Here is a 41855-nt window from a genome sequence, read left to right as displayed (position 1 = left end):
CGGACGTTGCCATCGGCAGCGCCCAGCGCTTTGGCGTGCCACTGGGCTTTGGCGGCCCGCACGCGGCCTACTTCGCCACCCGCGACGCATTCAAGCGTGACATGCCGGGCCGCCTGGTCGGTGTGTCGATCGACCGTTTCGGCAAGACTGCCCTGCGCCTGGCCATGCAAACCCGCGAGCAGCATATCCGCCGCGAGAAGGCCACCAGCAACATCTGTACCGCCCAGGTGCTGCTGGCCAACATTGCCAGCATGTTCGCGGTGTACCACGGCCCTGCGGGCCTCAAGCGCATCGCCGAACGCACCCACGCGCTGACCGCGATCCTCGCTGCCGGCCTGAAAACCCTCGGCGTGCAAGTGGTCGGAGAAACCGCGTTCGACACCCTGACCCTGGCCACCGGCAGCGCTACCGAAGGCCTGCACGACAAGGCACGCGCCCAGCGCATCAACCTGCGCCAGATCGACGCCGCCCACCTGGGCCTGTCGCTCGACGAGACCAGTACCCAGGCTGACGTCGAGGCGCTGTGGCAGCTGTTCGGTGGCCAACAGGCACAACCGGACTTCGCCGCCCTGGCCGCCAGCACCGGCTCGCGCCTGCCTGCCGCCCTGCTGCGCCAGTCGGCCATCCTCGAACACCCGGTGTTCAACCGCTACCACAGCGAAACCGAGCTGATGCGCTACCTGCGCCGCCTGGCCGACAAGGACCTGGCGCTGGACCGCAGCATGATCCCGCTGGGCTCGTGCACCATGAAGCTCAACGCCGCCAGTGAAATGATCCCGGTGACCTGGGCCGAGTTCGGCAACCTGCACCCGTTCGCCCCGGCCGAGCAAAGCCAGGGTTACCTGCAGATGACCACCGAGCTGGAAGCCATGCTCTGCGCCGCCACCGGCTACGACGCCGTGTCGCTGCAACCCAACGCCGGCTCCCAGGGCGAATATGCGGGCCTTCTGGCCATCCGCGCCTACCACCGCAGCCGCGGCGAAAGCCATCGCGACATCTGCCTGATCCCCTCCTCGGCTCATGGCACCAACCCGGCAACCGCACACATGGCCGGTATGCGCGTCGTGGTCACCGCGTGCGACGCGCGTGGCAACGTCGATGTCGAGGACCTGCGCGCCAAGGCCATCGAGCACCGCGAGCGCCTGGCCGCGATCATGATCACCTACCCGTCGACCCACGGCGTGTTCGAAGAAGCGATCGGCGAGATCTGCGCGATCATTCACGACAACGGCGGCCAGGTGTACATCGACGGCGCCAACATGAATGCCATGGTCGGCCTGTGCGCACCGGGCAAGTTCGGCGGCGACGTCTCGCACCTGAACCTGCACAAGACCTTCTGCATTCCGCACGGCGGTGGCGGCCCAGGCGTCGGCCCGATCGGCGTCAAGTCGCACCTGGCGCCGTTCATGCCCGGCCACGCTCAGTTGCAGAACCGTGACGGGGCGGTATGCGCCGCACCGTTCGGCAGCGCCAGCATTCTGCCGATCACCTGGATGTACATCCGCATGATGGGTGGTGCCGGCCTCAAGCGTGCCTCGCAGATGGCGATCCTCAATGCCAACTACATCGCCCGCCGCCTGGAAGAGCACTATCCTGTTCTGTACACCGGCGGCAATGGCCTGGTCGCCCACGAGTGCATCCTCGACCTGCGCCCGCTCAAGGACACCAGCGGCATCAGCGTCGACGACGTGGCCAAGCGCCTGATCGACTTCGGCTTCCACGCCCCGACCATGTCCTTCCCGGTAGCCGGCACGCTGATGATCGAGCCGACCGAAAGCGAGGCCAAGGAAGAGCTGGACCGCTTCTGCGATGCGATGATCCAGATCCGCGAAGAGATTCGCGCCGTGGAGAACGGTAGCCTGGACAAGGACGACAACCCGCTGAAGAACGCTCCACACACCGCTGCCGAGCTGGCTGGCGAGTGGGCCCACGGCTACAGCCGCGAACAGGCGGTGTACCCGCTGCCAAGCCTGGTGGAAGGCAAGTACTGGCCACCTGTGGGCCGGGTCGACAACGTGTTCGGCGACCGCAACCTGGTGTGCGCCTGCCCGTCGATCGAGAGCTATCAGGACGCCTGACCGCCTGGGGCCGCTTCGCGGCCCATCGCCGGCAAGCCGGCTCCAACCGGGACCGCACAGCTCTGGAGGCCTGCACTGTACCTGTAGGAGCCGGCTTGCCGGCGATGGGCTGCGCAGCAGCCCCAAAGGGTTAACCGGATATGTCAGGAGCAAGCACCATGTCACTGAGCGTCTTCGACCTGTTCAAGATCGGCATCGGCCCCTCCAGCTCCCACACGGTCGGCCCGATGCGCGCTGCCGCGCGTTTCGCCGAGGGCTTGCGCCGTGACGGCCTGCTGGCCAGCACCGCCAGCGTCAAGGCCGAGCTGTACGGCTCACTGGGTGCCACCGGCAAAGGCCATGGCAGCGACAAGGCGGTACTGCTTGGCCTGGAAGGCGAGCACCCCGATACCGTCGACACCGAAGCCATTCCCGCCCGCCTGCAGGCAATCCGTGAAAGCGGCCACCTGCACCTGCTCGGTGAACACACCATCGCCTTCGTCGAGAAGCAGCACCTGGCGATGATCCGCAAGCCTTTGGCATACCACCCCAACGGCATGATCTTCCGCGCCTTCGATGCCGCCGGCCTGCAAATCCGCAGCCGGGAGTACTACTCGGTGGGCGGCGGTTTCGTGGTCGACGAAGAGGCCGCCGGGCAAGACCGCATCGTCGAGGACAGCACCGTACTCGCCTACCCGTTCAAGACTGCCAAGCAACTGCTCGGGCATTGCACCGCGCAGCAGCTGTCGGTGAGCCAGGTGATGCTGGCCAACGAGGCGGCCTGGCGCCCCGAGGCCGAAACCCGTGCGGGTCTGCTGCGGATCTGGCAGGTGATGCAGGATTGCGTCGCAGCCGGCTACCGGCACGAGGGCATCCTGCCGGGCGGGCTCAAGGTCAAACGCCGGGCACCGGCACTGTACCGCCAACTCAGCCAGCACCCGGAGGCCAACCTGCGCGACGCGTTGTCGGTACTTGACTGGGTCAACCTGTATGCCTTGGCGGTCAACGAGGAAAATGCCTACGGCGGGCGCGTGGTCACTGCACCGACCAACGGTGCGGCAGGCATCGTGCCGGCAGTACTGCACTACTACATGCGCTTCGTCCCCGGCGCCAGTGAAGACGGCGTCGTGCGTTTTCTACTGACTGCCGCGGCCATTGGCATCCTGTACAAGGAAAACGCCTCGATCTCCGGGGCCGAGGTCGGCTGCCAGGGCGAAGTCGGGGTGGCCTGCTCGATGGCAGCCGGCGCCTTGTGCGAAGTGATGGGCGGCAGCGTGCAACAGGTGGAAAACGCTGCCGAAATCGGCATGGAGCACAACCTGAGGCTGACCTGCGACCCGATCGGTGGGCTGGTACAGGTGCCCTGCATCGAGCGCAACGCCATGGGCTCGGTCAAGGCCATCAATGCGGTGCGCATGGCCCTGCGTGGCGACGGGCAGCACTACGTGTCGCTCGACAAGGTCATCCGCACCATGCGCCAGACCGGCGCCGACATGAAAAGCAAATACAAGGAGACCGCCCGCGGCGGTCTGGCCGTCAACATCATTGAATGTTGACCCGACAACAAAACCAAGGAGTCATCGATGTCCGAAACACTGCACAAGACCCCGCTGCACGCCCTGCACCTGGAACTGGGCGCGCGCATGGTGCCATTCGCCGGCTTCGACATGCCGGTACAGTACCCGCTGGGCGTGCTCAAGGAGCACCTGCACACCCGTGAGCAGGCCGGCCTGTTCGATGTCTCGCACATGGGCCAGATCATCCTGCGCGGCAAGGATGCCGCCCAAGCCCTGGAAAGCCTGGTGCCAGTGGATATCATCGACCTGCCGGTGGGCATGCAGCGCTATGCCATGTTCACCAACGAGCAAGGTGGCATCCTCGACGACCTGATGGTTGCCAACCTGGGCGACGACACGCTGTTCCTGGTGGTCAACGCCGCCTGCAAGGAGCAGGATCTGGCCCATCTGCAGCAGCATATCGGGGACCGTTGCCAGATTCAGCCACTGTTCGAGGAACGTGCCCTGCTCGCCCTGCAAGGCCCGGCCGCAGTCACCGTGCTCGCGCGCCTGGCCCCGGAAGTGGCCGGCATGACCTTCATGCAGTTGCGCCCAGTCACCCTGCTGGGCGAAGACTGCTTCGTCAGCCGTTCGGGGTACACCGGCGAAGACGGTTATGAGATCTCGGTACCGGCCAAGGCTGCCGAAGCCCTGGCCAGACGCCTGCTGGCCGAGCCTGAAGTGCAGCCGATCGGCCTGGGCGCACGCGACTCTCTGCGCCTGGAAGCTGGCCTGTGCCTGTATGGCCACGACATGGACACCGCCACCACGCCGGTCGAGGCCAGCCTGCTCTGGGCCGTGTCCAAGGTCCGCCGCGTCGACGGCGCGCGCGCTGGCGGCTTCCCCGGGGCCGAGGTGATCTTTGCCCAGCAGCAAGCCGGCGTGGCCCGCAAGCGTGTTGGCCTGCTGCCACAGGAACGTACGCCCGTGCGCGAAGGCGCAGAGATTGTCGATGCAGCTGACCAGCCCGTGGGTAAAGTCAGCAGTGGTGGCTTCGGCCCGACACTTGGCGCACCGGTTGCTATGGGTTATGTCGATATCGAACATGGCGCGCTGGACACTCCGCTGTTTGCCCTGGTGCGCGGCAAGAAGGTTGCCCTGAAAGTCAGCAAAACGCCTTTTGTGGCGCAACGTTACTATCGCGGTTGAACGCGGTACATGAGGTTTGCGAGCAGGTCGACTTATTCGTTTTCGAACCTGCCCCATAACTTATGAACATGGCGCCAGGCCAGGCGCCATGCCGTTTGCGATGAATTGTTCAGTTATCGAAAAAAGCCCGATTTTCCAGCTGACCAAGGGCTTGTTTTTTTCTCGGGAGTTGGCGTAGAGTCATTGCACTGTGTTTGCATGGGTCGCAACAGTTCGTGACCTGGGCCAGTAGCCGCAATCTGCTACAACCCGTTGGACGTGACTTACTTTCCTGCAACCCAGCCCAGTACTCTTTCACTCTTGATAACGTGAAAGTAACTGTCATTAAAATTTAAGCTTCATAGGAAATAAGACAATGGCTGAGCGTCAGAACGGTACCGTCAAGTGGTTCAATGACGAGAAAGGTTACGGCTTCATCACCCCAGAAAGCGGTGCTGATCTGTTCGTGCACTTCCGTGCCATCGAGGGCAACGGCTTCAAGAGCCTGAAAGAAGGCCAGAAGGTTACCTTCGAAGCAGTTCAGGGCCAAAAAGGCCTGCAAGCTGACAAGGTTCAAGTCCTCGGCTAAGCCGGTCGCGACTTCGAAGAAAGCCCCTGCCCAGTGCAGGGGTTTTTTTTTGCCCGTAGAATGGCGGCTTCGCCATTCGGAGCTGTCCTGCATGCCCAAGCCTCTGCTCTCACCCCAAGGTGACTTTCCGCCGGTCGGCCTGGGCCGGCGCCTGGCGGCGATGTTCTACGACTTCCTGTTGTGTACGGCCCTGCTGATCGTCACCGCAGGGGCCTACAAGATGATCCAGATGGCGATCATCGGCGAGGCACGCATGCGCGAGCTGACCGAGGCTGGTGCGCTGGACGGCGACCCGCTGCTATCGACGATCCTGCTGTTTGCGCTGTTCGGTTTCTTTGCCAAGTTCTGGACCCACGGCGGGCAGACCCTGGGCATGCAGGTATGGGGCGTGCGGGTGCAAAACCTTGATGGCAGCGCAATCAGCCTGTGGCAGGCGCTGCTGCGCTTTATCGTGTCGATCGCCTCATGGCTGTGCCTGGGGCTGGGGTTCTTCTGGTCGCTGATCGACAAGCGCAAGCGCGGCTGGCATGACATTTATTCGCAGACACAGCTGGTGCGGGTACCGAAACAGAAGAAATAAGCCAGTCAGTTGGCGTTGTCAGGGCTGCTTTGCAGCCCATCGCCTGCAAGCCAGCTCCCACTGGGGCCGCGCAATTGCTGAGGTCTGCGCTATACCTGTGGGAGCCGGTTTGCCGGCGATGGGCCGCAAAACGATTACCTGACTGGTATTAACCCTGAGGTCGGGTTTCTCGTGTCATCAGGCCATCATCCCGCCCGACGCAGCAACCATAAGCCGGCCAGTGCACACACACCGGCCGGGATCACCACCGCCAACAGCGGCGGGAAGCCGAACACCTGGCTCGAAGGGCCAAGCAGGTCGCCGGCAATACGGAACACAAAGCCCACCAGTACGCCAGTGAACACGCGCTGGCCGAGGGTCACCGAACGCAGCGGCCCGAAGATGAACGAAATCGCCATCAGGACCAACGCCGCGGTCACCGCCGGCTGCAGCACCTTGGTCCAGAATGCCAGCCAGTAACGGGCATTGTTCAGGCCCTGGTCGGACAGGTAATGGATGTAGTCCCACAGCCCGGTGATCGACAGCGACTCCGGGGCCAGCACCACGGTATTGAGCAGTTGTGGGGTCACCGAGACATCCCAGCGTTCTGCCGAGCTCTTCACCACTTCGGTGTGATCGCCACGGAAGTAGGTGGTGCTGACATCGCTGAGTACCCAATGATCGCTCTCATAACGCGCCCGGCGCGCGAAACTCGACGTGACGATCTTGCGCTCGTCGTCGAAGCGGTAGCGGGTCACACCCAGCAACAGGCCATTGGGCTGTACCGAGTTGATATGCACGAACTCATCACCCTGGCGGTGCCACATGCCGCGCTTGGAGCTCTGCGCCTCACCGCCGCCCTGGGCCAGGGAACGGTCTGCCTGGGCCTTGTTCTCGCTGATTGGCGCCACGTACTCGCCAATCAGCAGGCCGACCAGCATCAGCACCAGCATCGGCTTCATCACCGCCCAGACGATGCGCCCGATGGAAACCCCGGCGGCACGCATGATGGTCAGTTCGCTGCTGCTGGCCAGGCTGCCCAGGCCGATCAGGCAGCCGATCAGTGCCGCCATCGGCAACATGTCGTAGAGCCGGCGGGGCGCTGTAAGAAGCGTGAACCAGCCAGCATCCATGACGGTATAGGTATCGCTCAGGTCGCTCATTTCGTCGATGAAGGCGAACAACGAAGCCAGGCCCAGAATGATGCCCAGTACGGCCAGGATGGCCATCAGCACGCTCTGGCCGATGTAGCGGTCGAGTTTAACCATGGGCCACCTCCGCACGACGGGCGGCACGCTTGAGCCGTAGCGGCTCCCAGTACATCAGGCCCAGGCCGATGAGCAGGAACAGGCCATGCACCCACCACATGCCCAGGGCGATCGGCAGCTTGCCTTTCTCCAGAGCGCCACGTACGGAAATCAGCATCGTCAGGTAGGCCATGTACAGAAGAATCGCCGGCAGCAGCTTGAGGAAGCGGCCCTGGCGCGGATTGACCCGGGACAGCGGGACTGCCAGCAGGGTCACGATGAATACCAGGATCGGCAAGGAGATGCGCCATTGCAGCTCGGCACGTTCGCGTAGCCCGGCATTGCCGATCAGTTGGGAGGTAGGAATGGCTTCACGCTCGGTCACTTCCTCGCTGACTTCAGGCTTGGGCAACAGCACGCCATAGGTGTCGTACTTGATGGCCCGGTAATCGGCCTGGCCAGGGTTGCCGTCATAGCGGTAGCCATTCTGCAACACCAGATAGCGATTGCCGTCGGCCTGCACTTCCTGATGGCCCTTTTCGGCTACCAGCACGGACGGTGCACGGTCCTTGGTCTTGTCCTGGTTGAAGCGCTTCTCGGAGATGAACACACCGGTGAGGTTGCTGCGATCATCGGTCAGCTCCTCGGTGTAGGTCACCCGCGAACCGTCGCGCAGGGTCTGGAAACGGCCCGGCACCAAGGTATCGAACTCGGTCAGGGCATCCTGCTGGCCAATGATCTGCTGCACCTGGGCAACGCCCAGTGGCGCCAGGCTCAGGCTCAGCCAGGCCACCAGCAAGGCGACCAGCGCCGCAGGTGCCATGGTCAGGCCGAGCAGGCGTTGCTGGCTCATGCCGGTGGCCGACAGCACGGTCATCTCGCTTTCCAGATACAGCCGGCCATAGGCCAGAAGGATGCCGAGGAACAGCCCCAATGGCAGGATCAGTTGCAAGAAACCGGGCAGGCGGAAGCCCATGATCAGGAACAGCACGCTCGGGTCGAGCACGCCCTGGGCCGCCTGGGCCAGGTACTTGATGAAACGCCCGCTCATGATGATCACCAGCAGCACTGCGCTGACGGCGCTCAAGGTCACCAGGACCTCGCGGGAGAGATAACGAAAGACGATCAAACCAGACACTCCTGGGTTGTCAGGGGCGGACTGCCAAACAAAGGCTTACGACAGCCAAGACCAATGCCGGTTCGCCGGGGGCGAACCTCCTTGTAAAGTGCGCGCATTATCCTGTGATTGGCCGCGCCTGTCACTTGGCCGCGCATCAAGGCTGACAACGGGGTTGTCAGCACGCTTGCCGCAGGCTCAAACTGGCAGCTTTTCCACTGGCCCGCGACCACGCGGCCAGGCCCGCCCAGAGCGCAAGAACTCAAAGCGCCAACTGCACAGATCATTCGGGGACCCTGACATGGAACTGGTTGTAAAAAGCGTAGCTGCTGCATCCGTAAAAACCGCCACCCTGGTCGTACCGGTCGGCGAAGGGCGCAAGCTCGGCGCCGTTGCCAAAGCTGTCGACCTGGCCACCGACGGTGCCATCAGTGCCGTGCTCAAGCGTGGCGACCTGGCCGGCAAGCCAGGCCAGACGCTGCTGCTGCAAAACCTGCCTGGCCTCAAGGCCGAGCGCGTACTGCTGGTGGGCAGCGGCAAGGACGAAGCCCTCGGTGACCGCGCCTGGCGCAAACTGGTCACCAGCGTTGCCGGCGTGCTGAAAGGCCTCAACGGCAGCGACGCGGTACTGGCACTGGACGACATCGCCGTCAGCAACCGTGATGCCCACTACGGCAAATACCGCCTGCTGGCCGAAACCCTGCTCGATGGCGAATACGTGTTCGACCGTTTCAAGAGCCAGAAAGCCGAGCCGCGCGCGCTGAAAAAGATCACCCTGCTGGCCGACAAGGCCGGCCTGGCCGAAGTGGAGCGCGCGGCACACCACGCCACCGCCATCGCCACCGGCATGGCCTTCACCCGCGACCTGGGCAACCTGCCGCCGAACCTCTGCCACCCGAGCTACCTGGCCGAGCAGGCCAAGGAGCTGGGCAAGGCTCACAAAGGCCTCAAGGTCGAAGTGTTCGACGAGAAGAAGATCAAGGACCTGGGCATGGGCGCGTTCTACGCGGTCGGCCAGGGCAGCGAACAGCCGCCGCGCCTGATCGTCCTGCAATACCAGGGCGCCAAGAAGAGCGACAAACCGTTCGTGCTGGTCGGTAAAGGCATCACCTTCGACACCGGCGGCATCAGCCTCAAGCCAGGTGCCGGCATGGATGAGATGAAGTACGACATGTGCGGCGCCGCCAGCGTGTTCGGCACCCTGCGCGCCGTGCTCGAGCTGAAGCTGCCGATCAACCTGGTATGCATCCTGGCCTGCGCCGAGAACATGCCGAGCGGCAACGCCACCCGGCCGGGCGACATCGTCACCACCATGAACGGGCAGACCGTTGAAATCCTCAATACCGACGCCGAAGGCCGCCTGGTGCTGTGCGATGCACTGACCTACGCCGAACGTTTCAAGCCACAAGCGGTGATCGACATCGCGACCCTGACCGGCGCTTGCATCGTTGCCCTGGGCAGCCACACCGCAGGCCTGCTGGGCAACAACGACGAGCTGATCGGCCAGTTGCTCGACGCCGGCAAGCGCGCCGACGACCGCGCCTGGCAGCTGCCGCTGTTCGATGAGTATCAGGAGCAGCTGGACAGCCCGTTCGCCGACATCGCCAACATCGGTGGGCCGAAGGCCGGCACCATCACCGCCGCCTGCTTCCTGTCGCGGTTCGCCAAAGCCTACAACTGGGCGCACCTGGACATCGCCGGCACCGCCTGGGTCAGCGGGGGCAAGGACAAGGGCGCCACCGGCCGCCCGGTTCCGCTGCTGACCCAGTACCTGCTCGACCGCGCCAGCGCCTGATGCCGTGAGGCCGCTGATGCCCCAAGGCGTCACCGGCCGGCAGAGCGAACCATGAGTAAAGTCGATTTCTACATCCTGCCCACCGACTCGCTGTCGGCACGGCTGGATTTCGCCTGCAAGCTGTGCGAAAAGGCCTGGCGCCTCGGCCACCGGGTCTACCTACATTGCCAGGACGCTGAACAGCGCAGCGAGCTGGACCAACGCCTGTGGCGCTTCAAGGGCGAAGCGTTCGTACCCCACGACCTGGCGGAGGCACATGCCGACGCCACAGTGGCCTTGGGCTTGGCCGACAACGCCGGCGAACATCGGGACCTTCTGATAAACCTGGGCGCTGATGTGCCCGGCTTTGTCGGGCAATTCGAGCGGGTTGCCGAAATCGTTGTCGAGCAAGCGGATATCCGCCAATCGGCCCGCGAACGATTCCGTTTCTACCGCGAACAGGGCTATGCTCTGCAAGACCACCGCTTACAGCGACTTTGACGACGATGGACAAGCCTTCCGCCCTACCCGATTCCGCCCATCTGCTTGACGACCTCGAGTCGATTCGCCAGTTGCTGGGCGACGCCGACCTGCAACCACCGCTGCTCACAGAGACGGTGGAACAGATTCCGCTGCTGCTCGACACCCCGGCCGGCAACACCCTGCCAGCACCTGAACCGGCTGCAGCACCCGCCGAAGCAGAACCCGAAGAAGACCCGCAGACCCGCCGCCAGGACACACTGCTGCACCTGGAGGCCGAGCTACGCGCCGCAGCGCAATTGATCATGCAGGACGTGATCAACGACTTCACCCCGCATATCGAAACCGAGATCAAGCGCCGGCTCGATGCGCGTATCGAGCGGCTGATCAAGCGTTCTGAATAAGCCTGACAAACGCGGCGCACTCTTCGCGGATTTACCCCGCGAAGAGTGCCCATAGGTCTTGCAGCTTGTCGCTTGAAGCTCGCAGCTCCGTTATACTTCCCGGCTTTCCCGAATAAATGCACAGGGTCCCGCCGCGCATGGATAAGACCTACCAGCCGCACGCCATCGAAACTTCCTGGTACAACACCTGGGAGTCCGAAAACTATTTCGCTCCACAAGGTGCAGGTGAGTCCTACACCATCATGATCCCGCCACCGAACGTGACGGGCAGCCTGCACATGGGCCACGGTTTCAACAACGCGATCATGGACGCCCTGATCCGTTTCCGTCGCATGCAGGGCCGCGACACCTTGTGGCAGCCGGGTACCGACCACGCCGGTATCGCCACCCAGATGCTGGTCGAGCGCCAGCTCGAAGCCAAGGGCCAGAACCGTCACGACCTTGGCCGTGACGCCTTCCTGGACAAGGTCTGGGAATGGAAAGAGCAGTCTGGCGGCAACATCAGCCGGCAGATCCGTCGCCTGGGCTCGTCGGTAGACTGGAGCCGCGAACGCTTCACCATGGATGACGGCCTGTCCGAAGCGGTCAAGGAAGCCTTCGTGCGCCTGCACGAAGACGGCCTGATCTACCGTGGCAAGCGCCTGGTCAACTGGGACACCAAGCTGCACACGGCCATCTCCGACCTCGAAGTGGAAAACCATGACGAGAAAGGCCACCTGTGGAACCTGCGTTACCCGCTGGCCGACGGTGCCAGAACTGCCGACGGCCAGGATTACCTGGTGGTTGCCACCACCCGCCCGGAAACCCTGCTGGGTGACGCTGCGGTAGCGGTCAACCCGAACGATGAGCGCTACCAGGCACTGATCGGCAAGTTCGTCGAGCTGCCGCTGGTCGGCCGTCGCATCCCGATCATCGCCGATGACTACTGCGACCCCGAGTTCGGCACCGGCTGCGTGAAGATCACCCCGGCCCACGACTTCAATGACTATGAAGTCGGCAAGCGCCACAACCTGCCGCTGCTCAACATCTTCGACAAGAACGCCCTGGTGCTGCCCGCCGCCCAGGCGTTCAACCTCGACGGCAGCGTCAATGAGCAAGCGGACACCCGCCTGCCCGCCCAGTACGCCGGCCTCGACCGTTTCGTCGCGCGCAAGCAGATCGTCGCCGACCTGGACGCTCAGGGGCTGCTGGTCAGCATCGACGACCACGCTTTGAAAGTACCGAAGGGCGACCGCTCCGGCACCATCATCGAGCCATGGCTGACCGACCAGTGGTACGTTTCCACCAAGCCGCTGGCCGAACCTGCGATTGCCGCCGTTGAAGATGGCCGCATCCAGTTCGTGCCCAAGCAGTACGAAAACATGTACTTCTCCTGGATGCGCGACATCCAGGATTGGTGCATCAGCCGTCAGCTGTGGTGGGGCCACCGGATCCCGGCGTGGTACGACGAGGCCGGCCAGGTCTATGTCGGCCGCAACGAAGCCGAAGTGCGCGCCAAGCACAACCTGGGCACCGACGTGGTACTGCGCCAGGACGACGACGTGCTCGACACCTGGTTCAGCTCGGGGCTGTGGACCTTCTCCACCCTCGGCTGGCCGGAGCAGACCGAATTCCTCAAGAAATTCCACTCCACCGACGTGCTGGTCACAGGCTTTGACATCATCTTCTTCTGGGTTGCCCGGATGATCATGCTGACCATGCACCTGATCAAGAACGAGGATGGCACCCCGCAGGTCCCGTTCAAGACCGTGTACGTGCACGGCCTGGTACGTGACGGCCAGGGCCAGAAGATGTCCAAGTCCAAGGGCAACGTGCTCGACCCGCTGGACATCGTTGACGGCATCACCCTGGACGCCCTGCTGGAAAAACGCACCAGCGGCATGATGCAGCCCAAGCTGGCCGAGAAAATCGCCAAGCAAACCAAGGCCGAGTTCCCGGAAGGCATTGCCAGCTACGGCACCGACGCCCTGCGCTTCACCTTCTGCTCGCTGGCCTCCACTGGCCGCGACATCAAGTTCGACATGGGCCGCGTCGAAGGCTATCGCAACTTCTGCAACAAGATCTGGAACGCCGCCCGCTATGTGCTGGACAAAGGCGAGGACTGCGGCCAGAACGGCGAAGCCTATGAACTGTCGCTGGCCGACCGCTGGATCATCTCGCAGCTGCAACGCACCGAAGCCGAAGTGACCCGCCAGCTCGAGCAGTTCCGTTTCGACCTGGCCAGCCAGGCCCTGTACGAGTTCATCTGGAACCAGTACTGCGACTGGTATCTGGAACTGTCCAAGCCGGTACTGTGGGACGAAAACGCTCCGGTAGAGCGCGCCCGCGGCACCCGTCGCACCCTGGTGCGCGTGCTGGAAGTGGCGCTGCGCCTGGCTCATCCGTTCATGCCGTTCATCACCGAAGAAATCTGGCAGCGCATCGCGCCGCTGGCAGGCATCGACGGCAAGACCATCATGCTGCAGCCGTGGCCAGTGGCCAACGAAAGCCGTATCGATGCCGCCGCCGAAGGCGATATCGAATGGCTCAAGGAGCTGATGGTCGGCCTGCGTAACATCCGCGCCGAAATGAACATCGGCCCGGGCAAGCCCCTGCCACTGTTCCTGAAGAACGCCAGCGCCGACGACCAGCGCCGCCTGCAGGAAAACGAAGCCCTGCTCAAGAAGCTGGCCAAGGTCGAGTCGTTCACCGTGCTCGGCGAGGCCGACGAAGCGCCGCTGTCGGCCACCGCACTGGTGGGCGATCTGCAGGTGCTGGTGCCGATGGCCGGCCTGATCGACAAGGACGCCGAGCTGGCTCGCCTGAACAAGGAAATCCAGCGCCTGCAAGGTGAAGTGCAACGCGTCGGCGGCAAGCTGTCGAACGCCGCCTTCGTCGACAAGGCACCGCCTGCGGTGATCGAGAAGGAGCGCGCCAAGCTGGCCGAGTCCGAGCAGGCCCTGGCCAACTTCACCGAGCAGCATGCGCGGATCGCTGCGCTGTAAAAGTTACATCGCTGACTGACCGGCGGGGGCTTCGCCCCCGATCGCGACACAAGGCCGCCCCTACAGATTCGATGCCGGATTCAACGGCACCGCTTCCTGTAGGAGCGGCCTTGTGTCGCGAAAGGGCCGCACAGCGGCCCCAGGCCAGCGATGCCCATTTGGATTCAAGCATGACCCAGAAACCCACCCTGCACCCGCGCAACCGCCATCAGGGGCGCTACGACTTCCCCAGCCTGATCAAGGCCCACCCGGACCTGGCTCGCTTCACCATCACCAACCCCCACGGCAAACCCAGCATCGACTTCGCCAACCCCGAAGCCGTGCGGGTGTTCAACCGCGCCTTGCTCAAGGCCCAGTACGGCATCCAGCACTGGGACATTCCCGCCGATTACCTGTGCCCGCCGATACCCGGCCGCGCCGACTACATCCACGTCGCCGCCGACCTGTTGGCCGAGGACAACGCTGGCGAAGTGCCCAAAGGCGCTCAGGTGCGCGCCCTGGACATTGGCGTGGGTGCCAACTGCATCTACCCGCTGCTCGGCCACAGCGATTACCGCTGGCGCTTCCTCGGCTCGGACATCGACCCGGTGGCACTGGCCTCGGCCAAGGCGATCGTCCAGGCCAACAACCTGAGCAAAGCCATCGCACTACGTCAGCAGAACAACGCCAAGCTCATTCTCGGTGGCCTGCTCGAGGAAGACGAACGCTTCGACCTGACCTTGTGCAACCCGCCCTTCCACGCCTCACGCGAGGAAGCCACCCGTGGCAGCCAGCGCAAGTGGAAGAACCTCGGCAAACAGGACCCCAAGCGCAAGCTGCCCGTGCTCAACTTCGGCGGGCAGAACAACGAGCTGTGGTGTGAAGGTGGCGAGATCCGCTTCGTCAGCCAGCTGGTTGGCGAAAGCGTGCAGTACGCTTTGCAAGTGCTGTGGTTCACCAGCCTGGTGTCCAAGGCCGGCAACCTGCCCGGCATCGAAGCGGCGCTGAAAAAGGCCGGCGCCAAGGCCGTACGCATCGTTGAGATGGGCCAGGGGCAGAAACAGAGCCGTATGGTCGCATGGAGCTTCCACGACCATGGCCAACGCCAGGCCTGGAACGAGCGACGCAAATCACAGGCATGAAAAAACCGCGCCCGGGCAAGCCGGGCGCGGTTTGGTCAATGCATCAACGAATTACTTGTTGATAGCGTCGGTCAGCGACTTGGCCGGCACGAACTTGACGACTTTCTTGGCAGCGATTTCGATGGCGGCGCCAGTCGAAGGGTTGCGGCCGGTACGGGCAGGACGCTCGGAGACTTTCAGCTTGCCGATGCCTGGCAGGGTGATTTCAGCGCCGTTTTCCAGCTGGTCGGCAACGATCTGGCCCAGTTGCTCCAGAGCGTTTTTGGCGGTGGCTTTCGGCTGAGCGATCGACTCGGCGATATCGGCAATCAGTTGGTCTTTGGTCAATGCCATGGTGGTGTTCCTTCCCTATCAAATTCAGTGGTTATGCAGCGCTCTACGACGTTATCGGGCCAGCCCCTGAAGTTTGGAGGGCCGCGCCAATCGGGCATGTAGATGCGTAAATCGGCGTTTGGTTCGACACGGCGCAAGCGCGCTGCCAGCAATGCGCCACCCGAGGTGCGCAAGACCGCGCAAAGCTACCACAGGAATGGATAAATATCCGCTGCCCGCTTCAATTTAGTGCAGGTTTTTCGGGGGTTTTAGCCAAATTCGCAAAAAATTGAACAAAAAAACAACAACCGGCATTTCTGCCAACATCCGGCCACTGCATCACCTGTCGTCTGGGGTAAACTTGACGACTTTTGCAGCGCGGCGCCTGGCCGCCCACGACTGACCGAGAATTCCATGCCAATCCGTCATTGCATCGTTCACCTGATCGACAAGAAGCCCGATGGCAGCCCCGCCGTGCTCCACGCACGGGATACCGAGCTGGGTGCATCGGACGCTATCGAAAACCTGCTGGCCGACCTCAACGACAGCTACAACGCCAAGCAGGGCAAAGCCTGGGGCTTCTTCCACGGCGAATCCGGCGCCTACCCGCTGAGCGGCTGGCTCAAGCAGTACCTGGAACAGGAAAAGGACTTTGCCGCCTTCAGCCGCGTTGCCGTCGAGCATCTGCAAAAGCTGATGGAAGAATCCAACCTGTCCACCGGCGGCCACATCCTTTTCGCCCACTACCAGCAAGGCATGACCGACTACCTGGCCATCGCCCTGCTGCACCACAGCGAAGGCGTGGCGGTGAACGCCGAGCTGGATGTGACACCCTCGCGTCACCTGGACCTCGGCCAGCTGCACCTGGCGGCACGCATCAATCTGTCGGAGTGGAAGAACAACCAGAACTCCAAACAGTACATCTCGTTCATCAAGGGCAAGAATGGCAAGAAGGTTTCGGATTACTTCCGCGACTTCATCGGCTGCCAGGAAGGCGTCGACGGCCCAGGCGAAACCCGCACCCTGCTCAAAGCCTTCAGCGACTTCGTCGAAAGCGAGGACCTGCCAGAAGAAGCCGCACGCGAAAAGACCCAGACCCTGGTCGACTACGCCACCACCCAGACCAAACTGGGCGAGCCGGTAACCTTGGAAGAGCTGTCCAGCCTGATCGACGAAGACCGCCCCAAGGCCTTCTACGACCACATCCGCAACAAGGACTACGGCCTGTCGCCAGAGATCCCGGCGGACAAACGCACCCTCAACCAGTTCCGCCGCTTCACCGGGCGCGCCGAAGGCCTGTCGATCAGCTTCGAAGCGCACCTGCTGGGGGACAAGGTGGAATATGACGAGGTGGCGGGCACACTGATCATCAAAGGCCTGCCGACGCAACTGGTAGACCAGCTCAAGCGTCGCAAGGACTGATCAACCGCTGATATAGGAGGCGACCAAAGCCTCCTTCGCGGCCTTGCGCAACTTCTTCACCAGGCGCTCCTGGCGCAATGCCTCGCCCTTGTCCGGCCATTGCTCGACGTAGACCAGCGCCTGCGCCGGGCTGGTCTTGAAATAACGCGCCCCCTGCCCTTTCTGATGCGCCACGAAACGCCGCTGCGGATCATCACTGATGCCGCAGTACAGCGAACCATTGGCAGCCCTCACCAGGTAGACATACCAAGGTTTGCAGATGGGGTTCTCGGATACGTCGCTCACGATGCTTGTGCCTGGCTGCAAAGCCGACAGCTTAACCGCTCAGTTCGCCTGCTGGAACGCACGCAGCCCTTTGAACGCCTGCTGGCGCACCTTGTTCTGCAGCATGGGCGACCACCCCAGCAACACACCGGGTGCACCCAGCGCCTGACGCGACCAGCGCCACAGGTCGAAGCTGTCGTCATGCTGGCAGATCAACCCGTCGCGGATGACGAAGCGCGCCTGGATATCGTTGACCACGGTACGGCCGGTCTGGCTGAACAGGTAGGTCGCCACCCAATGTGCACAGGCGCTGCGCTCGTCTGCGCGGACCTGGTCGAACGTCAGCGAGAAGTCCTTGGCGCGGGTGGTGAGCATACGCCACATGTCACCGGCATCACGGCCGCGCAGGGTACCGAAAACCGGGTCACTGAAGACGATGTCATCGCTGTAGCAAGCCACCATCGCTTCGGCGTCCAGCCGCTGGAAAGCTTGATAGAAGCGGGTGATCAGGTCACGGTTGGCGTCGCTCATGGGCAGGCCCGTCCTGGGAATGGAAAGCTGCACGATAATCCGTGGGCACAGGCAATGCCATGCCCATTTACAACATGAATGCCGGCTGGCTCTATGCAGGCTTCAGAGCCTTTCGCTACTGACTTTGACATGCAGCGCCCGCCCTGCCCCGAGGCCGAACACGATGGCCCCCACACCCAGTACGGCAAAGATCCAGCCCACTGCGGCCCAGCCGCCCGTCATGTCATGTACCAAGCCCACCGCAAAGGGGCCCATGGAGGCAAGGGTGTAACCCACGCCCTGGGCCATGCTCGACAGGTTGGCCGCCACGTGGGCGTCTTTCGAACGCAGCACGATCAACGTCAGCGCCAAGGCAAAAGTACCGCCCTGCCCCAGGCCCAGCAGCACCGCCCAGCCCCACAGGCCAGACAGCGGCGCATACAGGCAGCCAAACAGGCCGGCCAGGGTAATGAGCATGACCAGCACGATTGCCAGCCGCTGGTCTTTGCCCCGCGTGGCCAGCCAGGGTGCACTCAGCGAGCTGACCAGTTGCACGATCACCGAACCGGAGAGCACCAGGCCCGCCTCGGTCGGGCTCAGACCACGGCCGATGAGGATGGACGGCAACCAGCCGAAAACGATATACGCCAGCGACGACTGCAACCCCATGTACAAAGTCACTTGCCAGGCCAGTGGATCGCGCCACAGCCCTCTCACTCGGTAAGCCACCTTGTGCAGGCCATGCCCCTGGCGCGCCTGGGGCAACCAGACCAGCATGGCCAGTAATGCAGGGATCATCCAGAAACCCAGGCCCAAGGCCCAACTGCCGTGCAAATGCTCGGTCAGCGGTACGGTGGCGCCTGCCGCCATGGCTGCGCCCAGGCAAAGGGCCATGGTGTAGACCCCCGTCAAGGTGCCGGCATGCTTGGGAAAATCACGTTTGACGATGCCAGGCAACAGCACACCGATGATGCCAATGCTGGCACCGGCCATGATGCTGCCAAGAAATACCCCGGTCGCCCCCCAAGCACTGCGCAGAACGATGCCCAGCGCCAGCGTCAGCAAGATGCCGACGATTACCCGCTCGCTGCCCCAGCGCCGCGCAAGCAGCGGTGCAAGCGGCGCGAACAGCCCAAGGCAGAGCACTGGCAAGGTGGTCAGCAGCCCCGCCTGAGAGGCACTAAGGCCAAGGCTTTCACTGACCAGGCCAAGTACCGGGGCCATGCTCGACAGCGCCGGGCGCAGGTTCAGGGCGACCAGTACCAGGCCCAACAGCAGCAACCAGGGCCGCTGCAGCACCACAGGCTGGCCCTGCACGTGCGCATCATCGGCTTCGGCATCGATCAGCAGTTCATCCAGCTCGCGCTCGCGGGCAGGTGTGTCACGGGTCATTGGTTCAGCCATGGCCTTCTCGTGGTCAGGATTCGATGAGGGTCCGGCTCAGGCACTTGGCCCGCTCCGGATCGCGTTGTTCGATGGCGTCGAGGATCTGGCCATGCAGATCGAAAGTGGCCTGGCAGCGCGGGACAGTGGCCATGTTGTGCTGCAACGCGGCAGCCACGACACCCGAGAAATAGCGGTACAACTCGCTCAGCGCCGGGTTGTGCGCAGCGTCGATCAGGCGTTGGTGGAACGCCAGGTCGCAACTGATATAAGCATCCACATCACCATGAAAATGTTCGGCGCTGCCTTTTAGCGCGATGCGCAGGGCACGCAAGTCGTCATCGGTACGCCGCAGTGCTGCCAGGCCTATCGCCTCGGTTTCGAGGATGTGCCGCGTTTCCCTCGCCTGCTCCAGCGTGCAGCGGGACATTGCCTGCACCGCCTGCAGTGGGTCCTGGCAAGTACGCAGGTAACTGCCGTCGCCCTGGCGGATTTCCACCAGGCCGCTGAAGGCCAGCACACGCATGGCCTCACGCACGGTATTGCGGCTGATGCCCAACTCCAAAGCCAGCTCCGGCTCGGTGGGCAGGCGCTGCCCTACCCGCCAGTCACCTTGGAGGATGCGCTCACGCATGCGCTCCACCGCGAGCTCTACCAAGGATCGCTTGGTCAATTCACTGCCCATGCCTAATCAACCAATCATCCGACGAATTTGCGTATGTTAAGCCAGCGTGGGGGGCAGATCAAATCACCGCGCCGGCCAAACCAGTGGGGCCGCTATGCGGCCCCACTGGATATCAGCTCAGCGCATCAATCAGCGCCTGGTTCATTTCTGGCGTACCGATGGTGATACGCAGGAACTGGGCAATCCGCTGTTGCTTGAAGTGGCGCACAATCACACCTTGCTCACGCAGACGTGCCGCCAGCTGCGCCGCATCCTCCTGCGGGTGGCGGGCGAAGATGAAGTTGGCCGCCGATGGCAGCACCTCGAAACCCTTGGCAGTCAACTGCTCCACCAGTGCCTCACGGCTGTCGATCACCTTGCGGCAGGTGTCTTCGAAGTACGCCTGGTCTTCGAATGCCGCAGCGGCACCGACGATCGCCATGCGGTCCAGTGGATACGAGTTGAAGCTGTTCTTGATCCGCTCCAGCGCCTCGATGAGGTCCGGGTGCCCTACCGCCAGGCCAACCCGCAGGCCCGCCAGCGAGCGCGACTTCGACAGGGTCTGGGTTACCAGCAGGTTGTCGTAGCGGTTCACCAGGCTGATAGCCGTCTGGCCACCAAAGTCGATATAGGCTTCATCGACCACCACCACCGAGTCGCGGTTGGCCTGCAACAACTGCTCGATTGCCTGCAGCGGCAACAAGCAACCGGTCGGCGCATTCGGGTTGGGGAAGATGATCCCGGCGTTAGGCTTCTGGTAGTCCTCGACACGGATCTGGAACTGTTCATCCAGCGCCACAGGCTCGAACGGTATGCCATACAGGCCGCAGTAGACCGGGTAGAAGCTGTAGCTGATGTCCGGGAACAACAGCGGGCCGCCGTGCTGGAACAGGCCGTGGAAAATGTGCGCCAGCACCTCGTCCGAGCCGTTGCCTACGAACACCTGCCCAGTGGTTACACCGTAATACTCGGCTACCGCCTGCTTGAGCCGGTCACCATTGGGGTCCGGGTACAGCCGCAGGTTGTCGTTCAGCTCGCCGCGCATGGCCTCCAGCGCCTTGGGCGACGGGCCATAGGGGTTTTCGTTGGTATTGAGCTTGACCAACCGGGCCAGCTTGGGCTGCTCCCCGGGGACATAAGGCACCAGGTCCTTGACGAAGGGGCTCCAGAATCGACTCATGCTCAGTTCCCCTTGTCTTGGGTCAGGATACGGTATTCGGCGCTGCGGGCGTGGGCGGTCAGCGACTCGCCACGGGCCAGGACCGAGGCAGTGTGGCCCAGCTCGGATGCACCCTGCTCGGAGCAGAAGATGATCGACGAACGCTTCTGGAAGTCATAAACACCCAGTGGCGACGAGAAACGCGCGGTACCGGAAGTCGGCAGCACATGGTTGGGGCCGGCGCAGTAGTCGCCGAGCGCTTCGCTGGTGTGACGGCCCATGAAGATCGCGCCCGCGTGACGGATCTGCCCCAGCCAGGCCTGCGGATCGGCGACCGACAGCTCCAGGTGTTCGGGGGCAATGCGATTGGCCACCTCGATGGCTTGCTGCATGTCGCGCACCTGGATCAACGCGCCACGGCCATTGATCGATTTCTCGATGATCTCGGCGCGCTCCATGGTTGGCATCAGCTTGTCGATGCTGGCAGCCACACGGTCGAGGAATTCGGCATCCGGGCTGACCAGAATGGCCTGGGCATCTTCGTCGTGCTCGGCCTGCGAGAACAGGTCCATGGCGATCCAGTCGGGGTCCGTCTGGCCGTCGCACACCACGAGGATTTCCGAAGGGCCGGCAATCATGTCGATACCGACCTGGCCAAACACGTGGCGCTTGGCGGTGGCCACGTAGATGTTGCCTGGGCCGACGATCTTGTCTACCTGTGGCACGCTCTCGGTGCCATATGCCAGGGCCGCGACCGCTTGGGCACCACCGACGGTGAACACGCGGTCGACACCTGCGATGCAGGCTGCAGCCAGGACCAGCTCGTTGACTTCACCGCGCGGCGTAGGCACCACCATGACCACTTCAGCCACGCCCGCGACTTTGGCCGGGATGGCGTTCATCAGTACCGACGACGGATAGGACGCTTTTCCGCCAGGTACATACAAGCCGGCGCGATCGAGCGGGGTAACCTTCTGCCCCAATACGGTACCGTCGGCCTCGGTGTACTGCCAGGAGTCCTGCTTTTGCCGCTCGTGGTAGATACGCACGCGCTCGGCGGCCTTCTCCAGGGCGGTACGCTGGGCGTCGGTGATGCGGGTCAGGGCCAGTTCCAGACGTTCACGCCCAAGGATCAGGTCGTTGATGGACGTAGCGCTTACACCATCGAAACGCTGGGTGAATTCCACCAGCGCCGCATCGCCGCGCTCGCGCACGGCCTTGATGATGTCGAGCACGCGCTGGTTGACCGCGTCATCGGACACACTTTCCCAGCTCAGCAGATGATCCAGATGTCGGGCGAAATCCGGATCAGCGGCGTTGAGACGGGCAATTGCAGTGGACACGGTCATGGCGAGGGCCTCGATTATTAGCGAATGCTCAGGCGCCCTAGGCTACCAGTCCATCCGCGCGGGCACCCGAGAAAAGTGGCTATGACGCGGATAGACGGGCGCGACAGCAGAGGTCGCGCGTTCGAGTCAGCCGCGGTGTCGCGTTTCGACAGCGTGACGCAGGGTGTCGATCAGGCTCTGGATGCGGGCATGCTGCATCTTCATGGATGCCTTGTTGACCACCAGGCGCGAGCTGATCGTGGCGATCAGGTCCTGAGGCTCCAGGCCATTGGCGCGCAGGGTATTGCCGGTGTCGACCACGTCGATGATCTTGTCGGCGAGGTTGATCAGCGGCGCCAGCTCCATCGAACCGTACAGTTTGATGATGTCGACCTGGCGGCCTTGCTCGGCATAGTAGCGCTTGGCTACGTTGACGAACTTGGTGGCAACCCGCAGGCGGCCCTTGGGCTCGGGAGCACCGACCACGCCTGCGGTCATCAGCTTGCAGCGGGCGATCTGCAGGTCCAGCGGCTCATACAAGCCCTGGCCACCGTACTCCATCAGCACGTCCTTGCCCGCCACACCGAGGTCGGCGGCACCATGCTCGACATAGGTCGGCACGTCGGTGGCGCGCACGATCAGCAGACGCACGTCTTCCTGGGTGGTTGGAATGATCAGCTTGCGGCTCTTGTCCGGATTCTCGGTCGGCACGATACCGGCCTCGGCCAGCAATGGCAGGGTATCGTCGAGGATGCGGCCTTTGGAAAGCGCGATGGTCAACATTGGAACGTCGGTCCTTAAGCGGCTACAACCGACCCGGTCATCGACCCGGCCGTGTTCAATTCAATGGGCGCATCCTTGCGCCGACGAGGCACTAGCCCGGTACGCGACGGATCTTCGCACCCAGCATCTGCAGTTTCTCTTCGATGCACTCGTAACCACGGTCGATGTGGTAGATGCGGTCGATCAAGGTATCGCCTTCGGCGACCAGCGCCGACAGCACCAGGCTGGCGGAAGCACGCAGGTCAGTGGCCATGACCGGTGCACCCTTGAGTGCCGGCACGCCCGTGACGATGGCGGTGTTGCCCTCGACCTGGATATGCGCGCCCATGCGGTGCATTTCGTACACGTGCATGAAGCGGTTCTCGAAGATCGTCTCGATGACCGCGCCGGTGCCTTCGGCAATGGCGTTGAGCGAGATGAACTGTGCCTGCATGTCGGTCGGGAACGCCGGGTACGGGGCGGTACGCAGGTTGACGGCTTTTGGCCGCTTGCCATGCATGTTCAGCTCGATCCAGTCCTCGCCGGTGGTCAGGTCGGCACCCGCTTCCTTGAGTTTTTCCAGCACGGCTTCAAGGATGGTCGGGTCGGTGTCCTTGACCTTGACGCGGCCACCGGTCACGGCAGCGGCAACCAGGTATGTACCGGTCTCGATACGGTCGGGCATGACGCGGTAGCTGGCCGAGTGCAAACGCTCGACGCCATCGATGGTGATGGTGTCGGTACCCGCGCCTTGCACGTTGCCGCCCATGGCATTGATGAAGTTGGCCAGGTCGACCACTTCCGGCTCGCGTGCGGCGTTTTGCAGCACGCTGCGGCCCTTGGCCAGGGCAGCAGCCATCATGATGTTTTCGGTACCGGTCACGCTGACGGTATCGAAGAAGAAGTGCGCACCGCGCAGGCCGCCTTCAGGTGCCTTGGCCTTGATATAGCCGCCTTCGACTTCGATCTTTGCACCCATGGCTTCCAGGCCGCGGATGTGCAGGTCGACCGGGCGCGAACCGATGGCGCAGCCGCCTGGCAGGGCCACTTCAGCCTCGCCGAAACGGGCAACCATCGGGCCAAGCACCAGGATCGAGGCGCGCATGGTCTTGACCAGCTCGTAAGGTGCGACCAGGGTCTTGATGGTGCGTGGGTCGATTTCCACCGCCAGCTTTTCGTCGATCACAGGCTCGATGCCCATGCGGCCGAACAGCTCGATCATGGTGGTGATGTCGTGCAGGTGTGGCAGGTTGCCCACGGTGACCGGGCCGTCAGCCAGCAGGGTCGCTGCCAGAATCGGCAGGGCCGCGTTCTTCGCGCCCGAAATGCGGATCTCGCCGTCAAGGCGAGCGCCGCCAGTAATAATCAGTTTGTCCATTGGAGTCTCGCCGCCAAGTTGGCTCAGGTGCGCTCAGCCCAGGCTGCGCTGCTGAAAAATTTCATGGTTACCGCATGGATGCTACCGTTGGCGATCCAGGGATTAAGGTGAGCATAGATCGCCTGCTGACGCTTGACCGGGCTCAGGCCAGCCAACTCGTCGCTGATCACGTTCAACTGGAAGTTGCAGCCTTCGCCTTCAACTTCGACCCGGGATCCCGGCAATTTTTCTTCAAGGAAGCTCTTAACTTCTACAGCCTGCATGCTCAACCTCAATCGGCGCCCGATGCGCACGGGTCGGCCATCATACAAAAAAGCCCCTCGCCTGCGAAGCCCACCGAGGGCGTGCGCTGACCGAGGGGCCTCCATCAGTGGCAAGCCATCAGCCCGCCAGCACTTCATCGAGGTCATAGACCTCGGCAATTTCCCGCATGTCGTCGGGCATCCCGCGGACCTCGCAGGCCTTGCCGCCGGCCTGGCCATCGCGGATGAACGCCAGCAGCAGCGACAGCCCGACACTGGAAGACTTCTCCACCGCCGTGCAATCGATTATCAGGCGTGGCTCGCGGGAAGCTTCGACCAGCGCCTTGCCTTGCTTGCGCAAGGCCGGGCCGCTGCGGTAGTCCAGCACACCGACCAGGCGCAACACGCCCGGCTCGGCCATGTTCACGCCGCCCTCGCTCATTGCACAGCCTTGTCAGACGAAGTGTCGGCAGTCTGCTTGGCCTTGGCCACTTCGCCGGCCCAGCCGTCGATGGTCTTGTCCAGATTGTTGCCGTTACGCTGCATGGCGTCGGCGAACTGGTCGCGGAACAGCTTGCCGATGTTGATACCGTTGACGATGACGTTGCGTACCTTCCACTCGCCACCCAGGTTTTCCATGGTGTACTGCACCGGGTAGACGGCACCGTTATTGCCAGTCACCTTCATGCCGACGCTGGCGCGCTTGCCGTCATCGGCTTTGGCCGGGTCGACGGTAATGCCTTGGTTGTTGTATTCCAGCAGGGCGTTGCCATAGAACTGCATCAGGCTGCGCTTGAAGTTTTCCTGGAAGCGCTGCATCTGCTCAGGCGTGGCCTTGCGCGAGTACTTCACGGTCATGATGCTTTTCGAAATACCGTCGGCATCGACCACCGGACCAAGGATGCGGTTGAGCGCCTCGTAGAAGGCCTGCGGGTTGGACTTGTACTGCTCCTTGTTGGACTTGAGGTCACCCAGCAATTCATTGGTCGTGCCCTGCACCACATCGTGCGGAGACTGCCCGGGCGCTGCGAATGTCAGCAGGGGAAAGGCCGCCAGCAGGACCAGCAGGCCACGTCGCAGGATCGAAATCATGGAAACTCCTTAATTAGCCGGTTGTGCTTCTTTCGGTTCCTTGCCCACGGTATTGAGCAGGAACTTGCCAATCAGATCTTCCAGTACCAGCGCCGACTGGGTGTCATGGATGGTTGCGCCTTCCTTGAGCACCTCTTCCTCACCGCCGACACTGATGCCGATGTACTTCTCGCCAAGCAGACCGGCGGTCAGGATCGAAGCAGTGGAGTCCGTCGGCAGGTTGTCGACTTTGCCGTCCAGCTGCAGGGTCACCCGGCCGGTGTAGGAATCACGGTCCAGATCGATGGCGGTGACCTTGCCGATCGTCACACCGGCCATGGTCACTTTAGCTCTGACCGTCAAACCGGCGATATTGTCGAAGTAGGCATAAACTTTATAGGTATCGCTGCTCGGGCTGGCCGATAGCCCGCTGACACGCAGGGCCAGCAGCAGCAACGCCAGGATCCCGGCCAGAAGGAACAGGCCGACACCGATTTCCAGGGTGCGGTTTTGCATCAGAAATCTCCAAACATCAAGGCGGTCAGAATAAAGTCCAGACCCAGTACAGCCAACGAGGCATAAACCACGGTCTTGGTGGTGGCACGGCTGATCCCTTCTGAGGTGGGCTCGCAGTCATACCCTTGGAATACGGCGATCCAGGTCGTGACGAAGGCGAACACAAGGCTCTTGACCAGCCCGTTGAGCACGTCGTCGGTAAAGGAAACACTGTTCTGCATGTTGGCCCAGAACGAGCCTTCGTAGACGCCCAGCCAGTCCACAGCGACCCACGAGCCACCCCAGATGCCGACCACGCTGAAGATCAGCGCCAGCAGCGGCAACGAAATGAAACCGGCCCACAGGCGTGGCGCAACGATGTACTTGAGCGGGTCGACACCGATCATCTCGAGGCTCGACAGTTGCTCGGTGGACTTCATGTTGCCGATTTCGGCGGTCAGCGCCGAACCTGCCCGGCCCGCGAACAGCAGTGCGGTAACCACTGGGCCCAGCTCGCGCAGCAGGGTCAGGGCGACCATCTGCCCCACCGCCTGCTCGGAGCCGTACTTGGTCAGGATGCTGTAACCCTGCAGTGCCAGCACCATGCCGATGAACACACCGGACACCGCGACGATCGCCAGCGACAGCACGCCCACCGAATACAGCTGCTTGGTCAGCAGCTGAAAACCGCCGCCGATGCCGCCACGGCCGACCAGTGCATGGAACAGGAACAGGCAGGAACGCCCGAGCACGGCCAGCACGTCGATCGCCGAGCGACCAAACAGGCGGATACGTTCAAGCAAGGATTTTCTGCGCATCAACGCGCCCCCAACAGATCGGCGCGGTAGTCAGGCGCAGGGAAGTGGAATGGCACCGGGCCGTCCGGATCGCCCTTCATGAACTGGCGAATACGCGGATTGTCCGAGCCCATCAGCTCATCGGGCGTGCCCTGGCCCAGCACCTGGCCGTCACCCACTACGTAGATGTAGTCGGCGATGCTGGCGGTTTCGGCCAGATCGTGGGATACCACGATGCTGGTGATACCCAGCGCGTCATTGAGCAGCCGGATCAGGCGTACCAGTACACCCATGGCGATCGGATCCTGGCCGACGAACGGCTCGTCATACATGAGGATCTGCGGATCCAGCGCAATCGCCCGGGCCAGCGCCACGCGCCGTTTCATGCCTCCGGACAGTTCGTCGGGCATCAGGTCGATGGCACCACGCAAGCCCACGGCCTGCAGCTTCATCAACACGATGTCGCGGATCATCTCGTCCGACAGCTGGGTGTGCACGCGCAGCGGGAAGGCAACGTTCTCGAACACATCGAGGTCGGTGAACAGGGCACCGCTCTGGAACAGTACTCCCATCTGCTTGCGCGCATCGAACAGGTCGCTGCGCGACAGGCTCGGCAGGTTCTGCCCGGCAACCCATACTTCACCAATGGACGGACGCAACTGCGCGCCCATCAGGCGCAACAGCGTGGTCTTGCCGCAACCCGACGGCCCCATGATGCCGGTGACCTTGCCACGCGGAATGCGTATGTCGACATTGCTGAAAATGCTGCGCGAACCGCGCTTGAAGGTGACGCCCTTCAACTCGACCGCGTAGGCGCTATCCACACTCATCTAGACTCCTTGCTAGTACAGCCATGTCCTAATGGACGCCGGCCCTCATCTTGAAGACACACGCGCCCCTGGCGGGCCGAATAGCGGCGAACTATAGCACCGCTGACAGGGTGGCCCCAAGGCCATGGAGCGAGTCGTTCAGGCCAGCGACAGGCTTCGATGTCTTTTCATTGCACAATCGAAAGGGTGAGGCTTTCTTCCATTGCGGCTATAATCGCCGCCTTTTCATCAGGCATTGCTTTTCGACATGAGCCAATCCAGTGAGCTGATCCAGTCCGCCCAGCGCACCCTGCGCCTGGAAATCGAGGCCGTACAAGGTTTGACGGCCAGCATCGATGCCAACTTCGTCAAGGCCTGCGAGCTGATCCTGGCGAGCAAGGGCCGCGTCGTGGTGGTCGGCATGGGCAAGTCTGGGCATATCGGCAACAAGATCGCCGCAACCCTGGCCAGCACCGGCACGCCGGCGTTTTTCGTGCATCCGGCTGAAGCCAGCCATGGCGACATGGGCATGATCACCCGTGGCGATATCATCCTGGCCCTGTCCAATTCCGGCAGCACCGCCGAAATCGTCACCTTGCTGCCGCTGATCAAGCGCCTTGGCATCGAGCTCATCAGCATGACCGGCAACCCCGACTCCCCGCTGGCCCAGGCCGCCGAGGTCAACCTCGATGCCCGTGTCGCCCATGAGGCTTGCCCACTGAACCTGGCGCCCACCTCATCGACCACGGCAGCACTGGTGCTGGGCGACGCCCTGGCCATTGCCCTGCTCGAAGCGCGCGGCTTTACCGCAGAAGACTTCGCCTTCTCGCACCCCGGTGGCGCACTGGGCCGCCGCCTGCTGCTCAAGGTCGAGAACGTCATGCACGCTGGCACCGAACTGCCCCAGGTACAACGTGGCACACTGCTCAAGGACGCCCTCCTTGAAATGTCCCGCAAAGGCCTGGGCATGACCGTGGTCGCCGAAGCGAACGGCACGCTGGCCGGGATCTTCACCGACGGTGACCTGCGCCGCAGCCTGGACCGCAACATCGACGTGCACACTACCCTGATCGACCAGGTCATGACCGTGCACGGCAAGACAGCCCGCGCCGAGATGCTCGCCGCCGAAGCACTGAAGATCATGGAAGACCACAAGATCAGCGCCCTGGTGGTGGTGGACAAGGACGACCGCCCGGTCGGTGCCCTGAACATGCACGACCTGCTGCGCGCAGGCGTGATGTAAATGAGAACGACGCAAATGACCCAGAACCTGATGCAGCGCGGCAAGGCCATCAAGCTTGCCGTGTTCGATGTGGACGGTGTGCTCACCGATGGCCGCCTGTACTTCCTCGAAGATGGCAGCGAATTCAAGACGTTCAACACCCTCGACGGCCAAGGCATCAAGATGCTGATGGCTTCGGGCGTGACCACGGCAATCATCAGCGGGCGCAAAACCCCGGTGGTCGAGCGTCGCGCAAAAAACCTCGGCATCCCGCATCTGTTTCAGGGCCGCGAGGACAAACTGGTGGTGCTCGACGGCCTGCTCGCCGAACTGGGCCTAAGCTATGAGCAGGTCGCCTATCTGGGCGACGACCTGCCCGACCTGCCGGTCATTCGCAAGGTCGGCCTGGGTATCGCCGTGGCCAATGCAGCGCCCTTCGTTCGCCAGCATGCCGACGGCGTGACCCAGGCACGCGGCGGCGAGGGTGCCGCTCGCGAATTCTGTGAGCTAATCATGCAGGCCCAGGGCACCCTGGACGCTGCCAACGCCAACTACCTGTAGGTTGCCCATGTTCAGCAAGAAAGCCCGCAATATTGCGCTGCTCGCGGTGATCGCCGCCCTGCTGGCGGCAATAGGCTACTGGAATGTCAGCCCCGAGAGTTTCCTCGACAAGCCGGTAGCGCAGGTCGACGAAAGCGCGATCGACTATTATGCGATCAACGCCCACAGCGTACAGTTCTTGCCCGATGGCAAGCTGCAGTATGAAATGACCGCCGACAAGGTCGAACACCTCAAGGCCACCGAGGTCACACTGGTGACCACGCCCGACCTGCATATGTACCGCGGCACCGAATACCCCTGGCACATACAGAGCGTGCGCGCCGAGGTCAACCCGGACGGCACCGAGGTCGAACTGATCGACAAGGTGCGCGTGGCCCGCACCGATGAGAAGCAGCGTGAGACCATCATTACCAGCTCACGCATGACCGTGTTCCCGCAGAAGCAATATGCGCAGACCGAGCAAGCCGTTAGAATCGACGGCGCCGGTGGCACAACTACGGGCAAAGGAATGAAAGCGTATTTGAAAGAAGGCAGGATGGACCTGCTCTCTAACGTAAGAGGACAGTATGAGGCTCGTTAAAACCCTCCCCCTTTTGCTCAGCCTGAGCGCAGCACTGGGAAGCGCGAGCGCCTTCGCCCTGCCGACCGACCGTGACCAGCCTATCCGCATCCAGGCCGACAACGCGCACCTGGACGACAAGCAAGGCGTAGCCACCTACACCGGTGACGTGATCATCACTCAGGGCTCGATGATGATCAAAGGCAATACCGTGACCATGACCCGCGCCGCCAACGGTGACATCGACGTGGTCACTTCGGTGGGCAACCTGGCCTATTTCGAGCAGCAGCAGAGCGCCGCCAAGCCTGACAAGATGAAAGGCTGGGCCGTGACCATCCAGTATCAGGCGCAAAAGGACACCGTGATTCTCACCGACCGCGCCAAGGTCGAAAACGAAGGCAACACCACCGAAGGCGAGAAGATCGTCTACAACACCAAGTCCCAGGTTGCGACCGCCGGTCGCGGCGGCAACGTGACCCAGCCACGTCAGCGCATCGACATGGTGATCCAGCCGAAGAAGAAGGCCGAGTAAATGGCAACCCTCAAAGCCCAGCACCTGGCCAAGAGCTACAAAGGGCGTCAAGTCGTGCGTGACGTCAGCCTGTCGATCGACAGCGGTCAGATCGTCGGCCTGCTAGGCCCCAACGGCGCAGGCAAGACGACCTGCTTCTACATGATCGTCGGCCTGGTCCAGGCCGACCAGGGGCGCGTGCTCATCGACAACCTCGATGTCAGCCATCAGCCCATGCACGGGCGCGCACGCGCCGGCATCGGCTACCTGCCGCAGGAAGCTTCGATCTTCCGCAAGCTGTCGGTGGCCGACAACATCATGGCCATCCTCGAGACCCGCAAGGAGCTCGACCGTGAGGGCCGCCGCAAGGAGCTGGAAAGCCTGCTGCAGGAGTTCCACATCAGCCACATCCGCGACAACCTCGGCATGAGCCTTTCCGGCGGCGAGCGTCGCCGTGTCGAGATCGCACGCGCCCTGGCAACCGCCCCCAAGTTCATCCTGCTGGACGAACCCTTCGCTGGCGTCGACCCCATTTCGGTCGGTGACATCAAGCAGATCATCCACCACCTCAAGGCCAAGGGCATCGGCGTACTGATCACCGACCACAACGTGCGCGAGACCCTGGATATCTGCGAAACCGCCTATATCGTCAATGACGGGCAACTGATCGCCGAGGGCGATGCGCAGACCATCCTGGCCAACGAACTTGTCAAGGAAGTTTACCTGGGTCACGAGTTCCGACTCTGATTCAGGGGCGCGCCTGGAGCACTGGTTTTACAGCCTTGAATGGGCTTAAGTTGTTACAGTGCTCTAGGCAAACGCTACAATTTAAGGCATAAAACTTGCTTGAAATTGGCGCTCCGGCGCCCTCGTGTAGTGGATGGCGCATGCGCGCCGGCGAACAAGGTATTAGCCCCTGCCATGAAACCATCGCTCGTCCTAAAAATGGGCCAGCAACTGACGATGACCCCGCAGTTGCAACAGGCCATCCGCCTACTCCAGCTCTCTACCCTGGACCTTCAGCAGGAAATCCAGGAAGCGCTGGAGTCCAATCCGATGCTCGAACGTCAGGAAGACGGCGAAGACTTCGACAACAGCGACCCGATGGCGGATAACGCCGAGAGCAAGCCGGCCGCCGAAGTCCAGGACAACAGCTTTCAGGAAAGCACCGCCAGTGCCGAGACCCTGGAAGACGGTGAGTGGAACGAGCGCATCCCCAATGAGCTTCCGGTCGACACGGCCTGGGAAGACATCTACCAGACCAGCGCCAGCAGCCTGCCGAGCAACGATGACGACGAGTGGGACTTCACCACCCGCACATCAGCCGGCGAAAGCCTGCAAAGCCACCTGCTGTGGCAACTGAACCTGGCACCGATGTCCGATACCGACCGCCTGATCGCAGTCACCCTTATCGACAGCATCAACGGCCAAGGTTATCTGGAAGACACGATCGAAGAGATCTGCGCCGGTTTCGATCCGGAGCTGGATATCGAACTGGACGAAGTCGAAGCGGTGCTGCACCGTATCCAGCAGTTCGAGCCTGCAGGCGTCGGCGCACGCAACCTGGGCGAGTGCCTGTTGCTGCAACTGCGCCAACTTCCGGCCAGCACACCATGGATGGCCGAGGCCAAGCGCCTGGTCACCGAGTTCATCGACCTGCTCGGCGGGCGCGACTACAGCCAGCTGATGCGCCGCATGAAGCTCAAGGAAGACGAGCTGCGCCAGGTCATCGAGCTGGTTCAGAGCCTCAACCCGCGCCCGGGATCGCAAATCGAGTCCAGTGAGCCGGAATACGTGGTGCCCGATGTCATCGTGCGCAAGGACAGCGATCGCTGGCTGGTCGAACTGAACCAGGAAGCGATCCCGCGTCTGCGGGTCAACCCGCAATATGCCGGCTTCGTCCGCCGGGCCGACACCAGCGCCGACAACACCTTCATGCGCAACCAGTTGCAGGAAGCACGCTGGTTCATCAAGAGCCTGCAAAGCCGCAACGAAACGCTGATGAAAGTCGCCACACAGATCGTCGAGCATCAGCGCGGTTTCCTGGACCACGGCGACGAGGCAATGAAACCCCTGGTACTGCATGACATCGCCGAAGCCGTGGGCATGCACGAGTCGACCATCTCGCGGGTGACCACGCAGAAATTCATGCACACGCCACGCGGCATCTACGAACTGAAATACTTTTTCTCAAGCCACGTCAGCACCTCCGAGGGCGGAGAATGCTCGTCCACGGCAATCCGCGCGATCATCAAGAAACTGGTTGCGGCGGAAAATCAGAAAAAGCCATTGAGTGACAGCAAGATCGCTGGTTTACTGGAGGCACAAGGCATCCAGGTAGCCCGTCGCACCGTCGCCAAATACCGCGAGTCTCTCGGCATCGCACCGTCGAGCGAACGCAAGCGACTGATGTAGCCCCTCGGATCTGCCACAGCGTTTGTGGGGCAGGTGCAAGACCTGCCTCTTTATGCACGGGCAACAAAGGAGAAGCTGTATGCAAGTCAATATCAGTGGACAGCATGTAGAAGTCACCGAGCCGCTGCGCGATTACGTGCTTGAAAAGCTCGCCCGGGTGGAGAGTCACTTCGACAAGATCACCAACGTGCAGGTCATCATGAAAGTCGAGAAGCTGCAGCAGAAGGTCGAAGCGATCCTGCAGATTCCAGGCGGTGAAGTGGTTGCCAACGCCGAACACGAAGACATGTATGCAGCGATCGATGCCTTGGCCGACAAGCTCGACCGCCAACTGAAAAAACACAAGGAAAAACAGCAAAGCCTGCTGCAAGGTGCAGCCGCCCGCTGATCCCCTCATCCATGATCCGACTTGAAACCATCCTGACCCCCGGCCGTTCCCTGGTGAACGTGCCGGGTGGCAGTAAGAAGCGCGCCTTGGAAAAGGTCGCTAATCTGATTGCCGATCAAATACCCGAGCTGGAGATGCAAGACGTCTTCGAAAAGCTGATCGCTCGTGAAAAGCTCGGTTCCACAGGCTTCGGCAATGGCATCGCCATACCTCACTGCCGGCTCGAAGGCTGCACCTCTCCCGTCAGTGCCCTGCTGCACCTGGATGCTCCGATCGACTATGACGCCATCGATGGCGCGCCAGTCGACCTGCTGTTCATCCTTCTGGTGCCGGAGGCTGCCACCGACGCCCATCTGGAACTGCTGCGCCAGATCGCCAGCATGCTGGATCGCAAGGAAGTTCGCGAGCGCCTGCGTGCCGCCAACAGCAGCGAGGCCCTGTACCAGGTAGTCCTGGACGCACAGAACGAGCACTGAACATGCGCCTGATCATCGTCAGCGGCCGGTCCGGCTCCGGCAAGAGTACCGCCCTCGACGTGCTGGAAGACAACGGCTTTTACTGTATCGATAACCTGCCTGCCGGTTTACTGCCGCAGCTGGCGGAAAACGCGTTGATCCATACAGAGTTGCTGCAACCGAAAGTGGCAGTGTCCATTGATGCCCGCAACCTGCCCAGCCACCTGTCACGCTTCCCCGAACTGCTCGCCGAAGCGCGTGGCCGCCATATCCAGTGCGATGTGCTGTTTCTCGACGCCGACGAGGACACGCTGCTCAAGCGTTTCTCCGAAACGCGCCGGCGTCATCCGCTGACAAATGCAGATCGCTCACTGGCCGAAGCGATCCGCGTGGAAAGCGAACTGTTGGGGCCAATCTCCGACCTCGCCGACCTGAAGATCGACACTACCAGCCTCAACCTTTACCAACTGCGCGACTCGATCAAGTTGCGCCTGCTCAATCAGCCTGAGCCCGGCACCGCATTCCTGGTCGAATCGTTCGGCTTCAAGCGTGGCATGCCGGTCGATGCAGACCTGGTTTTCGATGTACGCTGCCTGCCCAACCCGTACTGGAAGCCCGAACTGCGTGAGCATTCTGGCCTGGATCAGCCGGTTATCGATTACCTTGCCGCGCAGCCGGATGTCGAAGAGATGTTTACCGATATCTCGACCTACCTGCTCAAATGGCTGCCCCGCTTTGCCGCCAGCAACCGCGCCTACGTCACCATCGCCATTGGCTGCACAGGTGGCCACCACCGCTCGGTGTACATCACCGAGCGCCTCGGCCAGCTGCTGCAACAGTCCTTGAAAAACGTCCAGGTCCGCCACCGCGACCTCTAGCCCACAGGATCCGCACCACGATGCCCGCCCGCGAAATCACCATCATCAACAAGTTGGGCCTGCATGCCCGGGCGGCCGCCAAGTTCGTCGGCGTAGCCGGGCGCTTCCCCTGCCAGGTGCGGGTGGGCCGCGCACCCGACAAGCTGGTGGACGGCAAGAGCATCATGGCCGTGATGATGTTGGCGGCAGGCAAAGGCACCCAGGTGCACCTGCACACCGAGGGTGAGCAGGACAACGATGCGCTGGAAGCGCTGGTAGCGTTGATCAACAACTACTTCGACGAAGGCGAATAAGCCACCCCAAATCCAGGCTGGCCTCATCGCCGGCAATGCCAATTCAAGACATCGCCGTATCCATCACCATCATCAGGCAAAAACCCACGCACAGCCCGAGGCTGGCCAAACGGTGATGCCCATTGCTGCGCGATTCGGGGATGATTTCCTGGGTCACCACCAACAACATCGCCCCTGCCGCGCAGGCCAGGCCCAGCGGTAGCAGCAATTCGGCGACATTCACCAGCCAGGCACAGATCACCGCTGCCAGTGGCTCCACCAACCCCGACGCCGCACCGATCAGAAACGCCTTGAACCGCGGCATCCCCGCCCCTGCCAGCACCAGCGCAATGACCAACCCTTCGGGTACATCCTGCAAGGCGATACCCATGGCCAGGCTGTCAGCGTCGGCCATGCCACCGCCCGCCGACACGCCGATAGCCATGCCTTCGGGAATGTTGTGGGCGATGATGGCGATCACGAACAGCCAGATGCGCGCTGCGATCACAGGCTGATTTTCGCTGCCCACCAAAGCTTCTGGCGAGGCGCCAGAGACCTTTAAATCGACCACGAACAGACACATCGCACCGAACAGCAGGCCAAAACTGATCAGCGCACCCGCGCCCCAAGGGCCGAATCCGATGGACTGAGCGGCATCCAGCCCAGGGATGATCAGCGAGAACGCGGTGGCCGCCAGCATCACACCGGCACCGAAACCCAATAAGGTATCGGCCAGGGCCACCGGCATGTTGCGAATCACCAGCACCGGTACCGCGCCCAGCGCTGTTCCAAGCGCGCACAATGCGCCGCCCTCAAGGGCACGCAGCATGCGCGGTTCCAGGTCCAGCCAGGCAATGCCCCGGGCCACCAGCAGGGCTGTGCCAACCAAGAGCAGCAAAGTACCCAGCGCCAGCCGGAACAGGCGCACACTACTGACCGACATCACCTCTGAGCGCATACCGGTCCGACTCACTGGCTGGCTTCGAGATAACGACGTTCCACTTCGGCCCAGTCAATTACGTTGTAGAAAGCCCCAATGTATTCCGGGCGACGGTTCTGGTACTTCAAGTAGTAGGCGTGCTCCCACACATCCAGGCCGAGGATCGGTGTGTTGCCATGCATCAGTGGGCTGTCTTGGTTGCCGCTGCTTTCCACCACGAGTTTCTGCTCAGGGGTCACGCTGAGCCAGGCCCAGCCGCTGCCGAAGCGGGTCAGCGCAGCTTTGGTGAAAGCTTCCTTGAACGCCTCGAAACCACCCAGTTCAGCCTCGATGGCCTTGGCCACCAGGCCCTGTGGCTGGCCCCCGCCTGTGGGCGACATGACCTTCCAGAACAGCGAATGGTTGGCGTGACCACCCCCATGGTTGGTCACCGCGCCTCGCAGGTTCTCCGGCAACTGCTTGACCGCAGCAACCAGCTTTTCAACCGGCCATTCAGCCCACTCGGTACCTTCGACCGCGGCGTTGAGGCCGTTGACGTAGGTCTGGTGGTGCTTGGTGTGGTGGATTTCCATGGTCTGGGTATCGATGTTCGGTTCCAGCGCATCGTAGGCATAGGGCAATGCAGGCAAGGTATGAGGCATATCAATGGATTCCGTAAGCTTGGGTTGTGGGCGGCAGGTCCGGCTGGGCAGCCAGTTCACTGGCCAAGGGCGCCTGGCGATCGAGCAGACGCTCGGTGCGCGGATACTGGCCGTACTCGGCAATGAAGCTCAGCAATTGGGTGTAAGTGCGCCCGCTGTGGCGCAGCGCGGCATCACGCAGCGCCTGCGGCAAACGCGCTTGCTGGCTGGCCTGGAGCAGGCGCTGGTGAGCGGCGCACAGGTAGTCGGCGCTCTCCTGCGGCTGGTTCAGGCGCAGGTGCAGGTCGGCCAGGTTGTGATGGGCGACGACGAACGCCGCCACCGCTTCGTCGACGTCATGCCAGCGCTCCAATAGCACCTGGGCCAGAGCCAGGGCTTGCAGGTAGAGTTCCCGGGCATCGACCAGCTCGCCCTGTTCGAACAGGCGATTGGCGGCCTCGGTGGTGCGTTTCCAGTGCTGCATGACACGTCTCCTGGGCGATGACGCGGGTCAGATGCCCCCAGCGGTGAGTTTTTCCGGGTCCAGCAGCGCCTCGAGCTGATCGCGCGACAGGTCGGTATGCTCCAGCGCCACGTCGATGATCGGCCGGCCCTGCTTGTAGGCGGTCTTGGCGATCTCGGCGGCCTTGAGATAGCCGATGATCGGGTTCAGCGCGGTGACCAGGATCGGGTTGCGCGCCAGGGCTTCCTTGAGCTTGTTCTCGTTGACCTTGAAGCTGGCGATGGCCTTGTCGGCCAGCAGGCGGCTGGCATTGGCCATCAGCTCGATACTCTCCAGCAGGTTGCGGGCAATCACCGGCAGCATCACGTTGAGCTCGAAGTTGCCCGACTGGCCGGCAACGGCGATGGTCGCGTCGTTGCCGATCACCTGGGCGGCAACCATGGCGGTGGCTTCCGGGATCACCGGGTTGACCTTGCCCGGCATGATCGAGGAGCCAGGCTGCAGGCCTTGCAGTTCGATTTCACCGAGGCCGGCGAGCGGGCCGGAGTTCATCCAGCGCAGGTCGTTGGCGATTTTCATGAGTGCCACGGCTGTGGTCTTGAGCTGGCCGGACAGCGCCACGGCGGTGTCCTGGGAGCCGATCAGGGCGAACAGGTTCGGTCCTTGGGTGAACTCGACCTGGGTGAGGCCGCTCAGCTGACGGGCAAAGCCTGCGGCGAACTGCGGGTGGGCGTTGATCCCGGTGCCCACGGCAGTGCCACCCTGGGCCAGGGCCTGCAGGCTCGGCAGGGTCGCTTCGATATGCGCCTTGGCGCCGTTGATCTGTGCCGCCCAGCCATCCAGCACCTGGCTCATGCGCACCGGCATGGCATCCATCAGGTGGGTACGGCCAGTCTTCACGTACTGATGCACCTGCACCGATTTGGCTTCGATCACCTGAGCCAGGTGAGCCAGAGCGGGCAGCAACTGCTCATGCAGCGCCAGTGCGGCACTGACGTGGATGGTGGTCGGGATGATGTCGTTGCTGCTCTGGCCACAGTTGACGTGGTCGTTGGCATTGACCGGCTCACCGAGCAGGCGGCTGGCCAAGGTGGCGATCACCTCGTTGGCATTCATGTTCGAGCTGGTGCCGGAGCCAGTCTGGTACACGTCCACCGGGAAGTGCTGGATGAAGTCCTCGGCAAGCAGCTGCTCGACCGCCTTGACGATGGCTTGGCCCTGGGCGGCGGAAATTTGCTCAAGCTCGATGTTGGCCTTGGCTGCCGCAGCCTTGGCCAGCAGCAGGGCACGAATGAACTGGGCCGGCATACGCTGACCGCTGATCGGGAAATTGTCGACCGCGCGCTGGGTCTGGGCGCCGTACAGGGCCTGGGCCGGCACTTGCAGTTCACCCATGCTGTCACGCTCGATACGGGTATCACTCATCATCAAATCCTTGCATCAGTTCATCGGGGGAAATGGACGGCAGCAACCGGCAATTGGCCAGTTGCAGAGCGTAGGGTTGCCAGCGCTGGTTCTGTTCGCGGCGGTCCAGGTTGCGCAGTTCAAGCAGAGGGCGCCAGGCCTGGTCCAGGCACTGGCAACGCCAATGCCATGGCAGCATGCGATCGCAAGCGGTATCCAGCAGCAGGCGGAAGGAAGTCAGAGCCACCGTCCATGGCGAGGTATCCGTGCAGCACACCAGGTAGCGGCCTTCGGCAAGGTAGTGCTCGATCAGGCGCGGCTCGTCGGGTTCGAGCGCGCAGCGGATGCGCCGGCTGAGCCAGCGCCAGTTTTCCAGGTAGGGCAGTTCGCGCAGGACAGGTTTCATGAACATCATCACCAAAGCTTTGGGTAATGATATTCATTATTAAATGATAAACGTAATCACTTCAAGCGCGGATTGAGCAAATAAAAACCCGGCACAGTGGCCGGGCTTTTAGGTTTTGCTTAACGCTCAAGCAACTCAGCTACCTGCAACGGTCATCCGCTCGATCAACACCGAGCCGGTGTGAATATTGCTGCGGGTTTCAAGATCGCTGCCAATCGCGACAATCTGCTGGAACATGTCCTTCATGTTGCCGGCAATCGTCACTTCCTGCACCGCATGCTGGATCTCGCCATTCTCAACCCAGAAACCTGCGGCACCCCGCGAGTAGTCGCCCGTGACCATGTTCAGGCCATGGCCCATCAGCTCAGTCACCAGCAAACCGCGCCCCATGCGCCGGATCAGTGCCGCCTGATCTTCGATGCCATGGGTGACATACAGATTATGCACGCCACCGGAGTTGGCCGTGCTTGGCAAGCCGAGCTTGCGACCGGAATAGGTGCCCAGCAGGTAAGACACCAGCTCCCCTTTATCGACAAACGGCTTGGCATAAGTCGCCAAGCCATCACCGTCGAATGCCGCGCTGCCAAGGGCACGCGGAATATGCGGGCGCTCGTCCAGCGTCAGCCAGCTGGGGAACAGACGCTGGCCAATGGCACCATCGAGGAACGACGACTTGCGGTACAGGTTGCCACCAGAAATGGCCGACAGGAAGCTGCCGAACAGACCACCCGCCAGCTCGGCGGAGAACAGCACCGGCACTTCGCATGTCTTGACCGGGCGCGCACCGAGTCGGCTGGCTGCTCGCTGTGCCGCGCGCTGGCCAATGCTGCGCGGGTCGGCCAACAGGTGGCCCTGGCGGTTGACGTCATACCAGTAATCACGCTGCATCTGGCCTTCACCTTCAGCGATCATCACGCAGCTCAGGCTGTGCCGGGTCGATGCGTAGCCACCGATGAAGCCATGGCTGTTGCCATATACACGGCAGCCCTGGTGGGTATTGAGGGTGGTGCCATCGGCGTTGAGAATGCGCGGGTCAGCGTCGAACGCCGCAGCCTCGCAGGCCAGCGCCATCTCGATGGCTTTCTCGGGCTCCAGATCCCAGTCATGGTAAAGGTCCAGGTCAGGGATCTCGCGCGCCATCAGTGCCGCATCAGCCAGCCCCGAGCACTCGTCTTCGGAGGTGTGCCTGGCAATGGCCAGGGCGGCGGCAACGGTTTCGCGAATAGCCTCCGGCCCACTGGCCGAGGTGCTGGCCGAGCCCTTGCGCTGGCCGACATAGAGGGTGATGCCAAAGCCTTGGTCGCGGTTGAACTCTACCGTCTCGACCTCACGCTGGCGCACCGTGGTGGACAAGCCCTGCTCCAGCGATACCGCCACTTCGCAGGCGCTGGCACCCTGCCGGCTCGCCTCGGCGATGATCGCTTCGACCTGCTCCTGCAATGCTGGCAGGTCCTTGGGGCCTACGCTCTGGACTGCACTCATGGTTTTCTCCACTCAAATTCTGCGTTCGGCGAGGGTCATTCTACGACCGGGCCGGACAAGCGGCCCCCGGGTGGTTATCATGGCGGCAATTTCTATGCCTTGTACGAAAAGTGCCTGCGCGGCGACTTTTCATAAAACTTAAACGGACTGCCACCATGGTTGATTCATACGACGACGCCTTCGACGGCGAAAAAAGCAAAACCCAGATCAAGCGCGAGTTGCATGCGCTGGTCGAACTCGGCGAACGCCTGACCACGGTCAAGGCCGATACCCTGGCGCGCCTGCCGTTGACCGACGAGCTGCGCAAAGCCTTGGCCGAAGCCTGCAAGCACACCGCCCATGGCGCACGCAAACGGCATATGTCGTTCGTCGGCAAACTGATGCGCGACCAGGACCTGGACGCCATCCACGCGGTGCTCGAGCAGATCGACAGCTCCAGCCGCCAGTACAACGAACGCTTCCACAACCTGGAGCGCTGGCGGGACCGCCTTATCGACGGTAACGACGAGGACCTTGAACGCTTCGTCAACGAATACCCCGACACCGACCGTCAGCAACTGCGTTCGCTGATCCGTCACGCTCAGCACGAAAAGGCGCGGAACAAGCCGCCTGCCGCTGCGCGCAAGGTCTTCAAGTACATCCGCGACCTCGACGAACTTCAGCGCGGCCTGCGCTGAGCCCCGCCACCTGGGGCTGCCCTGCAGCCCCGGGGCATGCATCACGCGCCGGTACCACCGACGGTGATCGCGTCCAGCTTCAAGGTCGGCTGGCCAACCCCTACCGGCACCGATTGCCCATCCTTGCCGCACGTGCCCACACCGCTGTCCAACGCAAGATCGTTACCCACCATCGACACTCGGCTCATGGCCTCGGGCCCGTTGCCGATCAGCGTCGCGCCCTTGACCGGCGCGGTGATTTTCCCGTCTTCGATCAGATAGGCTTCGCTGGTGGAGAACACGAACTTGCCGCTGGTGATGTCCACCTGGCCACCGCCAAGGTTGGCGCAGTAGATGCCTTTCTTCACCGAGGCGATGATTTCCTGCGGGTCGCTTTCGCCGGCACGCATGTAGGTGTTGGTCATGCGTGGCATCGGCAGGTGGGCATAGGATTCCCGGCGGCCGTTACCGGTCACGGCCATCCCCATCAGGCGTGCATTGAGTTTGTCCTGCATGTAGCCCTTGAGCACGCCGTTCTCGATCAGCGTGGTGCATTCGGTCGGCGTACCTTCGTCGTCGACACTCAGCGAGCCTCGGCGGCCCTCGAGGGTGCCGTCGTCTACGATAGTGCACAGGCTCGAAGCCACCTTCTCGCCGATCCGGCCACTGAACGCCGAACTGCCCTTACGGTTGAAGTCGCCTTCCAGGCCGTGGCCGACCGCTTCATGCAACAGCACACCCGACCAACCAGAACCCAGCACCACCGGCAAGGTACCAGCTGGCGCAGGAATGGCCTCCAGGTTCACCAAGGCCTGGCGCAGCGCCTCACGGGCATAACCCATGACCCGTTCCTCGGTGAAGAAGCGGTAGTCGGTACGCCCGCCGCCGCCCTGCCCGCCCCGTTCGCGCCGACCATTTTGCTCGACGATGACACTGACGTTGAAGCGCACCAGCGGCCGCACGTCAGCGGCCAGGCTGCCGTCGGCCGCAGCAATCAGAATGCGCTCCCAA

The 41855-nt window shown here is 62.5% G+C and carries 46 protein-coding genes; 22 read left to right on the top strand and 24 right to left on the bottom strand.

What is annotated here, in order from left to right; genetic code table 11:
* The 5 genes from gcvP to BLX42_RS07200 all read left to right on the top strand — a co-directional run.
* The coding region (gene gcvP / locus BLX42_RS07220; RefSeq protein WP_161871457.1) for an aminomethyl-transferring glycine dehydrogenase at positions 1 to 2078 on the top strand (2078 nt) is incomplete at its 5' end.
* 158 nt (positions 2079 to 2236) lie between these two features.
* Positions 2237 to 3613, top strand: a complete 1377-nt coding sequence (locus BLX42_RS07215) for an L-serine ammonia-lyase (protein ID WP_161871456.1) — start codon at positions 2237 to 2239, stop codon at positions 3611 to 3613.
* Positions 3614 to 3640: 27 nt separating this feature from the next.
* Positions 3641 to 4762 carry a glycine cleavage system aminomethyltransferase GcvT gene (gene gcvT, locus BLX42_RS07210; protein WP_161871455.1) on the top strand — a complete coding sequence of 374 codons (1122 nt, stop codon included), beginning with the start codon at positions 3641 to 3643 and terminating at the stop codon, positions 4760 to 4762.
* 355 nt (positions 4763 to 5117) lie between these two features.
* On the top strand, positions 5118 to 5330 hold the full coding sequence (locus BLX42_RS07205) for a cold-shock protein (protein ID WP_012316046.1): 213 nt from the start codon (positions 5118 to 5120) through the stop codon (positions 5328 to 5330).
* Between the two features lie 91 nt (positions 5331 to 5421).
* Positions 5422 to 5910, top strand: a complete 489-nt coding sequence (locus tag BLX42_RS07200) for an RDD family protein (RefSeq protein WP_012316047.1) — start codon at positions 5422 to 5424, stop codon at positions 5908 to 5910.
* A gap of 185 nt (positions 5911 to 6095) precedes the next feature.
* On the opposite strand, the gene lptG is transcribed toward BLX42_RS07200, so the two are convergent.
* Positions 6096 to 7157, bottom strand: coding sequence for an LPS export ABC transporter permease LptG (lptG, locus tag BLX42_RS07195; protein WP_046784432.1), 1062 nt, complete (start codon positions 7155 to 7157; stop codon positions 6096 to 6098).
* Complete coding sequence (gene lptF / locus BLX42_RS07190; protein ID WP_012316049.1) at positions 7150 to 8265, bottom strand: LPS export ABC transporter permease LptF; 1116 nt, start codon at positions 8263 to 8265, stop codon at positions 7150 to 7152. The genes lptG and lptF overlap by 8 nt, the downstream gene beginning before the upstream one ends.
* 289 nt (positions 8266 to 8554) lie before the next feature.
* Here lptF and BLX42_RS07185 point away from each other — a divergent pair, with 289 nt between their 5' ends.
* The 5 genes from BLX42_RS07185 (at position 8555) to rlmF (ending at position 15016) form a co-directional block, all read left to right on the top strand.
* Positions 8555 to 10048, top strand: coding sequence for a leucyl aminopeptidase (locus tag BLX42_RS07185; RefSeq protein ID WP_161871454.1), 1494 nt, complete (start codon positions 8555 to 8557; stop codon positions 10046 to 10048).
* Positions 10049 to 10099: 51 nt separating this feature from the next.
* Positions 10100 to 10528 carry a DNA polymerase III subunit chi gene (locus BLX42_RS07180; protein ID WP_012316051.1) on the top strand — a complete coding sequence of 143 codons (429 nt, stop codon included), beginning with the start codon at positions 10100 to 10102 and terminating at the stop codon, positions 10526 to 10528.
* Positions 10529 to 10533: 5 nt separating this feature from the next.
* Positions 10534 to 10911, top strand: coding sequence for a hypothetical protein (locus tag BLX42_RS07175; protein WP_012316052.1), 378 nt, complete (start codon positions 10534 to 10536; stop codon positions 10909 to 10911).
* 137 nt (positions 10912 to 11048) lie between these two features.
* Positions 11049 to 13895, top strand: coding sequence for a valine--tRNA ligase (locus tag BLX42_RS07170; RefSeq protein ID WP_046784434.1), 2847 nt, complete (start codon positions 11049 to 11051; stop codon positions 13893 to 13895).
* Between the two features lie 170 nt (positions 13896 to 14065).
* A complete protein-coding gene (gene rlmF, locus BLX42_RS07165; RefSeq protein WP_161871453.1) occupies positions 14066 to 15016 on the top strand; it encodes a 23S rRNA (adenine(1618)-N(6))-methyltransferase RlmF in 951 nt (316 codons plus the stop codon).
* 51 nt (positions 15017 to 15067) lie between these two features.
* On the opposite strand, the gene BLX42_RS07160 is transcribed toward rlmF, so the two are convergent.
* Positions 15068 to 15349: an HU family DNA-binding protein gene (locus tag BLX42_RS07160; RefSeq protein WP_012316055.1), complete on the bottom strand. Its 282-nt coding sequence runs from the start codon at positions 15347 to 15349 to the stop codon at positions 15068 to 15070.
* 393 nt (positions 15350 to 15742) lie between these two features.
* Between BLX42_RS07160 and yejK the strand changes: the two genes are divergently transcribed.
* On the top strand, positions 15743 to 16750 hold the full coding sequence (gene yejK, locus BLX42_RS07155) for a nucleoid-associated protein YejK (protein ID WP_012316056.1): 1008 nt from the start codon (positions 15743 to 15745) through the stop codon (positions 16748 to 16750).
* On the opposite strand, the gene BLX42_RS07150 is transcribed toward yejK, so the two are convergent.
* From BLX42_RS07150 to BLX42_RS07085, 14 genes are all read right to left on the bottom strand, one after another.
* Positions 16751 to 17038, bottom strand: coding sequence for a GIY-YIG nuclease family protein (locus BLX42_RS07150; protein ID WP_256671930.1), 288 nt, complete (start codon positions 17036 to 17038; stop codon positions 16751 to 16753). It abuts the gene before it with no gap.
* 36 nt (positions 17039 to 17074) lie between these two features.
* On the bottom strand, positions 17075 to 17545 hold the full coding sequence (locus BLX42_RS07145; protein ID WP_046784437.1) for a nuclear transport factor 2 family protein: 471 nt from the start codon (positions 17543 to 17545) through the stop codon (positions 17075 to 17077).
* A 102-nt stretch (positions 17546 to 17647) separates the two neighbouring features.
* Positions 17648 to 18928 carry an MFS transporter gene (locus tag BLX42_RS07140; RefSeq protein ID WP_161871451.1) on the bottom strand — a complete coding sequence of 427 codons (1281 nt, stop codon included), beginning with the start codon at positions 18926 to 18928 and terminating at the stop codon, positions 17648 to 17650.
* A gap of 13 nt (positions 18929 to 18941) precedes the next feature.
* Entirely contained in the window at positions 18942 to 19592 is a 651-nt protein-coding gene (locus tag BLX42_RS07135) for a FadR/GntR family transcriptional regulator (RefSeq protein ID WP_161871450.1), read from the bottom strand.
* Positions 19593 to 19704: 112 nt separating this feature from the next.
* Positions 19705 to 20751 (bottom strand): histidinol-phosphate transaminase, encoded by a 1047-nt coding sequence (gene hisC / locus BLX42_RS07130; RefSeq protein ID WP_039601749.1) that lies wholly within the window; start codon positions 20749 to 20751, stop codon positions 19705 to 19707.
* Positions 20752 to 20753: 2 nt separating this feature from the next.
* A complete protein-coding gene (gene hisD / locus BLX42_RS07125) occupies positions 20754 to 22079 on the bottom strand; it encodes a histidinol dehydrogenase (RefSeq protein ID WP_046784441.1) in 1326 nt (441 codons plus the stop codon).
* A 126-nt stretch (positions 22080 to 22205) separates the two neighbouring features.
* The gene (gene hisG / locus BLX42_RS07120; protein WP_115273946.1) at positions 22206 to 22841 is read right to left on the bottom strand and encodes an ATP phosphoribosyltransferase; all 636 of its coding nucleotides are present in this window, start codon (positions 22839 to 22841) and stop codon (positions 22206 to 22208) included.
* A 91-nt stretch (positions 22842 to 22932) separates the two neighbouring features.
* Complete coding sequence (gene murA / locus BLX42_RS07115) at positions 22933 to 24198, bottom strand: UDP-N-acetylglucosamine 1-carboxyvinyltransferase (RefSeq protein ID WP_012316064.1); 1266 nt, start codon at positions 24196 to 24198, stop codon at positions 22933 to 22935.
* A gap of 23 nt (positions 24199 to 24221) precedes the next feature.
* On the bottom strand, positions 24222 to 24461 hold the full coding sequence (locus tag BLX42_RS07110) for a BolA family protein (protein ID WP_003255121.1): 240 nt from the start codon (positions 24459 to 24461) through the stop codon (positions 24222 to 24224).
* A gap of 118 nt (positions 24462 to 24579) precedes the next feature.
* On the bottom strand, positions 24580 to 24882 hold the full coding sequence (locus tag BLX42_RS07105) for a lipid asymmetry maintenance protein MlaB (protein WP_039601751.1): 303 nt from the start codon (positions 24880 to 24882) through the stop codon (positions 24580 to 24582).
* Entirely contained in the window at positions 24879 to 25532 is a 654-nt protein-coding gene (locus BLX42_RS07100; RefSeq protein WP_046784443.1) for a phospholipid-binding protein MlaC, read from the bottom strand. The genes BLX42_RS07105 and BLX42_RS07100 overlap by 4 nt, the downstream gene beginning before the upstream one ends.
* A 9-nt stretch (positions 25533 to 25541) precedes the next feature.
* Complete coding sequence (gene mlaD / locus BLX42_RS07095; RefSeq protein WP_012316067.1) at positions 25542 to 26027, bottom strand: outer membrane lipid asymmetry maintenance protein MlaD; 486 nt, start codon at positions 26025 to 26027, stop codon at positions 25542 to 25544.
* Complete coding sequence (gene mlaE, locus BLX42_RS07090) at positions 26027 to 26824, bottom strand: lipid asymmetry maintenance ABC transporter permease subunit MlaE (protein WP_012316068.1); 798 nt, start codon at positions 26822 to 26824, stop codon at positions 26027 to 26029. Before mlaE ends, mlaD begins: the two co-directional genes overlap by 1 nt.
* Positions 26824 to 27633, bottom strand: coding sequence for an ATP-binding cassette domain-containing protein (locus BLX42_RS07085; protein ID WP_039601753.1), 810 nt, complete (start codon positions 27631 to 27633; stop codon positions 26824 to 26826). The genes mlaE and BLX42_RS07085 overlap by 1 nt, the downstream gene beginning before the upstream one ends.
* A gap of 247 nt (positions 27634 to 27880) precedes the next feature.
* Here BLX42_RS07085 and BLX42_RS07080 point away from each other — a divergent pair, with 247 nt between their 5' ends.
* From BLX42_RS07080 to BLX42_RS07035, 10 genes are all read left to right on the top strand, one after another.
* Positions 27881 to 28855: an SIS domain-containing protein gene (locus BLX42_RS07080; RefSeq protein WP_046784444.1), complete on the top strand. Its 975-nt coding sequence runs from the start codon at positions 27881 to 27883 to the stop codon at positions 28853 to 28855.
* Positions 28856 to 28870: 15 nt separating this feature from the next.
* On the top strand, positions 28871 to 29395 hold the full coding sequence (locus BLX42_RS07075; protein WP_039604821.1) for an HAD family hydrolase: 525 nt from the start codon (positions 28871 to 28873) through the stop codon (positions 29393 to 29395).
* A 7-nt stretch (positions 29396 to 29402) separates the two neighbouring features.
* Positions 29403 to 29975 (top strand): LPS export ABC transporter periplasmic protein LptC, encoded by a 573-nt coding sequence (gene lptC / locus BLX42_RS07070; RefSeq protein ID WP_039604820.1) that lies wholly within the window; start codon positions 29403 to 29405, stop codon positions 29973 to 29975.
* Positions 29962 to 30486 carry a lipopolysaccharide transport periplasmic protein LptA gene (lptA, locus tag BLX42_RS07065; protein ID WP_012316073.1) on the top strand — a complete coding sequence of 175 codons (525 nt, stop codon included), beginning with the start codon at positions 29962 to 29964 and terminating at the stop codon, positions 30484 to 30486. The genes lptC and lptA overlap by 14 nt, the downstream gene beginning before the upstream one ends.
* Positions 30487 to 31212, top strand: a complete 726-nt coding sequence (gene lptB, locus BLX42_RS07060) for an LPS export ABC transporter ATP-binding protein (RefSeq protein ID WP_046784445.1) — start codon at positions 30487 to 30489, stop codon at positions 31210 to 31212.
* A 174-nt stretch (positions 31213 to 31386) separates the two neighbouring features.
* On the top strand, positions 31387 to 32880 hold the full coding sequence (locus tag BLX42_RS07055; protein WP_039602457.1) for an RNA polymerase factor sigma-54: 1494 nt from the start codon (positions 31387 to 31389) through the stop codon (positions 32878 to 32880).
* A 79-nt stretch (positions 32881 to 32959) separates the two neighbouring features.
* On the top strand, positions 32960 to 33268 hold the full coding sequence (hpf, locus tag BLX42_RS07050) for a ribosome hibernation-promoting factor, HPF/YfiA family (RefSeq protein ID WP_012316076.1): 309 nt from the start codon (positions 32960 to 32962) through the stop codon (positions 33266 to 33268).
* Between the two features lie 11 nt (positions 33269 to 33279).
* Entirely contained in the window at positions 33280 to 33744 is a 465-nt protein-coding gene (gene ptsN / locus BLX42_RS07045) for a PTS IIA-like nitrogen regulatory protein PtsN (protein WP_039602459.1), read from the top strand.
* Positions 33745 to 33746: 2 nt separating this feature from the next.
* A complete protein-coding gene (gene rapZ / locus BLX42_RS07040; RefSeq protein ID WP_012316078.1) occupies positions 33747 to 34601 on the top strand; it encodes an RNase adapter RapZ in 855 nt (284 codons plus the stop codon).
* A gap of 20 nt (positions 34602 to 34621) precedes the next feature.
* Entirely contained in the window at positions 34622 to 34894 is a 273-nt protein-coding gene (locus BLX42_RS07035) for an HPr family phosphocarrier protein (protein ID WP_046784446.1), read from the top strand.
* Positions 34895 to 34937: 43 nt separating this feature from the next.
* Here BLX42_RS07035 and BLX42_RS07030 read toward each other — a convergent pair whose 3' ends face one another.
* The 6 genes from BLX42_RS07030 to pmbA form a co-directional block, all read right to left on the bottom strand.
* A complete protein-coding gene (locus BLX42_RS07030) occupies positions 34938 to 35831 on the bottom strand; it encodes a ZIP family metal transporter (protein WP_161871449.1) in 894 nt (297 codons plus the stop codon).
* 11 nt (positions 35832 to 35842) lie between these two features.
* Positions 35843 to 36454: a superoxide dismutase gene (locus BLX42_RS07025; RefSeq protein WP_046784447.1), complete on the bottom strand. Its 612-nt coding sequence runs from the start codon at positions 36452 to 36454 to the stop codon at positions 35843 to 35845.
* Between the two features lies 1 nt (position 36455).
* Complete coding sequence (locus BLX42_RS07020) at positions 36456 to 36917, bottom strand: hypothetical protein (RefSeq protein WP_046784448.1); 462 nt, start codon at positions 36915 to 36917, stop codon at positions 36456 to 36458.
* A 27-nt stretch (positions 36918 to 36944) separates the two neighbouring features.
* Positions 36945 to 38321: a lyase family protein gene (locus BLX42_RS07015; protein ID WP_115273944.1), complete on the bottom strand. Its 1377-nt coding sequence runs from the start codon at positions 38319 to 38321 to the stop codon at positions 36945 to 36947.
* On the bottom strand, positions 38314 to 38715 hold the full coding sequence (locus tag BLX42_RS07010) for a FagA protein (RefSeq protein WP_080952054.1): 402 nt from the start codon (positions 38713 to 38715) through the stop codon (positions 38314 to 38316). Before BLX42_RS07010 ends, BLX42_RS07015 begins: the two co-directional genes overlap by 8 nt.
* Positions 38716 to 38841: 126 nt before the next feature.
* A complete protein-coding gene (pmbA, locus tag BLX42_RS07005; protein ID WP_046784450.1) occupies positions 38842 to 40188 on the bottom strand; it encodes a metalloprotease PmbA in 1347 nt (448 codons plus the stop codon).
* A 155-nt stretch (positions 40189 to 40343) separates the two neighbouring features.
* Between pmbA and yjgA the strand changes: the two genes are divergently transcribed.
* Positions 40344 to 40865 (top strand): ribosome biogenesis factor YjgA, encoded by a 522-nt coding sequence (gene yjgA / locus BLX42_RS07000; RefSeq protein ID WP_012316086.1) that lies wholly within the window; start codon positions 40344 to 40346, stop codon positions 40863 to 40865.
* Positions 40866 to 40906: 41 nt separating this feature from the next.
* Here the strand turns inward: yjgA and tldD are convergent.
* Positions 40907 to 41855: metalloprotease TldD (gene tldD / locus BLX42_RS06995; RefSeq protein ID WP_161871448.1), on the bottom strand; the 949-nt coding region annotated here is incomplete at its 5' end.

The sequence above is a fragment of the Pseudomonas sp. SG-MS2 genome, from assembly GCF_009933855.1.
Lineage (GTDB): Bacteria > Pseudomonadota > Gammaproteobacteria > Pseudomonadales > Pseudomonadaceae > Aquipseudomonas > Aquipseudomonas putida_E.
Note: the sequence above shows the minus strand (reverse complement) of the source record. Positions and strands in the feature narration are given on the sequence as shown.

Coding starts and splice junctions, on each gene's coding strand:
- BLX42_RS07180 (WP_012316051.1), top strand. CDS start 10,100: ATGAGTAAAGTCGATTTCTACATCCTGCCCACCGACTCGCTGTCGGCA.
- BLX42_RS07035 (WP_046784446.1), top strand. CDS start 34,622: ATGCCCGCCCGCGAAATCACCATCATCAACAAGTTGGGCCTGCATGCC.
- BLX42_RS07100 (WP_046784443.1), bottom strand. CDS start 25,532: ATGATTTCGATCCTGCGACGTGGCCTGCTGGTCCTGCTGGCGGCCTTT.
- rlmF (WP_161871453.1), top strand. CDS start 14,066: ATGACCCAGAAACCCACCCTGCACCCGCGCAACCGCCATCAGGGGCGC.
- BLX42_RS07015 (WP_115273944.1), bottom strand. CDS start 38,321: ATGAGTGATACCCGTATCGAGCGTGACAGCATGGGTGAACTGCAAGTG.
- yejK (WP_012316056.1), top strand. CDS start 15,743: ATGCCAATCCGTCATTGCATCGTTCACCTGATCGACAAGAAGCCCGAT.
- murA (WP_012316064.1), bottom strand. CDS start 24,198: ATGGACAAACTGATTATTACTGGCGGCGCTCGCCTTGACGGCGAGATC.
- hpf (WP_012316076.1), top strand. CDS start 32,960: ATGCAAGTCAATATCAGTGGACAGCATGTAGAAGTCACCGAGCCGCTG.
- hisC (WP_039601749.1), bottom strand. CDS start 20,751: ATGAGTCGATTCTGGAGCCCCTTCGTCAAGGACCTGGTGCCTTATGTC.
- lptA (WP_012316073.1), top strand. CDS start 29,962: ATGAGGCTCGTTAAAACCCTCCCCCTTTTGCTCAGCCTGAGCGCAGCA.
- BLX42_RS07145 (WP_046784437.1), bottom strand. CDS start 17,545: ATGAGCGACGCCAACCGTGACCTGATCACCCGCTTCTATCAAGCTTTC.
- yjgA (WP_012316086.1), top strand. CDS start 40,344: ATGGTTGATTCATACGACGACGCCTTCGACGGCGAAAAAAGCAAAACC.
- BLX42_RS07030 (WP_161871449.1), bottom strand. CDS start 35,831: ATGCGCTCAGAGGTGATGTCGGTCAGTAGTGTGCGCCTGTTCCGGCTG.
- BLX42_RS07175 (WP_012316052.1), top strand. CDS start 10,534: ATGGACAAGCCTTCCGCCCTACCCGATTCCGCCCATCTGCTTGACGAC.
- BLX42_RS07085 (WP_039601753.1), bottom strand. CDS start 27,633: ATGAGTGTGGATAGCGCCTACGCGGTCGAGTTGAAGGGCGTCACCTTC.
- BLX42_RS07020 (WP_046784448.1), bottom strand. CDS start 36,917: ATGCAGCACTGGAAACGCACCACCGAGGCCGCCAATCGCCTGTTCGAA.
- ptsN (WP_039602459.1), top strand. CDS start 33,280: ATGATCCGACTTGAAACCATCCTGACCCCCGGCCGTTCCCTGGTGAAC.
- gcvT (WP_161871455.1), top strand. CDS start 3,641: ATGTCCGAAACACTGCACAAGACCCCGCTGCACGCCCTGCACCTGGAA.
- BLX42_RS07025 (WP_046784447.1), bottom strand. CDS start 36,454: ATGCCTCATACCTTGCCTGCATTGCCCTATGCCTACGATGCGCTGGAA.
- BLX42_RS07215 (WP_161871456.1), top strand. CDS start 2,237: ATGTCACTGAGCGTCTTCGACCTGTTCAAGATCGGCATCGGCCCCTCC.
- BLX42_RS07205 (WP_012316046.1), top strand. CDS start 5,118: ATGGCTGAGCGTCAGAACGGTACCGTCAAGTGGTTCAATGACGAGAAA.
- BLX42_RS07080 (WP_046784444.1), top strand. CDS start 27,881: ATGAGCCAATCCAGTGAGCTGATCCAGTCCGCCCAGCGCACCCTGCGC.
- BLX42_RS07010 (WP_080952054.1), bottom strand. CDS start 38,715: ATGATGTTCATGAAACCTGTCCTGCGCGAACTGCCCTACCTGGAAAAC.
- lptC (WP_039604820.1), top strand. CDS start 29,403: ATGTTCAGCAAGAAAGCCCGCAATATTGCGCTGCTCGCGGTGATCGCC.
- mlaE (WP_012316068.1), bottom strand. CDS start 26,824: ATGCGCAGAAAATCCTTGCTTGAACGTATCCGCCTGTTTGGTCGCTCG.
- pmbA (WP_046784450.1), bottom strand. CDS start 40,188: ATGAGTGCAGTCCAGAGCGTAGGCCCCAAGGACCTGCCAGCATTGCAG.
- BLX42_RS07135 (WP_161871450.1), bottom strand. CDS start 19,592: ATGGGCAGTGAATTGACCAAGCGATCCTTGGTAGAGCTCGCGGTGGAG.
- BLX42_RS07105 (WP_039601751.1), bottom strand. CDS start 24,882: ATGAGCGAGGGCGGCGTGAACATGGCCGAGCCGGGCGTGTTGCGCCTG.
- BLX42_RS07185 (WP_161871454.1), top strand. CDS start 8,555: ATGGAACTGGTTGTAAAAAGCGTAGCTGCTGCATCCGTAAAAACCGCC.
- BLX42_RS07110 (WP_003255121.1), bottom strand. CDS start 24,461: ATGCAGGCTGTAGAAGTTAAGAGCTTCCTTGAAGAAAAATTGCCGGGA.
- lptB (WP_046784445.1), top strand. CDS start 30,487: ATGGCAACCCTCAAAGCCCAGCACCTGGCCAAGAGCTACAAAGGGCGT.
- BLX42_RS07160 (WP_012316055.1), bottom strand. CDS start 15,349: ATGGCATTGACCAAAGACCAACTGATTGCCGATATCGCCGAGTCGATC.
- lptG (WP_046784432.1), bottom strand. CDS start 7,157: ATGGTTAAACTCGACCGCTACATCGGCCAGAGCGTGCTGATGGCCATC.
- BLX42_RS07055 (WP_039602457.1), top strand. CDS start 31,387: ATGAAACCATCGCTCGTCCTAAAAATGGGCCAGCAACTGACGATGACC.
- hisD (WP_046784441.1), bottom strand. CDS start 22,079: ATGACCGTGTCCACTGCAATTGCCCGTCTCAACGCCGCTGATCCGGAT.
- BLX42_RS07170 (WP_046784434.1), top strand. CDS start 11,049: ATGGATAAGACCTACCAGCCGCACGCCATCGAAACTTCCTGGTACAAC.
- mlaD (WP_012316067.1), bottom strand. CDS start 26,027: ATGCAAAACCGCACCCTGGAAATCGGTGTCGGCCTGTTCCTTCTGGCC.
- rapZ (WP_012316078.1), top strand. CDS start 33,747: ATGCGCCTGATCATCGTCAGCGGCCGGTCCGGCTCCGGCAAGAGTACC.
- BLX42_RS07140 (WP_161871451.1), bottom strand. CDS start 18,928: ATGGCTGAACCAATGACCCGTGACACACCTGCCCGCGAGCGCGAGCTG.
- BLX42_RS07075 (WP_039604821.1), top strand. CDS start 28,871: ATGACCCAGAACCTGATGCAGCGCGGCAAGGCCATCAAGCTTGCCGTG.
- BLX42_RS07200 (WP_012316047.1), top strand. CDS start 5,422: ATGCCCAAGCCTCTGCTCTCACCCCAAGGTGACTTTCCGCCGGTCGGC.
- hisG (WP_115273946.1), bottom strand. CDS start 22,841: ATGTTGACCATCGCGCTTTCCAAAGGCCGCATCCTCGACGATACCCTG.